The organism is Arthrobacter sp. H-02-3 (genome assembly GCF_003097355.1).
Taxonomy (GTDB): Bacteria; Actinomycetota; Actinomycetes; order Actinomycetales; family Micrococcaceae; genus Arthrobacter; species Arthrobacter humicola.
The window spans coordinates 286363-344033 of the sequence record NZ_PYUI01000003.1; the positions used below are offsets into that span (position 1 = coordinate 286363).

At 65.6% G+C, this 57671-nt stretch carries 51 protein-coding genes and 2 pseudogenes (1 of these 53 running past the window's edge); 31 read left to right on the forward strand and 22 right to left on the reverse strand.

The features are described 5' to 3' along the window. Positions 1-531: 531 nt before the first annotated feature. The gene (locus tag C9424_RS05305; RefSeq protein WP_237563300.1) at positions 532-816 is read left to right on the forward strand and encodes a hypothetical protein; all 285 of its coding nucleotides are present in this window, start codon (positions 532-534) and stop codon (positions 814-816) included. A gap of 28 nt (positions 817-844) precedes the next feature. On the opposite strand, the gene C9424_RS05310 is transcribed toward C9424_RS05305, so the two are convergent. The 5 genes from C9424_RS05310 to C9424_RS05330 form a co-directional block, all read right to left on the reverse strand. Further along, entirely contained in the window at positions 845-1510 is a 666-nt protein-coding gene (locus tag C9424_RS05310) for a GAP family protein (RefSeq protein ID WP_161958195.1), read from the reverse strand. Positions 1511-1559: 49 nt separating this feature from the next. Continuing rightward, positions 1560-2609: a leucyl aminopeptidase family protein gene (locus C9424_RS05315; RefSeq protein WP_237563301.1), complete on the reverse strand. Its 1050-nt coding sequence runs from the start codon at positions 2607-2609 to the stop codon at positions 1560-1562. Positions 2610-2685: 76 nt separating this feature from the next. Then, positions 2686-4488, reverse strand: a complete 1803-nt coding sequence (locus tag C9424_RS05320) for an SLC13 family permease (protein ID WP_116765857.1) — start codon at positions 4486-4488, stop codon at positions 2686-2688. Positions 4489-4633: 145 nt separating this feature from the next. Further along, complete coding sequence (locus tag C9424_RS05325) at positions 4634-5836, reverse strand: alanine racemase (protein WP_237563302.1); 1203 nt, start codon at positions 5834-5836, stop codon at positions 4634-4636. Positions 5837-5959: 123 nt separating this feature from the next. Then, on the reverse strand, positions 5960-7000 hold the full coding sequence (locus tag C9424_RS05330) for an MIP/aquaporin family protein (RefSeq protein WP_237563303.1): 1041 nt from the start codon (positions 6998-7000) through the stop codon (positions 5960-5962). Between the two features lie 149 nt (positions 7001-7149). Between C9424_RS05330 and C9424_RS05335 the strand changes: the two genes are divergently transcribed. Next, positions 7150-7920: a potassium channel family protein gene (locus C9424_RS05335; RefSeq protein ID WP_116765859.1), complete on the forward strand. Its 771-nt coding sequence runs from the start codon at positions 7150-7152 to the stop codon at positions 7918-7920. A 90-nt stretch (positions 7921-8010) separates the two neighbouring features. On the opposite strand, the gene C9424_RS05340 is transcribed toward C9424_RS05335, so the two are convergent. Beyond that, the gene (locus tag C9424_RS05340) at positions 8011-9540 is read right to left on the reverse strand and encodes a PucR family transcriptional regulator (RefSeq protein ID WP_116765860.1); all 1530 of its coding nucleotides are present in this window, start codon (positions 9538-9540) and stop codon (positions 8011-8013) included. 206 nt (positions 9541-9746) lie between these two features. On the opposite strand from C9424_RS05340, the gene speB reads away from it, so the two are divergent. From speB to C9424_RS05360, 4 genes are all read left to right on the forward strand, one after another. Further along, entirely contained in the window at positions 9747-10751 is a 1005-nt protein-coding gene (speB, locus tag C9424_RS05345) for an agmatinase (protein ID WP_116765861.1), read from the forward strand. Between the two features lie 180 nt (positions 10752-10931). Then, on the forward strand, positions 10932-12407 hold the full coding sequence (locus C9424_RS05350; protein WP_116765862.1) for a purine-cytosine permease family protein: 1476 nt from the start codon (positions 10932-10934) through the stop codon (positions 12405-12407). 81 nt (positions 12408-12488) lie between these two features. Then, positions 12489-13991: an aldehyde dehydrogenase family protein gene (locus C9424_RS05355; RefSeq protein WP_202615775.1), complete on the forward strand. Its 1503-nt coding sequence runs from the start codon at positions 12489-12491 to the stop codon at positions 13989-13991. 28 nt (positions 13992-14019) lie between these two features. Beyond that, positions 14020-15315 (forward strand): D-arabinono-1,4-lactone oxidase, encoded by a 1296-nt coding sequence (locus tag C9424_RS05360; protein ID WP_116765863.1) that lies wholly within the window; start codon positions 14020-14022, stop codon positions 15313-15315. An 87-nt stretch (positions 15316-15402) separates the two neighbouring features. Here C9424_RS05360 and C9424_RS05365 read toward each other — a convergent pair whose 3' ends face one another. Next, entirely contained in the window at positions 15403-16659 is a 1257-nt protein-coding gene (locus tag C9424_RS05365; RefSeq protein WP_116765864.1) for an FAD-dependent oxidoreductase, read from the reverse strand. Further along, entirely contained in the window at positions 16652-18037 is a 1386-nt protein-coding gene (locus tag C9424_RS05370; RefSeq protein WP_237563304.1) for an MFS transporter, read from the reverse strand. Before C9424_RS05370 ends, C9424_RS05365 begins: the two co-directional genes overlap by 8 nt. A 15-nt stretch (positions 18038-18052) precedes the next feature. Here C9424_RS05370 and C9424_RS05375 point away from each other — a divergent pair, with 15 nt between their 5' ends. The 4 genes from C9424_RS05375 (at position 18053) to C9424_RS05390 (ending at position 21763) form a co-directional block, all read left to right on the forward strand. Beyond that, on the forward strand, positions 18053-18874 hold the full coding sequence (locus C9424_RS05375; RefSeq protein WP_116765922.1) for an IclR family transcriptional regulator: 822 nt from the start codon (positions 18053-18055) through the stop codon (positions 18872-18874). A 164-nt stretch (positions 18875-19038) separates the two neighbouring features. Then, complete coding sequence (locus C9424_RS05380) at positions 19039-20169, forward strand: cupin domain-containing protein (RefSeq protein ID WP_116765865.1); 1131 nt, start codon at positions 19039-19041, stop codon at positions 20167-20169. Further along, positions 20169-21005 carry a fumarylacetoacetate hydrolase family protein gene (locus C9424_RS05385; RefSeq protein WP_116765866.1) on the forward strand — a complete coding sequence of 279 codons (837 nt, stop codon included), beginning with the start codon at positions 20169-20171 and terminating at the stop codon, positions 21003-21005. Before C9424_RS05380 ends, C9424_RS05385 begins: the two co-directional genes overlap by 1 nt. Continuing rightward, on the forward strand, positions 21005-21763 hold the full coding sequence (locus C9424_RS05390) for a maleylpyruvate isomerase family mycothiol-dependent enzyme (RefSeq protein WP_116765867.1): 759 nt from the start codon (positions 21005-21007) through the stop codon (positions 21761-21763). Before C9424_RS05385 ends, C9424_RS05390 begins: the two co-directional genes overlap by 1 nt. 297 nt (positions 21764-22060) lie before the next feature. Here the strand turns inward: C9424_RS05390 and C9424_RS05395 are convergent, their stop codons facing one another. From C9424_RS05395 to C9424_RS05405, 3 genes are all read right to left on the reverse strand, one after another. Next, positions 22061-22675, reverse strand: coding sequence for a TetR/AcrR family transcriptional regulator (locus C9424_RS05395; protein ID WP_116765868.1), 615 nt, complete (start codon positions 22673-22675; stop codon positions 22061-22063). A gap of 163 nt (positions 22676-22838) precedes the next feature. After that, positions 22839-23033, reverse strand: coding sequence for a ferredoxin (locus tag C9424_RS05400; protein ID WP_116765869.1), 195 nt, complete (start codon positions 23031-23033; stop codon positions 22839-22841). Further along, positions 23030-24202, reverse strand: coding sequence for a cytochrome P450 (locus C9424_RS05405; RefSeq protein ID WP_116765870.1), 1173 nt, complete (start codon positions 24200-24202; stop codon positions 23030-23032). The genes C9424_RS05400 and C9424_RS05405 overlap by 4 nt, the downstream gene beginning before the upstream one ends. 338 nt (positions 24203-24540) lie before the next feature. On the opposite strand from C9424_RS05405, the gene C9424_RS05410 reads away from it, so the two are divergent. The 6 genes from C9424_RS05410 (at position 24541) to C9424_RS05435 (ending at position 31398) form a co-directional block, all read left to right on the forward strand. Beyond that, positions 24541-25554 (forward strand): phosphotriesterase, encoded by a 1014-nt coding sequence (locus tag C9424_RS05410; protein WP_116765871.1) that lies wholly within the window; start codon positions 24541-24543, stop codon positions 25552-25554. A gap of 49 nt (positions 25555-25603) precedes the next feature. Then, entirely contained in the window at positions 25604-26557 is a 954-nt protein-coding gene (locus C9424_RS05415) for a phosphotriesterase family protein (protein WP_116765872.1), read from the forward strand. A gap of 79 nt (positions 26558-26636) precedes the next feature. Next, the gene (locus tag C9424_RS05420) at positions 26637-27764 is read left to right on the forward strand and encodes an FAD-dependent oxidoreductase (protein WP_116765873.1); all 1128 of its coding nucleotides are present in this window, start codon (positions 26637-26639) and stop codon (positions 27762-27764) included. 4 nt (positions 27765-27768) lie between these two features. Next, positions 27769-28701: an alpha/beta hydrolase gene (locus C9424_RS05425; protein ID WP_116765874.1), complete on the forward strand. Its 933-nt coding sequence runs from the start codon at positions 27769-27771 to the stop codon at positions 28699-28701. After that, complete coding sequence (locus C9424_RS05430; protein WP_116765875.1) at positions 28698-29666, forward strand: MBL fold metallo-hydrolase; 969 nt, start codon at positions 28698-28700, stop codon at positions 29664-29666. Before C9424_RS05425 ends, C9424_RS05430 begins: the two co-directional genes overlap by 4 nt. After that, positions 29659-31398 (forward strand): CocE/NonD family hydrolase, encoded by a 1740-nt coding sequence (locus tag C9424_RS05435; RefSeq protein WP_116765876.1) that lies wholly within the window; start codon positions 29659-29661, stop codon positions 31396-31398. Before C9424_RS05430 ends, C9424_RS05435 begins: the two co-directional genes overlap by 8 nt. A 27-nt stretch (positions 31399-31425) precedes the next feature. Here the strand turns inward: C9424_RS05435 and C9424_RS05440 are convergent, their stop codons facing one another. Next, positions 31426-32013 (reverse strand): TetR/AcrR family transcriptional regulator, encoded by a 588-nt coding sequence (locus C9424_RS05440; protein WP_116765877.1) that lies wholly within the window; start codon positions 32011-32013, stop codon positions 31426-31428. A 266-nt stretch (positions 32014-32279) separates the two neighbouring features. Here C9424_RS05440 and C9424_RS05445 point away from each other — a divergent pair, with 266 nt between their 5' ends. The 5 genes from C9424_RS05445 (at position 32280) to C9424_RS05465 (ending at position 39088) form a co-directional block, all read left to right on the forward strand. Then, positions 32280-33950, forward strand: coding sequence for an MFS transporter (locus tag C9424_RS05445; protein WP_116765878.1), 1671 nt, complete (start codon positions 32280-32282; stop codon positions 33948-33950). A gap of 162 nt (positions 33951-34112) precedes the next feature. After that, on the forward strand, positions 34113-34832 hold the full coding sequence (locus C9424_RS05450; RefSeq protein WP_116765879.1) for a TetR/AcrR family transcriptional regulator: 720 nt from the start codon (positions 34113-34115) through the stop codon (positions 34830-34832). Between the two features lie 141 nt (positions 34833-34973). After that, positions 34974-36230, forward strand: a complete 1257-nt coding sequence (locus C9424_RS05455) for an acyl-CoA dehydrogenase family protein (protein ID WP_116765880.1) — start codon at positions 34974-34976, stop codon at positions 36228-36230. A 75-nt stretch (positions 36231-36305) separates the two neighbouring features. Further along, the gene (locus C9424_RS05460) at positions 36306-37502 is read left to right on the forward strand and encodes an acetyl-CoA C-acetyltransferase (RefSeq protein WP_116765881.1); all 1197 of its coding nucleotides are present in this window, start codon (positions 36306-36308) and stop codon (positions 37500-37502) included. Then, complete coding sequence (locus tag C9424_RS05465; protein WP_237563305.1) at positions 37499-39088, forward strand: long-chain-fatty-acid--CoA ligase; 1590 nt, start codon at positions 37499-37501, stop codon at positions 39086-39088. The genes C9424_RS05460 and C9424_RS05465 overlap by 4 nt, the downstream gene beginning before the upstream one ends. A 156-nt stretch (positions 39089-39244) precedes the next feature. On the opposite strand, the gene C9424_RS05470 is transcribed toward C9424_RS05465, so the two are convergent. The 3 genes and pseudogenes from C9424_RS05470 to C9424_RS05480 all read right to left on the reverse strand — a co-directional run. Further along, on the reverse strand, positions 39245-39547 hold the full coding sequence (locus tag C9424_RS05470) for a hypothetical protein (RefSeq protein WP_116765882.1): 303 nt from the start codon (positions 39545-39547) through the stop codon (positions 39245-39247). A 95-nt stretch (positions 39548-39642) separates the two neighbouring features. Beyond that, the gene (locus C9424_RS05475) at positions 39643-40917 is read right to left on the reverse strand and encodes an MFS transporter (protein WP_202615781.1); all 1275 of its coding nucleotides are present in this window, start codon (positions 40915-40917) and stop codon (positions 39643-39645) included. 249 nt (positions 40918-41166) lie between these two features. Beyond that, positions 41167-41415 (reverse strand): annotated as a pseudogene (locus C9424_RS05480) (3-oxoadipyl-CoA thiolase); the annotation flags it as partial. 216 nt (positions 41416-41631) lie between these two features. Between C9424_RS05480 and C9424_RS21395 the strand changes: the two are divergent. The 4 genes from C9424_RS21395 to C9424_RS05500 all read left to right on the forward strand — a co-directional run bounded on the left by C9424_RS21395 (position 41632) and on the right by C9424_RS05500 (position 44304). Next, positions 41632-41793 (forward strand): hypothetical protein, encoded by a 162-nt coding sequence (locus tag C9424_RS21395; RefSeq protein WP_161958196.1) that lies wholly within the window; start codon positions 41632-41634, stop codon positions 41791-41793. A gap of 135 nt (positions 41794-41928) precedes the next feature. Then, entirely contained in the window at positions 41929-42519 is a 591-nt protein-coding gene (locus C9424_RS05490; RefSeq protein ID WP_116765883.1) for a TetR/AcrR family transcriptional regulator, read from the forward strand. Positions 42520-42729: 210 nt separating this feature from the next. Beyond that, a complete protein-coding gene (locus C9424_RS05495) occupies positions 42730-43371 on the forward strand; it encodes an NADPH-dependent F420 reductase (protein WP_116765925.1) in 642 nt (213 codons plus the stop codon). Positions 43372-43611: 240 nt separating this feature from the next. Further along, positions 43612-44304 (forward strand): hypothetical protein, encoded by a 693-nt coding sequence (locus tag C9424_RS05500; protein WP_116765884.1) that lies wholly within the window; start codon positions 43612-43614, stop codon positions 44302-44304. A 79-nt stretch (positions 44305-44383) separates the two neighbouring features. Here C9424_RS05500 and C9424_RS05505 read toward each other — a convergent pair whose 3' ends face one another. Further along, complete coding sequence (locus C9424_RS05505; RefSeq protein ID WP_116765885.1) at positions 44384-44848, reverse strand: phage tail protein; 465 nt, start codon at positions 44846-44848, stop codon at positions 44384-44386. Positions 44849-44997: 149 nt separating this feature from the next. On the opposite strand from C9424_RS05505, the gene C9424_RS05510 reads away from it, so the two are divergent. The 4 genes from C9424_RS05510 (at position 44998) to C9424_RS05525 (ending at position 49012) form a co-directional block, all read left to right on the forward strand. Beyond that, the gene (locus tag C9424_RS05510; protein ID WP_116765886.1) at positions 44998-45783 is read left to right on the forward strand and encodes an isocitrate lyase/PEP mutase family protein; all 786 of its coding nucleotides are present in this window, start codon (positions 44998-45000) and stop codon (positions 45781-45783) included. Between the two features lie 269 nt (positions 45784-46052). Further along, positions 46053-46595 carry a PadR family transcriptional regulator gene (locus tag C9424_RS05515; RefSeq protein WP_116765887.1) on the forward strand — a complete coding sequence of 181 codons (543 nt, stop codon included), beginning with the start codon at positions 46053-46055 and terminating at the stop codon, positions 46593-46595. A gap of 5 nt (positions 46596-46600) precedes the next feature. Continuing rightward, positions 46601-48313 carry an ABC1 kinase family protein gene (locus tag C9424_RS05520; protein WP_116765888.1) on the forward strand — a complete coding sequence of 571 codons (1713 nt, stop codon included), beginning with the start codon at positions 46601-46603 and terminating at the stop codon, positions 48311-48313. 114 nt (positions 48314-48427) lie between these two features. After that, a complete protein-coding gene (locus tag C9424_RS05525) occupies positions 48428-49012 on the forward strand; it encodes an HhH-GPD-type base excision DNA repair protein (protein ID WP_116765889.1) in 585 nt (194 codons plus the stop codon). Positions 49013-49309: 297 nt separating this feature from the next. On the opposite strand, the gene C9424_RS05530 is transcribed toward C9424_RS05525, so the two are convergent. From C9424_RS05530 to C9424_RS05550, 6 genes and pseudogenes are all read right to left on the reverse strand, one after another. Next, a complete protein-coding gene (locus tag C9424_RS05530) occupies positions 49310-50689 on the reverse strand; it encodes a glutamate decarboxylase (RefSeq protein ID WP_116765890.1) in 1380 nt (459 codons plus the stop codon). Positions 50690-50720: 31 nt separating this feature from the next. Then, positions 50721-51422, reverse strand: coding sequence for a YrhK family protein (locus C9424_RS05535; protein ID WP_116765891.1), 702 nt, complete (start codon positions 51420-51422; stop codon positions 50721-50723). After that, the gene (locus C9424_RS05540; protein ID WP_116765892.1) at positions 51419-52795 is read right to left on the reverse strand and encodes a chloride channel protein; all 1377 of its coding nucleotides are present in this window, start codon (positions 52793-52795) and stop codon (positions 51419-51421) included. The genes C9424_RS05535 and C9424_RS05540 overlap by 4 nt, the downstream gene beginning before the upstream one ends. A 363-nt stretch (positions 52796-53158) precedes the next feature. Continuing rightward, on the reverse strand, positions 53159-54046 hold the full coding sequence (locus C9424_RS05545; RefSeq protein ID WP_237563306.1) for a response regulator: 888 nt from the start codon (positions 54044-54046) through the stop codon (positions 53159-53161). 201 nt (positions 54047-54247) lie between these two features. After that, positions 54248-54394: pseudogene (locus C9424_RS22200) on the reverse strand (Lsr2 dimerization domain-containing protein); the annotation flags it as partial. A gap of 3 nt (positions 54395-54397) precedes the next feature. Continuing rightward, positions 54398-55321 (reverse strand): AraC family transcriptional regulator, encoded by a 924-nt coding sequence (locus C9424_RS05550; RefSeq protein WP_116765894.1) that lies wholly within the window; start codon positions 55319-55321, stop codon positions 54398-54400. Between the two features lie 271 nt (positions 55322-55592). Here C9424_RS05550 and C9424_RS05555 point away from each other — a divergent pair, with 271 nt between their 5' ends. Then, a complete protein-coding gene (locus C9424_RS05555) occupies positions 55593-56939 on the forward strand; it encodes an ABC transporter substrate-binding protein (RefSeq protein ID WP_116765895.1) in 1347 nt (448 codons plus the stop codon). Positions 56940-56965: 26 nt separating this feature from the next. Then, on the forward strand, positions 56966-57671 hold the 5' portion of the coding sequence (locus C9424_RS05560; protein WP_116765896.1) for a carbohydrate ABC transporter permease. It continues 263 nt past the right edge of the window; the window shows 706 of its 969 coding nt (coding positions 1-706); its start codon is at positions 56966-56968; its stop codon lies beyond the right edge, outside the window.

Sequence of the window (57671 nt, forward strand, 5' to 3'; positions counted from 1 at the left end):
CTGTCACGCCGCGCGCCTGAAGCGGCGAATGGGTCCTGGTGCTTACCTACGGATCGTCCCACCGTTCACGGGCGACGGGACAGGGCCTTCGTACCCGCCGCACCCGGGCGGCGCCGTCGTGGATGCGTCTGCCTACCCTGCGAAACCGGCCCCGTGTCTTCCACGCACCGTTTTCGCCATGTTTTCGGACGGCCGCCATGCAATATGTCCGGCGCTGCCCGGATCCGCGTAGCGACGGACCTTTTCGTCGTCATGTGTCCGTTTCCGTAGCGGATCCGCCAGCGACGGCGCGTGAGCGGCCCTGTCTACACAGCTCACGCCTTCCGTGTCGCCTGCCGGCGCCCTCCCCGGATCCCGCCTGCCGGGCGCCCGGCAAGTATTCCACCCTTGTGCATCCGCACTGCGGGGTCCTTACTGGTGGGAGGGGAACAGGCCAGCGCTCACCAGGACCGCCAATCATGAAGGTGCGTCTCCCTGTTAAAGGGCGTGAGCGGCAGGCACTCCGACTCTCACGTATCTAGGAGGATGGACATGTTCGCTCGCGTCAGCACCTATCAGCCAGGCCCTGACAGCTCGGGGGCACCCACAGAGGACACCGTCAACCGGGTGCTGGCATTGCCGGGGTGCCTTGGCATCTATTACCTGTTGGGGAAGGACAACAAGTCGCTGTCTATCACGCTCTGGGAGGACGAGGAAGCCCTCGCCGGCAGCGCGGAAGCTGCGGCTAGAATCCGTTCGGAGACCAGCGCCGAGCAACACATGCAGATCCTTGGCGTCGAGGAATTTGACGTGCTCACACGGCACCTCAAGGATTGACCGGCGGTGCGGGCAGCTGCGGGACCGCCTAAAAGCCCGCGAGGCCTTTGCCGATCATCACGACGCCAATAATGGCGAGCACAGCCGCGATGATGATGTTGTAGTAGCGAACCAGCCATGTCCGGACCGGTTCCAGCACTCCGCGCACGCGGGCACCGAGGAAAAGATACGCCACCACCGGGACCACGACGGTGATCGTGGCGATCGCCGTGTAGATGAGCACGGCTGCGGCAAGCACGCCGGGCGGGAGCGTGGAGCTTCCGATCACGACACCGGCCGCGAGGCCGAAGATCAGTTCCTTCGGATTGATCACGGTCACCAGGAAGCCGGTCCTCAGAGCCTTCGCGGGCGGCATGTCGTCCAAGGCTTGCATCCACCCGGGGGTCTTCGGTTCGGCGGACCCCCGGGGCCGTGAGCGGATCTTGGTCAGGGCCAGGAAGACCAGCGCCACCCCGAACACGAGGCGGATGACGGCGCCGATTCGTGACCCGCCGGATCCTTGTGTGACGAGTTCGGACAGGGCGGCCACTGCAATCACCGTCGCGAGGACCCCGAGCACCCGGCCCATGGCAAAGCCGATGCTCCTGCCCCGACCGTTCGGGGACAGGACCATCAGGAGCACCGCGATCAGCGGGAGCGGACTGGCCGCAAGGCCGATGGCTTGCGGCATCAGCTCCGCGACCAGCTCAAGCACACTTCTCCGTCGGGCCATGGCGGGCGCGGAACACGGTAACCGTCTCCCGCTACTCGGCTGAAGGTTGAGCTGAAGCCGCAGCAGACGCGGCCCGAACCGGGGTAAAGCTGCGGGCGAGCTCGATCAGGGTGCGGGTGCCGAAGCCGGTGGCGCCTTTCGAACGCCACACGTCGTCGGTATCCGACTGCATAGTGCCCGCGATGTCCAGGTGGGCCCAGGGTGTGTCTCCCGCGAACTCGGCGAGGAAGAGCGCGGCGGTGGTGGCCCCTGCGTACTTTCCGCCGAGGTTGGAAATGTCCGCGATGTCCGAATCAAGCTGCTTGCGGTACTGGGGTTCCAGCGGCAGTTGCCAGACCTGCTCATCGGTGCGGGCGGCAGCATCCCGCAACCTGTCCACCAGCAGTTGATCGTTGCCGAAGAGCGCGGCAGTCAATTGCCCGAGCGCCATCAAGGAGGCTCCGGTGAGCGTGGCGATGTCGACGATGGCGTCCGCGCCCTCCTCCACGGCCAATGTCAGCGCGTCGCACATGACCAGTCTGCCCTCCGCGTCGGTGTTCTTGACCTCTATGGTGGTGCCGTTGCGGGCGGTGAGGACATCGCCGAGTTTGTAGGCCGAGCCGGACGGCATGTTGTCGGTGCACATCAGGAAGCCGGTGACCTTGGCGGAGGCCCCGAGCTCGCGCAGCGCGGTGAATGTCGCGAGCACGGCGGCGGCACCGCCCATGTCCATCTTCATGAGCAGGTGCATGGGGTCGCTGGGTTTCAGGCTCACCCCGCCGGAGTCATACATGATGCCCTTGCCGACCATTCCCAGGTGCCCGGTGGATTCGCCGTCGGGCATGAAGGTGAGCTTGAGCATGCGCGGCTCCTGGGCGCTGCCGGCATTGACACCAAGCAGTCCGCCGCAGCCGAGGTCGATCAGCTGCTGTTTGTCGAACTCGTCCACTGCGAACCCGAACCGTGACCCCAGGTCCTTGGCAATCGCGCCGAGATCCGCCGCCGTGAGGTGGCTGGGCGGGGCGTTGCACAGATCGCGGGCGATGTTGGCGGCCCGCGCGGTGATGCGCCCTGCTGCCAGACCCCCGGCGGCCGCGGCCATGGAGATCCCGGGGGCCGGGCCCGCAGTTCCGGGACCCCTCCGGTTCCTGCCACGTCGTGGGGGATGTTGCCGTGTGTTAGAGATCATGGGCGGGCCAGAACACGGGGACCAACAGAATCGCGACTGCTGCATAGAGCGCCATGACCGCCAAACCAAACTTCCAGTAGTCGCCGAACCGGTATCCGGCGGGCTGCATGATCATCATGTTGGCCGGTGTGCATACGGGGGTCAAGAGTGCGGCCGACGAGGCGACCGCGACGCACAGGAGGACCGTGATGGGGTTGATCGCAGCCTCGGCCGCAACTGACAACGAAATCGGAATGATGATCAACGCCGTGGCGGTATTGCTGATCAGCTGCCCGAGGACCGCCGTGACCACGAAAATGCCCGCCAGAAGCAACAGTGGGCCGGAACCTCCGATGACGGCGACCATGCCGTCGGCGATCATGCTCGCGGCACCTGTCTTGGTGATGGCTGAAGACAACGGGATCATGGCCCCCACAAGGATCAGGGTCTGCCACGCCATCGAACGGTGCGCCTGAGCGGGTGTGACCACTTTGAGCACCACCATGGCCATGGCGGCCAACAGCGCGGCAACGGGGGCCGGAACAATGCTCGTGGACAGCATGATGACCATCGCGGCCAGGACGATCAGGGCGGGAACGGCCCCCGGCCCCAACGGGACAGTCTGTCGCCGGATCGCATCAGGAGAATCCACCAGCATCACATCGTGGTCCACCGTATGTTTGTCCAGCGCGGACCAGGCTCCCTGGAGCAGCATCATGTCACCTGCAGCGACAGTGGCGCGTTCCCGGGACAGCTGGTCCCCCGGACGCTGATGAGCAAGGACCACCAATGCACCGCTGGCGGTGATCATGCCGGGGTACACGACGGTGCCAACCAGATTTGACCGGGGCGCGACCACCACTTCGGCCACGCCGTAAGATCGGCTGATCAGCCCGCACGTGGCGCCGTCGGTTTGTTCCAACGCATGCGCGGTGGCAAATTCGTTGATGAGCTGCTGATCACCGCGCACGATGATTTGGTCCCCGGCCGAAAGTTCGTCCGCGCGCACTGGTTTGCCGCTAGGGCGCTGCACGCTGATCAGGTGCAGCCCTGCGGGGTGCTCCGCGAGGGGGTCAGCCGTGGGGAGGCCGATGAGGGCCGAATCCGGCGGGATCCGGAGCCTGGTCAGCTGGTCATCGCCCAGATAGTGCTGCAGGAGCGTGTCCCGGTGGGAACTCAGGTCCTTAGGCAGCGCATCAGGGCTGCGATCCGGCAGCAGTTTGGGCCCGAGCCAGACGGCCAGCCCCATGGTACCTACGAGCAGGGGAAGGCCCACGAGCCCGAACTCAAAGAACCCGATGCCGTGACCGGTTGATTCCATGGCGGCATTGAGGATCAGGATGTTGACCGGCGAACCGGTGAGCACCAGCAAGGACCCGGCATGGGCGGCGAAGGCCATCGGCATCAGTAGCTGCGCCGGGCGGCGGCCCAGCCGGACGGCAAGGACCACTACCATCGGCAGCAGCGCGGCGACCGCCCCGTTGACGCTAATGAACGCCGTCAACACGGCGGTGATGCCCATCATGAGCAGGACGAGCCGAACCCGGCTCGTGCCTGCGAACCGGACGAGCAGACCCCCGAGCCATGTGGTGATCCCCGCGGCGTCAATGGCTTCAGCCACCACGAACAGCGCAGCGATCAGCACAACCGTTGCGCTGCCGAAGCCGGAGAATGCTTCCTCCATGCTGATCACACCGGTTCCCAGCAGGGCCAGGGCCACACCGAGGGCAACAATCTCGACCGGCAACCGGTTCCAGACGAACGCCGCTACAGCGACGACAAGGACAAGAACGGTGATCGCAATGTCCGTCATGAGGGACACGCTAAACCAAAACACCTATTCCAGATATACCCCCGCCTCGCGGCTCACCTCGGGCACAGGGGTTCCGGAACGGATCAACGCCCTCCCGTATCGAGGGCGCTTCCGTGCGTGAGCGCCGCAGCCAGGACCGCCGCAGTCAGGAGTGCGGCGCCAGCGAGGATCGGCGGAAGTCGGTGCTCCACACGTCGAGGCCCTGCCCGTCCCCGTCCGTGACGACGTATTCGGGCCAGCGATCAAACGCCGAGCAGGGATGGGATATCCCGAAATCCACGGTATCCGTGACCTCCAGACCCGTCGCGCCGGTAAGGACTGCGTGGTGGTCGAAGAGATTTCGCACCGCTGCGGTTGCGCCGGTCTTCGTCGCACCGTCAGCCGTTCGGGCCGACAAAAAGCTAGGCAGTCCGGCGTCGTACGGAAGATCCCGTTTGCCCGCGCCGACGACGGCGATCCCCTCTTCCGGGGTGGACAGGACGACGGCGCGAACCGAAAGCGCGGGAATGAGACCCGGCACGGGGCTGACGGCGGCGTACGTGCCGTGATCGTGGGTCACATAGCACCCTGATCGGAGAATAGTCCTGGTTCCGGGCACCTCGCCGAGGTCAGGAAGGAACGCGATGACGCGGTCCGGAAACGCGGAACCGCCCATGGAGTAGATGGGCGTGGCGGTCTCAAAGTAGGTCGCGGCTTGCAGATAGGTGTCCCTTACCAGTTGGCAGTGCCGGTCAACCGCCGTGACCGTATCCTCGGCCCTGCTGTTGGGCACGACGCCTTCGTAGCCGGCGACGCCGACCAGCTTCAGGCCCGGCGTGGCACAGACCAGCCCGGCCAGGCGCAGGGCCTCGCCCACGCCGCGGACTCCGGTGCGTCCGCCGGGAGTTCCCACGTCGATCAGCACCTCAAGGGCGACCGTCGCGCCGTCGAACGCCGCCGCCGCTGCTTTGACCCCAGCCGCCGAGTCGACGAAACAACGGATTTCCCGGGCCGGATCCTCCTCCAGCCACGTTCGGACACGCAGTAGTCCGAAGGTGTCGACGATCTCGTTGGCGACGAGAACGCGGACATGTCCCCAATCCAGTGCCGAAGCGACCTGGTCCACGGTGGCGACGGTTACGCCGACCGCGCCGGCGGCCACCTGCCGTTCGATGATCGGTGCCGACATCGTTGTCTTGACATGCGGGGCCAGCTCCACACCCCGCTCGCGACACCACTCGGCCATGACCCGGATATTGCTGTCGAGGGCCTCGCTGCTGAGCCGCAGCTGCGGATACGCCGGAGCGGCGGCTCGTTTGGCCGCGAAGTCTCCACCGGCTCCGGCCTGACTCTTGATCGACTTGCTCACGCTGCTCCCCTGTCGTTCGCCCAAAAAGCGGCTTTTCCCTCCGACAATCTACTGGAGCATCCTGGGGCAGTACGTCATGGCCGGGCAAAACCGGGATCGGAGGGAAAAATGCCCCTTCGACCGTTAGGGTTTCTCTTCTTTGGCGGTCTCGGTGAAGAGGTCTCCCTGGGCGGCTCCCGAGCCCGCCTTCCCGCCGCCCGGGCCGCGCAAAATGAATGCGATACCGACGGCGGCCGCTGCGCCGGCCAGCGGCCCGGCGACGTACACCCAGTATTCGCTGAAATTGCCGCCGGCGAAGTCGGGGCCGAACGTTCGCGCCGGATTCATCGATGTGCCGGAGATGGGACTGCCCCACAGGCCGGCCACGGCAATGTAGGCGCCTACTGCAAAGGCCCCGAGCAATCCGATGTTCTGGGCCCCTGAGGCGGTTCCCAGAATGACGCTGACCAGCACGAGCGTGAGCAGTGTCTCCATCCAGAACGCGGCGCCCGCCGAATACCCCGCCGCCGGATAGTTCGAACCGTACGTGGCGGAGACACCGATGACGGCCTGCAGCAGCAGGCAGGCAAGCGTCGCGCCGATGAGCTGAACGACGATGTAGCCCGGCACCCTGCGCCACGGGAAGTCACCGCGGAGCGCGAACGCGAAGCTGACCGCAGGGTTCAGATGCGCGCCGGAGATTTTGCCCATGAACAGGATGATCCCCATCACCATCAGGCCGGGGGCCACCACGGCCGCCGTGCGGCTGATGACACCGGGGAAGGCCTGGCTCATCATTCCACCCCCGGCCGCGACAATGACGAGGAGAAATGTGCCGTAAAACTCCGAGAACAGCCGCCGCCATTCCTGGCGCGGATCATTAAAGTCCTGGATTCGCAGCAGGATGTTCTGCTCGACAACTCCCAGCTCGCTGGCAAGGTTGTGATTGTGCGCCTCGTCTTGACTCGCGCCCGCGCGTCCGATTCCGTCTTTGCCCTGATTTTCCGCCATGGCGTGTCGCCTCCGCCGGTTATGGAATCGTGCCGTGCCAATCTGATTGCCAATCTGTTGGCACAGAGTGGGGCGGCACCTGAGAAGCCCAATGTACCGCTGCCGGAGCCGGTTGTCAGCGTTGCGCAGATGGCCCTCCAGGAGTTGTCGGCCGGCCAATGAAGCGAGATCCATCCGTCACGGGCCACGGCCGGTAAGGGCGCAGTCGGTTCGGGGAAAGGACGGGCTGGCGCCCGCGAACAGCCGAAAGGCGCGAACATCCGAAAGAACAGGGGCGGCAATTTCGTAAGGACATCCGGGGAACAAAGTCCTACGATTCAGCCATGACGCTTCAGACGTGGCAGAAGTATTCCGAGTGGCCCCTCGTCGGTGCGGCCTTTCTTTTCCTGGCCGCCTACTCCATCCTGGTCATTGTCGAACCCCCGGCCCCCTACGGCACCCTTCTGACACTGGTCATCTGGTCAACGTGGGCTGCCTTCGGCGTCGATTACATTGTGAAATTGGTGCTGGCGCCCCACCGGGGCCGATGGTTCATCCGCCACCCTATGGACCTGCTCATGGTGGTGCTTCCGGTAGCGCGGCCATTGCGGCTGTTGCGGCCCTTCACCTTGCGTAAAGTCATGGACCGGGCCCCGGGCACCGCCATCCGAACGCGCGTCATGGCCTATGTCATTGCCTCGGCCGTCCTTCTGATCTACACCGTTGCCCTGAGCGTCCTCAGTTTCGAAAAGGGCGCTCCGAACGCGAATATCACCACGATGGGCGACTCCCTGTGGTGGGCGGTGGTCACCATCACAACGATCGGTTATGGCGACTATTACCCCGTCACCGTTCCTGGCCGGTGGGCTGCGGCCGCACTGATGGTCGGCGGGTTTGCAGTCCTGAGCATGGTCACGGCAGCCGTGTCCTCCTGGCTGGTTGAAAGTGTGACCGCCGCAACCGCTTCACGGACGAAAGCCGACCAAGTCTCCGGCAACGACGAGCTTGCCCGCCTCACTGCCCAGGTCAATAGGCTCAATGACCAGCTGGCCCGGAGCCTGAATGAAACCAACAGTGACCAGGGCGACGGCAAACCACGCAGGGAACCAGGTTAATGGCCGCGAGCCAACGCCCCACCGGCCGTCCACATCACGACCGTCTCCCTGCCGTCCCCTGGCGCGGCATCCGGTCGGTGCCGTTGCGTTTCAGAAGCCGGCCGGCCTCTTCTGCCGCGGATTGCCTTGGAGGTCCATGGCTTCGTGGATCTGCAGGGCAAACCACAATTGCGCCAGCGTGGAGGTTTCGGTCATATCAAGGCCTGTCAGCTCACTGATCTTCCGGATGCGATAAATGATGGTCTGGCGATGCGCGAACAGGGCAGCCGCGGTTTTCTGCCAGGACCGTTGCGTGTCAAGAAAGGTCTTCAGCGTGACGATGAGGTCCCCATTTTCTCCCTGTTCATACTGGAAAATGGGTCCCAGGAGCCGCTGTACCAGTGCGTTGCCTTCCTCAAAGCTGGTGAGTCCCAGCCAGGAGGGTCCCTCGGCATAGCGGACCAGCCGCTCGCCGGTGCTTGATGCGGTCCCAAGCGCCCACATCGATTCCTGAAGGGCCCTCTGCGCACCGGCGGCCGCGGAAGGCCGGCTGATCCCGATCTTCACATTCAAGGGAACGACGTGCCGCAGGAGATCGTCGGTGCAGTCTGAGGCGACAGCCAGATGCAACATATTGAACCTGCGCTGGCAGGCCGTCGGATAGCCGTGTCGCCAAAAATCTACGTGAATCCCCGCCAGGGCCTCACCGTCGTCGCTGGACATGGAGATGATGAGGAATTCCCGTGAAGTAATCCCGAATTCAGGCAGCCGGCTTTCAATCTCGGCTACGCCCAGGCGTCCGTCAAAGGCCTGCACAAGGAACTCGGCGCCCAGCCGGCGCTGGTTCTCGAGCGACAGAACCGTCCGCGATAGCTCCAGCCCAAGGACTGTGGCGGCATGAAGCAGCACCACCGCGTCCGGGAGCGGCTCGGATTTCGGCAGCACCACCAGGAGCGCATTGGCGTGAGTCGGAATATCCATCATCAGAAGGTGACGGTCCCCCAAACGGTGCCACTGGAACTTCTTGCTGGCCACCGGTGACCTGCTAGTCAGCGGTTCAAGGTCACGCCGGAGCTCCGGCGGCAACGACCGGCCTCCGGGATGCCAGGCATGCAGGCACCGTCGATCAACCACGAAGAGGCTCGCGTCGAGTTCGGCCTCGATGCCAGCGATCAAACTCAACCAGTTGTCGTCAGAGGGCCCCGCCAGCCGAAGGAGGTCATAGATGCGAGCCGTCTGACGCAGTTTTCGGGACTCCTCAAGCAACGAAGCCTCAGCGACCGAACGTGCGATAGCGATGAATGGAAGCGGGTAGGGGATGCTGATGACCGGCAACGGCAGGTGGTCGCAGACTTCGAAGAACTCGGGAAGCAGTTTAGGGGCATGCATCTGCTCGCCGATCGCCAGGGCACTCGCGCCGGCGTTGACCAGTGCCTCGGCAAGCTCAACCTGCCCCGTGGGATCCGCCGGGATGGAGAGCCCGTTGGTCATCATGAGCTCGCCGCCGGTGACCCATTCCCACAGCCGCGGGAGGTCGGATGTGTGGGCCCACGTGACCCTGTTGCCCAGACCGGCGGACCCCGCCAGAAGGCTCAGGCCCAACTGGGGTTCGGCCAGCAGTTCGGCCACGGTGATCGCCATGCGCGGTTCCTGTTCATGAGTGCGGAGGCCGCCCCCAAGCCGCTTATACACATGTATAAACCCCTCGGTTATTTGTAGTCAATCTGCGCATATACGCCGTGACGCAGATCACTAATAGTGGAGGTAGCAGCAACCGCGCAGATGCCCGGCACGGAGAAGAAATCTGCGGGGCTGCCGGAAACCAAAGCAACCGGAGGATCCCTGTCATGACCGCACACAAGCCAATCGGCCCCGTCGACGCAACGAAAGTCCCCCGATACGCGGGCCTGGGCACCTTCGCCCGGCTTCCTCAGATCGACCGCGTCCCTGACTACGACATTGCGATTGTCGGTGTCCCGTTCGACGGCGGCACCTCCTACCGCCCGGGTGCCCGCTTCGGTCCGGCAGCCGTCCGTGAAGCGTCGCGGCTCCTGCGCCCCGGCTACCACCCGGAGCTCGACGTCGAGCCAGTGTACGAAGCCCAGGTTGTCGACGCCGGCGACATCGCCTGCACCCCGTATGACATCGCCCGCGCAGTCCGTGAGATCGAGGAGCAGGCCCTCCCGCTCCTCGGCGACGCCGGCTCCGGCAAGAGGCTCATCTCCATCGGCGGCGACCACACTATCGCGCTCCCGATGCTGCGGGCCCTGAACAAGGTCCACGGCCCGGTGGCCCTGCTCCACTTCGATGCACACCTGGACACGTGGGACACCTATTTCGACCAGCCGGTCACGCACGGAACCATCTTCCGCCGGGCCTTCGAAGAAGGCCTGCTCGTCGAGGACAGGTCGATGCATGTGGGCATCCGCGGCCCGGTTTACGACCGCAACGATTTCCTTCGCGACCACGAGTTCGGCTTCCAGATCATCCGCTGCTCTGACCTGGACGTCATCGGGGTTCCGGCCGCGATCCAGCGCGTCAAGGAGCGGCTGGGCGACACCCCGGTCTACGTCTCCATCGACATCGATGTTCTGGACCCGGCCTACGCCCCGGGCACCGGCACCCCGGAAATGGGCGGGCTCCACTCCCGCGAGCTGCTGGCGCTGCTCCGCGGATTGAACGGCATCAACATCGTGGGCGCCGACGTCGTCGAGGTCGCTCCGGCCTACGACCACGCAGACATCACCACAGTCGCCGCGGCGACCCTCGTCTTCGACCTCCTGGCGTTGATGGTGAACCGCAGCAAGGCCACCGCCAACGTCGCCCAACAGCTGGAATCGGCCACCGTTTGAGCCGCAATTGCCGGGCAGTCGCGGCTGATTTGTACATATGTATGAAGAGGTTTACGGCAACTGTTCAATCGCCGGATTCTCACTGTGACAAAAGTCACGAATGATTGATACAACAGATCCCGTGCTCGACGAAGTGCCGGGACAGAACAAAGAGGTTCCCATGTACTCCTGGAATGCATCATGAGCGCTCGACCCACTCGCGCCACGGCTGACGTGCCCCGGCTCGAAGACAAGACCATTCAACCCATCCCTGCCGACGAGCGCCACGGCAAGGCCCGCGACCTTTTCACCATCTGGTTCGGTTCCAACATCATGATCATGACGATCGTGACCGGTGGACTCGCGACCACGGTGTTCGGCCTCAGCTTTGTACCCGCCATCGTCGGAATCATCATTGGAAACCTCGTCGGCGGCATCTTCATGGCCCTGCATTCGGCACAGGGCCCGCAATTGGGCGTGGCGCAGATGATTCAGACCCGCGGGCAGTTCGGTTCGTACGGGGCGCTGCTGATCGTTGGCATCGTGGTGATCATGTACGTCGGATTCTTTGCAGCGAACCTCGTCTTTGGAGGCGAAGCGCTGGCCGCGGTCAGCCCGGGCATCAGTGTTGACGGAGGCATCATTGTCATTGGCGTCGTGAGTGTGGTTGCCACCATCTTCGGGTACCGGCTCATCCACGCCTATGCGCGCTTCCTGAGCATCGTGGCCGGCCTGGCGCTGGTGCTGGCTTTCGTCTGGATCCTGGCCGTCCACGGATTGCCGGCCAGCTTCCTGACCCAGGGGAACTTCAACTGGGTGGGCTTCATGGCCACCATCTCCGTCTCCGCCCTCTGGCAACTCGCCTACGCCCCCTACGTCTCGGACTACTCCCGCTACATGCCCCAGGGCACCGGCTCGGCCCCGGCGTTCTGGGCGTCCTACTCCGGCTGCGTCCTGGGAACACTCTTCCCGATGGTCCTGGGCGCCCTGGTGGGAACGCTCGCCATGACACTGATCACCGATGGCAGCGCCGTCGAAATAGTCGGGAGCCTCAGTGCCCTCCTTGGGCCATGGACCATGGTGGTCATCGGCATTTTCTGCCTCGGCGTTGCGGCGTCGAACGCCATGAATCTCTACTGCGGGGTGCTGTGCAGCCTCACCATCGGGCAGACGTTCAAGCCGGCCTGGCTGCCCCGCGCCAAGACCCGGACCATTACGGCGATCCTCCTCTTCACGCTCGCCCTCCTGATCTCCCTGTTCGCACGCGACAATTTCATCTTCTTCTACACGAACTTCCTCTCCTTCCTGATGTACGTCCTGGTTCCGTGGACGGCCATCAACCTGGTGGACTACTACCTGCTGCGTCACGGCGACTACAGGGTTGAAGACTTCTTCAAGCGCGACGGCGGAGTGTACGGAAGGTTCAACTGGATTGCGATCGGAGCCTATGTGGCCGGCGCGTTGATCCAGGTTCCGTTCTCGGCAACCGCGATGTTCACGGGCCCTGTCGCCGCAGCGATGAACGGCGTGGACCTCTCCTGGATTGTTGGCCTGGTGGTGGTTGCACCCCTCTACTACGTTGCGGCACGCGTGTTCCGGAAGACGCCGGATGGCGTTGCCGTCCCCTTTCAGTCGCCCGCATTCGCAACTGACCTGGTTGAGGCGCCGCAGACGTAACGTCCACCCCGGGCATCTGCGGCCCGCACTCACACAAACTCCCGGCGCCGACATCGGCGCAGAAAACAAAGGCCAATTATCATGACACTCACAGACATCAAGCAGTTCACAGTCCGACGCTCTTCCTCCGAGCAAAGCTGCGCCGGCATTTTGCCGCCCGCGGGGCACTTCATCGGTGGAACGTTTGTCCCCGGTTCCTCGACTCAGCTCATCGACGTCGTAGACCCCACCACGGAGCAGGTCATCACGTCAGTACAGGCCGGCACGGCTGCGGATGTGGACGTTGCGGTCGAGGCGGCCGTGGCGGCCCAGAAGTCCTGGGGCGCCACGACGCCGAAGGAACGGTCCGAGGTGCTCACGCTGATCGCCAACATCATTGAAGACAACCGTGAAGCATTCGAACTCATCGAGTCCGCCAACACCGGAAAACCGCGAACCGTCGCGGAGGACGATGTCTCCAGCGCCATCGACACCTTCCGATTCATGGCCGGAGCTTCCCGCACGCTGACGTCTATGGCGGGCGGCGATTACGCCACCGGACACACCTCGGTCATCCTCAGGGAACCCGTCGGCGTCGTCGGCGTCATTACCCCTTGGAACTACCCGCTGCTGATGGCCGCGTGGAAGATCGCGCCCATCCTGGCCGCCGGAAACAGCATCGTCCTCAAGCCCTCCGAACAGACTCCCCTCTCGACACTGAAGCTGGCGGAACTTGTGGCTGGACGCATCCCCGATGGAATCCTCAACGTCGTGACGGGTCAAGGCCGAACCGTTGGGCAGCGACTTGCCGAACACCCTGATATCGCCCTCATTGCGCTGACGGGGAGCGTCGTCAGCGGACAGGCGGTGGCGGAGACCGCGGGCAAGTCCGTTAAGCGCGTCCACCTCGAACTCGGCGGCAAGGCCCCTGTTGTGGTCTTCCCCGACGCCGACCTCCGCGCCGCCGCCGCCGGCGTGCGAAACGCCGGCTTCTGGAATGCCGGCCAGGACTGCGGCGCCGCCTGCCGCGTGCTGGTCCACGAATCCGTGGCTGAGGAGTTTACCGAGCACCTGGTGCGCGAAGTCGGCACGCTCGTCGTCGGCGCCCCGGGCGCCGGGGACGACGTGGAAATCGGTCCCATGATTTCGCGCCCGCACTTCGAACGCGTGAAGGAATCACTTGCCGAGGCAAAGGATGCGGGTCTTCAGGTGGCCATCGGCGGCTCGGCACTGGAAGGTACCGGCTACTTCATTGAACCCACAGTGATCAGCAACGTGCCGGCCGGGGCCCATATCGCTACCCACGAAATCTTTGGTCCCGTCGTCACCATCGAGTCCTTCAGCACCACTGACGAGGCCATTACCCGGGCCAACGAGAGCCCCTACGGCCTTTCTGCCTCGGTGTGGACGCGGGATTCGAGCCTGTCGCTGAGCATTCCGAAGCAACTCGATTTCGGCACCGTCTGGGTCAATTCACACCTGGTGTTGGCCTGCGAGGTTCCGTGGGGCGGATTCAAAGGATCCGGCTATGGCCGCGACCTCTCACTCTATGCCCTGGACGATTACTCCCGGACCAAGCACGTCATGATCAACCACAGCGCGTGAGCGTTGATACCAGCATCGGAGCTCAGCAATGACCACCACGAATCATTCCCAGGCCGTGTCGTCGGCACGTGCGGCGACCCCGTCCGCTCCCTTCGGGACGGACGTCACGTGGACCAACTGGGGCGGAAACCAGAGCGCCACACCGGCCTTCACGGTCCGGCCCCGGAATGAACAAGAAGCGCTCGACGCCGTCCGGTTCGCCATCCGCGAGGGCCTGCCCGTCCGCGCGGTCGGCTCAGGACATTCATCCTCTCCACTGGTTCAGACCGGCGGCGTCCTGATGGACATGTCCGCACTCTCGGCCATCACCGGAACCGACCGCGGGCGGCGCCGCGCCAGGGCCCTGGCCGGCACCACCATCAACGCCTTCGGCGATCCGCTGTGGGAACAGGGGCTGGCACTGGGCAACCAGGGCGACATCGACAAGCAGCAGATCGCCGGCGCACTCGCGACCAGCACCCACGGCTCCGGAAAGAACCTGGGCAGTTTCTCCTCCGCCTTGCGCTGGGTCAGGCTGATCAACGGCTACGGCGAAATCGTCGAAATCGGTGAAGGGCAACTCCGCGAACTCAGGGCCGCCCAGGTCGCTTTGGGCACCCTCGGAATCTTCCTGGAGGTCGAACTGGCGGTCGAGGACCGCTATTACCTGCAGGAGGAGATTACGTATCCCACGTGGGCGGAGACCGCGGCAACCTGGCAGGCCGACATCGACGCGAACAGGCACTACTCGTTCCTCTGGTGCCCGGACAACGATTCATGTGAGCTCCTGGACCTCCCCGGTTCGCCTGACCAGAACATGGCGAACCGCAGCTACACGAAGCGGTACAACATCGCGCGGATCCAGGACGACCGTGAAGTTTCCCGCACGGAGGGTGCCCGGCTGGACCGGTCGTACCGCATCTACCCGGGCGGGTTCACCACACAGTTCCATGAACTCGAGTACTTCGTTCCCAGCCACCACGGCCTGGAGGCCGTCGAAGCTGTCCAGGACCTGATCCGCACCAAGCATCCGGACCAGAAATACCCCGTTGAGGTCCGCTGGGTGAAGGCCGACCAAGGGTACATGTCCCAGTTCCAAGGGCGCGACACCACCGTCATTACCCTGACCACTCAACCTGGAACTGACTACTGGCCTTTCTTCCGGGATGCAGATGCGCTGCTGCAGGAATTCGAGCCGCGTGCCCACTGGGGCAAGATCCATTTCATGACGAGGAGCCGCTTGGAGCGTCTCTACCCGGAGCTCGACACCTTCATCCAGATACGCCGGGAGTTCGACCCCCGCGGAATGTTCCTCAACGACCACACCCGCGCCCTCGTAGGCTAAATCCACAAGCAGTTCACGCGCGCGCACAGCCAAAAGCACGAGGTGCGGACAAGGTCCGCACCTCGTGCTCTTAACTTGGCCTAAACGTCAGGCGGAAATCCGCTCCGTCAGGCTCGAGCTGGCCGGGCGGACGGCCGGTACGCCGTCGCCGTCCTGGCCGTACAGCCAGTCGTTGTACTGGAAGTCGTTGTCCTTCCGGCTCTTGAAGAGCAGGTTGCGCAGTGTCCGGGCCAGTCCGGACACGTGCCAGGATTCGCCCCAGACGCGGGCGGTGCGCTGGACCCGGGCCGTGCGGCCGGCGCGGATGTCATTGAACTCCTTGATCGCGCCGTCCCAGGCGTCCGGGTTGACGCCTTCCTGGGTGAAGACGGTGCCATTGGTGGCGTCCTGCAGCACGGCGGCGTCCTCGAGCGCCTGGCAGGCGCCCTGGGCGAGGTACTGGAGCATCGGGTGCGCGGCGTCGCCCATCAGCACCATCCGGCCGGCGACCCAGTTTTCGATCGGATCGCGGTCGTACATGGGCCAGCGGATGCCGGTGGCCAGGTTCTTGAGCGCTTCCTGAACTGCGGGGACACAATCCTTGTACGCGGCCTCCAGCTCGTCCACACCGCCGTACTGCTCTTCGCCGCGTTCAAACGAGGCGGACTTGAAGACGGCCACGGTGTTCAGCAGCTCGCCCTTGCGCAGCGGGTACTGCACGAGGTGGCAGTCGGGTCCGAGGTAGACGATGACGTCTTCGAGGTCGGCCTTGGGCGTGTTTTCGGTGATCGGGACGGTGCCGCGGTACGCGACGTAGGCCGAGGGGACGGGCTCATCGTTGGCCACGAGCGGACGCAGGGTGGACTTGAGTCCGTCGGCGCCGATTACGACGTCGGCCTCGTAGTCCACGCCGGCGGCGGTGTGGGCCACGCCGCGGCCGTTGACGGTTTCAACGCTCTCGACCATGACGTCGTTGACGAGCTTGACGCCCGCCGCCTCGCAGCCTTCGAGCAGGACCCGGTGCAGGTCGCTGCGGTGGATCACGACGTACGGCGCGCCGTAGCGTTCCTCGAATTCCCCGCCGAGGGTCTGGCGGGTGAGCTCCTCGCCGGTGACGGCGTCGCGGAAGACCAGGTGCCTGGGCTGGACGCCGATTTCCAGCGCCTTTTCCAGCAAGCCCCAGCGCCGCAGGACGCGGGAGGCGTTCGGGGCCATCTGCAGGCCCGCGCCGACCTCGCCGAATTCGGGGGCCCGCTCCACGAGGGTGACGTTGGCGCCGTTTTCACGCAGCGCGAGGGCTCCGGCCAGTCCGGCCATTCCCCCTCCGATGACGAGGACATCGGTGGACGTGGCGTGCTCAGACATTGCTTGCTCCTGTTGATGTGAGTGAGGGTGAGGTTGAGAGTTTGGACTTGAGTTTGAGGCCGACGGCGGCCAGCAGTACCGCGGCGATGGCGGCTGCACCAGCGAAGGCGAGGAAATTGGAATTGACGCCCAGTCCGGCGGCCAGCAGGAGGCCACCGATCTGGGGTGCGGCTACGGCGCCGATACGGCCCGTCCCCAGCGCCCAGCCCAGCGCGGTTCCGCGCAGGTGTCCGGGATAGTGGCTCGCGACGGCGGCGATGATGAGGCACTGCGTGCCGTGGGTGCCGACGCCGGCGAGGACCAGCATGAAGTAGACGACGCCGACGGGCGGCCCGCTCACAAGAACCACGAGGGCTCCGGCAGCGACGGCGGCCGCGGCGATCGCCGTCGGGATCGGACCGAAGCGGGTGCCCGCCCAAGCCGTGATGACCGAGCCGGCCACCGCACCCAGGTTGAGGGCCAGTGCGAAGGTCAGGGCGGAGCCCAGGTTGTAGCCGGCCAGCTGCATGAGGTTCGGCAGCCAGGTGCCGAGGCCGTACCAGGCGAACAGGGTGGCGATCGTTGCCAGGGCGAACAGCACACTCACCCCCAGGTACGGGGCGCGGAGCAGGGAGGAGAAGCCGGACGGCTCGTTGACCGCATGCCCTTTCCCGGCGGCCTTGCGGGCGGCCCGGCCTGCGGCACCGGCCGGGTCCAGGGTCTCCGGAAGGTATTTCACTCCGAGCGGCACCACGACCATCAGGGCGACCACGGCGACCAGGAACATGGACTCCCAGCCGAACGCGGGGATCAGCTGGATGCCGACGAGGGCGGCGATGGATCCGCCGATCGGGACACCGGACATCATCAGGGTGGCGACGGTGGAGCGCCATTTGGGCGTGACGAGTTCGGCCACGAGCGCATTGGCCGAGGGCACCAGCCCGCCGAGTCCGATGCCGGCGAGGAGCCGCAGGACGCCGAAGACCGGGGCACTAGGCGCGAACGCGCAGAGGATCGTGAAGATCGAAAAAACGATGGCACAGCCCAGGATGGTCCGGCGGCGGCCCCACGAGTCGGCCATGCGTCCGGCGAAGATCGCCCCGATCATCATGCCGACGAAGGCCATGGAGCCGATCGTTCCGGCGGTGGCCTTATTCAGGCCCCATCCGGTCTCAGAAATCAGTGAGGACTGGACGGTGCCGTAGACGATGAGGTCGTAGCCATCGAAGACCACCAGGAGCCAGCAGACGAGGACGGCCGCTGCCGAGCCTTTGGAGAACCGTGATGCAGGCCCATCAGCGGTAGTGGGGCCGGGAAGACCCGGTGTCGGCCGCTCCGGCGCTGCAGCGGAAGGTGTGTGATTCATCCCACTACTGTCATGGAGATTGCAGACGAACAACAATACAATTCTGATGTGCAGAACAACCCGCCAGCCAAGTCCACCCGGAAGCCCGTCCAAAAGCGGCCGACCTATTCCATCGAGGCGGTGGACAATGCGCTGCAACTCCTGCAGCTGCTCCGCGACGGGGGCGCGCTGCGGCTCAAGGACGCCGCCGCCGAGCTCGGCGTAGCCCCCTCCACCGCCCACCGGCTCCTGGCGATGCTGGTCTACCGGGGCTTTGCCGTGCAGGATGAAAACCGCCGCTATGTTCCCGGGGCGGCGATGGGGGTCGGGCCGGCGGGCCTGAGCTGGACCAGGCTCCTGCGCTCGCTCGCCCAGCCGCACATGGAGCTGCTCTCGGCGCAACTGAACGAGACCGTCAACCTTATGGTGCGGGTGGGCACCAAAGTGCGATTCCTGGCCACGGTGGAGGGGAACAACGTGTTGCGGGTTGGTGACCGGCAGGGGACGGTCATGCCCGCCAACAAGACGTCGGGCGGCAAGGCCATGCTCGCCGAACTGGAACCCCACATGATCGACCAACTCTTTCGCAGCAACAATGCCGAGATTGGCGGGGATACCATTCCCGCCGCGGAGTACCCGGCGTTCCTGCGCGAGCTTGAGTCCATCCGCGGCAACGGCTTCGCGGCCAATTTTGAGGGGACGGAGGAAGGGGTGAGTGCCCTCGGGATGGCCCTGCACAACCGGCACGGGCACGTCGTCGGCGCACTCAGCGTCGCCACTCCCTCGACCCGGTTCCGCCGGGTCTTCGACGCCGGACTCGTCCCCGCGCTGCGGGAAACCTGCCGGCAGCTGGAAATCGACATCGCGGCTAATCCGGCCGAGCCGGACTGAGTGCGCGCCGAGTGTGCGGCAGGGCACACAGCGGGGTACCCCGCCGGGCACCCGGGGGAACCATCCAAAAATTCTGACTGGCAGAATATGTTGGGGGTCACACCTCCACATCCGTAGAGTCGAACTACGCCAAAGAACTGTTCTGACCTACCGAGGAGGCCCACGTGTCCATCAGCGCCGAGAACACGACTCATGAATCAGTGGCCGCGGGACCTACTGCTCCGGAGCCGACGCCCGAAGAAGCCGCCCAGCTCAAGGAGCTCTACCGGGATTTTGACCGGGAGAACCTGATCCCGCTGTGGACCGAGATCGCGGACCTGATGCCGATGGTGCCGACCCCCAAGGCGGTGGCCCACGTCTGGCGGTGGAGCGATCTGTACCCGCTGGCCGCCCGCGCCGGCGATCTGGTCCCGGTGGGCCGCGGCGGGGAACGCCGGGCGATCGCCCTGGCGAACCCCGGTCTGGCCGGTACGCCGTACGCGACCCCCACGCTGTGGGCGGCCATCCAGTACCTCGGTGCCCGCGAGACCGCCCCCGAACACCGCCACTCACAGAACGCGTTCCGCTTCGTCGTCGAGGGCGAGGGCGTGTGGACGGTCGTGAACGGGGACCCGGTGCGGATGTCCCGCGGGGACTTCCTGTTGACCCCGGGCTGGAACTTCCACGGCCACCACAACGACACCGATGAGCCGATGGCCTGGATCGACGGCCTGGACATCCCGTTCGTGCACTACGCCGATGCCGGGTTCTTCGAGTTCGGCACCGAGCGTGTCACCGACGAGGCCACGCCGGACATCTCCCGCTCCGAACGCCTCTGGGCCCACCCTGGCCTGCGCCCGCTCTCCGGACTGGAGGACACCACGAGCTCCCCCATCGCGGCGTACCGCTGGGAATACACGGACCGGGCCCTGACCGAGCAGCTCCTCCTCGAGGACGAGGGCCACCCGGCCACCGTGTCCCAGGGCCACGCCGCCGTCCGCTACACCAACCCCACCACCGGCGGGGACGTCATGCCGACCATCCGGGCGGAATTCCACCGGCTCCGCGCCGGCGCCACCACCGAAACCGTCCGCGAGGTCGGCTCCAGCGTGTGGCAGGTCTTCGAAGGGACCGGTTCCGTGGTCCTGAACGGCGAAACCAGGACCCTGGCCAAGGGCGACCTCTTCGTCGTCCCGTCCTGGGCCGCCTGGTCACTGCAGGCAGACACGGAATTCGATCTTTTCCGCTTCAGCGACGCCCCCATTTTCGAACGGCTGAACTTCAACCGCACCTACATCGAAGGACGCACCAAGTAATGAGACTCCTCACCCTCCGACTCCCCTTTGAGGGAAAAACAGTTACCAAGGCTGTGCGCCAGGACGGCGACACCCTGACCGAGATCGACGGCTTCGCCGACGTCGGAGAACTCCTCCGCACCCCGGACTGGGAAGCCACCGCGAAGGCAGCGGCCGGCGCCACGCACCCGCTCGAGGGAGCGGACCTGGCCGCCGTCGTCCCCTCCCCCGGCAAAATCATCTGCGTGGGCCACAACTACCGCAACCACATCAAGGAAATGGGCCGGGAAGTCCCCGAATTTCCCACCCTGTTCGCCAAGTACCAGGAATCCCTGATCGGCCCCAACGATGACCTGGCCCTCCCGCAGGAATCCGACGCCGTCGACTGGGAAGCCGAACTCGCCGTCGTTATCGGCAAAAAGGGCCGCCGGATCAGCGAAGCCGACGCCCCGGCCCACATCGCCGGCTACGCCGTCCTGAACGACGTGTCCATGCGCGACTACCAGTTCCGCACCATCCAGTGGCTGCAGGGCAAGACCTGGGAAAAGTCCACCCCGTTCGGACCGGCCCTGGTCACCAAGGACGAGTTCACCGCCGGCCCGCTGATGACCTCCGCGGTCGACGGCGACATCCAGCAGCAGACCCCGACGGGCGACCTCGTCTTCACCCCCGAATACCTGGTGTCCTACATCTCCACGATCATCACGCTGAACCCGGGCGACGTCATCGCCACCGGCACCCCCGGCGGCGTCGGCCACGCCCAGGACCCCAAGCGCTACCTGCAGGAAGGCCAGCTCCTGGTCACCACCATCGAGGGACTGGGACAGCTGAAGAACCGCGTCATCAAGGAAGCCTGATGGTTGCCCGCCACGACCAGACGACGGACCCGGAGCTGCTCGCGGCCCTGCTGCAGGCACGCCGCGGGACGGCGTTCTTCGCCCGCAAGCTCAACGAGCTCTCCGATACGGAGCTCGACGGTGATTCGCTGCTGCCGGGCTGGACCCGCCGCCACATCACCGCGCACATCGGCTACAACGCCCGGGCCATCGCCCGGCTCATCGAGTGGGCGGCCACCGGCGTCGAATCCCCGATGTATGCCTCCACGGACGTCCGGGACCACGAGATTGACTTCGGCGCCACGCTGAGTCCGATCGCGCTACGGCACCTCTTCGACCACTCGGCCGTGCACCTGAACGTCGAGTGGCGGGACCTGCCCGAGGACGCGTGGCACCACAAGGTCCGGACTATCCAGGGCCGCGAAGTGCCCGCCACGGAAACGGTCTGGATGCGCAGCCGCGAAGTCTGGATGCACGCTGTGGACCTGGACAACGGCGCCGCCTTCCACGACATCCCGGCGCCCGTCCTGGAACGGCTCCTCAAGGACATCACCGGCGCCTGGCACACCCGCGGCACCGACAAGGACCTCGTCGTCAGGGTCACGGACCGCGACCTCACCTTCGGGGACGCGACGTCGGACTCCCCCACGGTGGTCTCCGGACCGCTCGCCGCCGTCGTCGAATGGGCCGCCGGCCGCGGCAACAGCGGCGTCACCGCCGCCGGGCCGGGCGCTGCAGCCACCACCGGGACGGTTCCCCCCGCCCCGAAGTGGATCTGAGAGCCGGCTAAACAATCCTAAAGCGGGAGGCCCCTCGGCGAGGGGCCTCCCGCTTTCGCGCGCGCTTGTCTCCGTCCGGGGGCACTTTGAGGGCAATGTCCGACGCCGGCGCCCTGGTTGACGGCGTGTCCGCGCCAAAGTGCCCCCGGACCGCCGCCGCAGCGACGCCGGCCCGGGTTAGCCCGTGGAGTCGCTGATGCCCATCTCGATCTGGAGCCGCGGCAATGCCAGGTTCACGATCGTGCCATCGCGAACCACCATGTACTGCGCGCGAGCCAGGAACACCAGCGCCCAGGGTCAGCCTTCGTCGCAGAGCAGGTGGTACCAGTTATCGGCAAGCACCTCGAGCGCGTGTTCGCGGTTTGGTTCAAACTTGCGTCGGGTCCAGAGCGTGGCGACGTAGTCGAGTGAGGTGAAGGCCAGAGTGCCGCGAATGTGGTGCGTCTCCTCCGAGAAGCGCCCTGCGAGCTTCATTCCGCGGACGAGGTCGGAGATGACCTCCTCATGCCATCCCTCAACCAGGGCGCGCACGTCGCGATCGACGGCGGCGGCCTCCTCGAGCACGTCGAGGTATGGGCGGAAGACCGGCCAGAGCGCCGCCCGCGACTCCAGCCACGCCAGGATGCCCGGCAGCTCGCCTGCCCGCACCACGTCGACGAGGTCGGCCGCGGTAGAGCCGATCCCCGGGCCGTCCTCACGGTCGAGCACCGCGTTGACGCGCACCATGAAGTCCCTCATCAGATCGCTGCGTGAAGGGTAGTGCGCGTAGAAAGTCACCCGGGTGGTGCCGGCCGCCGCGGCGATCTCATCGATGGTGGTCGCGGCGTACCCCTTGTCGGTGAAAAGCTCGAGAGCCCGCTCCACGATCACGTCGCGGGTGAGCTTTTTCTGGGCTTCTCGCAACGTCGACATGGACCAATCCTAACTTTGTTGTGCGGCGACAGGCCCGGGCGGGCGACGCCGGTCCCGGGGCGGCAGGACCGGCGTCAGCCCGCCGTCGAAGCCGGCAGAGCGCAGTGACTCGCCGCCGTGAGCCCGGCGATGCCGTTGCCGACGACGCCGGGCCCGCGCCCCGCTATGCAGCTTCCAGCCGGAGCGCGGCGACCGGGCAGACCCTCACGGCCGCCTTCGCGGCGTCGAGGTCGGCACCGTCCACCTCCGGGGCATCGATGACCAACTGGCCGTCATCGTCGAGGTGCATCAGCCGGGGCGCGGCTTCCTCGCAGAGGCCGTGCCCCTCGCAGCGTGGCCGGTCGAGTTCGATCCTCACGATGCCACCACCTTCACGACCTGAAGCTTCTCGAAACTCCGCGTGATGTTGCTCGGCACCCGGACCCCGTCCGCGATGGACAGTGACTTCACCTGACGGGCAAGCGCGTCAATGATCGCGTGGGCCTCGAGCTTGGCCAGGCCTTGGCCGGCGCAGCCGTGCGGTCCGTAGCCGAAGGAGAGGTGGTCCACCGGGTTGCGCGTGATGTCGAAGGTGTCGGGGTTTTCGTAGTGCCGCGGGTCCCGGTTGCCGGCGCCGAAGAGGATGCCCAGTTGAGCGCCCGCAGGAACGGTGGCTCCGTCGATCTCAACCTCGCGGGTGGTTGTGCGGCCCCAGATGTGCACGGGGGCCCAATAGCGCAGCACTTCCGCGAAGGCTGCAGGCACCAGGTCGAGGTTCTCGCGGACAAGCTCAAGCTGTTCCGGGTGGCGGCCGAACAGGGCGATGATGTTTCCGATCGAGGCGATCGTTGTATCGACGCCTGCCCCGAGGTACTGGTGGATGATGTGCCCGGCGGAGCCTTCGGGGATGTCGCCACGCGTTTCAGCGTCGAAGATCCCGCGGCCGATCGAGCCGGGGGCGAGGTCGCCGGCGGTAACTGACGAGCACCAGCCGTAAAGCTCGCCGGCGATCGGGAAGCTCTCCTGGGTGCGCTGGTTCATCGGCCCGATGACCTGCATCGCGGACTGCCCCCAGCGCATCATGTTGTCCTTGACGTGTCCGCTGAAGCCGATGAGGTCGGCGACGATCTCAAGCGGGAAAGCTCGCGCCAGGGAGTCGATGGCTTCAAAGCTTCCGCCGGCGACGAGGTCGGCGACGAGCTTGTCCGCCTTCTCGTCGATGATGACCTTCAGGCCGCGCAGTGCGCGGGGAGTGAGGTTCTCGGAGAGCGTCGCGCGCAGCTGGGTGTGCAGCGGCGGGTCTGAGGCAAGCGAGGTGCCTTGCAGCGCCTCGTTGACCATCGGGTTGAAGCCAAGGGTGGTGGACGAGAACGTCGCCGGATCGCCGAGTACGTCGCGGATGATGTCGTAGCGCGTCAGAACGTAGAGGTCGTTCTTGGGCAGGTGGACGACGCCGGCCTGCTCGCGCAGCGCGGCGTACGTGGGGTAGGGGTCGACCAGGACGTCGTCGTCCCAGATATCGATGCCGGATTCTGCGGGTGCAGTCACAGTATTCTCCTTGCGGATGGGGGGTGGGCCGAGGGTGTGAGGCCCGTCAGCCTGGACGATAGCTGCGGCGCATTCCCCGGTGCTCTACCGGGCTCCGGCCAAGGCCGGAGGCGGATGTGGCGCTCCACACATCTTGACGCCAGGGTTTACATGATGTCAATACAGTTTACGATTCGTCGGTTTCATGAACGCCACGAAGTACCGGGTATACGTCGCGTTTATTTACTTGACATACTGTAAAGAAAGATGTGACGCTGGATACACCGCATCGGAGCGATGGTCTGGCCAGGCCCGGCGGCACCCCTGCATTCAGCACCCGAACTTCAAGGGAGAAGCAAGTGATTCACCCCACCCCCGTCGACACCGGCGACGCGTTCGCCGGCACCGTCGATCGAGCCACCGCCCATACGGTCCTTGGCCCCGTCCCCGCTCATGAACTGGGTGTGGTCGCGGTCCACGAGGCCCTGCTGTCGGTGCTCCCGGGTGCGCAGTACGCCCCGGACATCACGATGGACCGGGCGGAGATCTTCGAGGCACTGGCCGCGAAGCTCAAGGACTTCCGCGAGCACGGCGGGCAGACGATCGTCGACAGCACCGGCATGTTCCACGGCCGCGACCTGAAGCTTTACGAGGCCCTGTCCCGCTCCACCGGCGTCCACATCGTCGCCTCCACGGGCCTGGGCCCGGAGGAAGAACTCGGCGGATACTTCCTGACCCCGCAGACCAACCCGCCCGCCCCCTGGCCGGCCGAAAAGTTCGGCGACCTCTTCGGCAGGGAGGTCACTGAGGGGATGGTGGTACCCCGGGTCGAGCGCCGCGCCGCCGCCGGCATTGTGGCCACCATCGCCGACCGCGCCGGCATGACCCCGACCGAGGAGAGCCTGTTCCGCGGTTCCGCCCGCGCCGCCAGGAACACCGGCATCCCGGTCTCGATTCGGTTCGGCGCCGATGCCCTGCACGATCTGGACATCGTGCTGGACGAGCAGATCGGGGCCGACCGGGTGCTCGTCGGCGACCTGGACCGCAAGGACGCCGCCGGCTCCGCCATCAAGGTGGCCGGCCGCGGAGCCTTCGTCGGCATCGACCACGTGGGCCTGAACGACCACGCGGACTACCTCACCGACCACGATCGCGCCGAACTGGTGTTCGAGCTCGTCAAGGCCGGCCATGCCGACAAGATCATCCTTTCGGGCAACTCGATCGGCGTGGCCAAGGGGCTGCCGGAGTACAACCTGCCTTACAGCCACGTCCTGTCCACGTTCGTGCCCTACCTCAAGACCCACGGCCTGAGCGACGAAGACGCCCGGCGCATCCTCGTGGACAACCCGCGCAACCTGCTGACCGTGCGCTAAGCACGCGTCGGCACTCCCACAACAAGCTTTCGACCCCTGAGGTGAACGAATGACCAAGGTCAACACCGTGCTGGGAACCATCCCGGCCGAAGAACTGGAAATCGTGGCGGTCCACGAACACATCGGCTACGGCATGCCCGGGTCCGAGCTGGACACCACGTGGTGGAAGTCGCCCGAGCAGGCCTACGAGGAAACCGTGCCGAAACTGCGGAAATTCCGCGAATACGGCGGCGGTACCTTTGTCGACGCCACCGGCATCTGCAACGGGCGCGACGTCGACTACTACAAATCCCTGTCCCGGAAGACGGGCGTGCACATCGTGGCCTGCACCGGCTTCGTCGGCGGCGACACCGCCCTGCCGCACTTCTCCCGCGCCACCGTGGACTACCTGGCGAAAGTGTTCATCCACGAGATCACCGTCGGCATCGGCAACACGGGCGCCAAGGCCGGCGTCATCAAGGTCGGTGTGAGCCGCGGCGGACGAATGACGGACCTCGACAAGCGCATCTACCGGGCCGCGGCCCGTGCCGCCGTCGTGACCGGCGCGCCGATCCTGACGCATCTGGCCATCGACCCCGAGCCGGCGGTGTCCATCTTCAACGAAGAGGGCCTGTCCCTAGACCGCGTGCTCTTCGGCCACGCCGACGACGGCCTGAACGCTCCGATCACCCCGCACGACTGGATCTACGAGCAGGGCGGCCGGATCGGCTTCGATACGTTCGGGTACGACCTCGAGCTGCCGGATCCGCCGTTTTGGGGCCGCAAGCGCGACGAACGCATGGAGCACTTCGTCAAGCTCGTCAACAAGGGCTATGCGGACAAGCTCCTCGTCTCGGCAGACGCCAACTGCAGCCCCCTGGGCTGGCCTGGCGTGAAGGGCCACACCATCAACTACATCTTCGAGGACATGATCCCGGACATGCGGGCGGCCGGCATCGACGACGCCACCCTCAAACTCCTGCTCGAGGACAACCCGGCCGACTTCCTGTCGCTGCACGCCTGACCCCGGACAGACCAGCACAACTTACCCGTTCCACCAGACACGGCCCGGGCCAAGAAAGAGCCAAGAAAGAGATGAAACCATGAAGGCTGAAGACATCAAGAACCTCAAGATCGCCATCGTCGGCGCGGGCTACGGCGGCGCTGCGGCGGCCAAGGCCCTGAGCCTGCTCGGTGCAGACGTCAAGGTCTACGAGCAGGCTCCCCAGATGGGAGAGGTCGGCGCCGGCATTGGCCTGCGTCCGGCCACCATGGCCCGGTTCCGCCAGTGGGGAATCTTTGACGCGATCGCCAAGGTGAGCTCGGCGAGCGACTACTTTGAGATCCTCACGGCCACCGGTGAGCCGATCATGAAGGACACCTGGCCCGAGTTCGGCGAAGAGAAGCAGACGTACCTCATCCACCGCCGCGACTTCATCGAAGCCCTTCTCGGCGTGCTTCCCGAGGGCATGGTGCAGCTCGGCCACCGGCTGGAGACCATCGAGGACAAGGGCGACCGCTCTGTCCTGACCTTTGCCAACGGGGAGACCGTGGAGGCCGACCTGGTGGTCGGTGCAGACGGCATCAAGTCCGCGGTGCGCGAGCAGCTCTTCAGCGACAAGGGCCCCGTGTTCTCCGGCGAACACGCCTACCGCGTGGTCATCTCCGCCGACAACGCCCACGGGATGGCCGTCGACGACAACCTGCGGATGTACATGGGCAGGGGCACCAAGGTTTACCTCCTGCCGCTGCGCCACCGCAACCAGATGTCCTTCGACATCACCGCCCTGAATCCGGACGGCACCTGGGCACCCACGATCACGAAGGAAGAACTCCTGAAAACTGTGGAAGGTTTCGACGAGCGGATCGTGGGCATCGCCCGCGACCTCGACATGGACACCGTCAACATCCGCGCCGTCTACGACATCGACCCCGTCGACTCCTGGCACACCGACTCAGTCGTCCTCATGGGCGATGCGGCGCACTCCATGCTGCACCACCAGGGCCAGGGTGCGAACTCGGCGATCGAGGATGCCGGAGCACTGGCCGACGCCCTCGCGCAGGCCGACTCCGTCAAGGAGGCGCTGGCCCTGTTCCAGTCGACCCGCAAGCCGGTGACGGACGAGCTGCAGCGCATCTCGCGTCAGGGGTGGTCCGAGGAAGAAGTCAACGACGTCTTCCCTGGTCAGAAGCCCGCGTCCCAGAAGCCCGCGGCTCAGGCACAGGTCTGACGCCATGACGATTCATCCCGAAATTGCCAAGATCCTCAGCACCCTGCCGGCGCCCGATGGTTCGCCGCTGAATCCGGAGGCCATGCGGGCCGGCGAGGCCGCGCAGGTTCCCGCACTCGAGGACCGCCGTCCGCTGTACTCCGTCGAGGACGCCACGGCAGTGGCGCCCTCGGGCGACGTGCCGGTGCGGATCTACACACCGGTGGAGGCTGACGCCTACGGACTGCTGGTGTACTTCCACGGCGGAGCGTTCTTCCTGGGCAGCCTGGACACCCACGACCACGTGGCGCGGGCACTCGCCAAGGAAACCGGCTACAAGGTCATCTCGGTCGGCTACCGGCTGGCCCCCGAAGCATCTTTCCCGGCCGGCCTCGACGACTGCTACGGTGTGGTCCGCTGGGCCGCCGCGCGGGGCCACAGCCTGGGCTGGGACGGGAAGAACCTCGCCATCGCGGGCGACAGCTCGGGCGGCAACTTCGTGGCCGCCGTCGCCGCGCAGGCCCACGACGACGGGTTCCCGGCGATCACGCACCAGGTGCTGTTCTATCCCTCCCTGGACCTGGACTTCGACGTCGACCGCTACGCGTCGCTGCGGGAGAATGCGAAGGGGTACGGACTGGAGACGGCGGGCCTGCTGCCGTTCAACTCGTTCTACCTCGAGAACGGGGCGGACCCGGCGGATCCCCTCGTCTCCCCCATCAAACGCGAGGACCTCGCCGGCCTGCCTGCTGCCCTCGTCATCACGGCAGAGCACGATCCCCTGCGGGACGAGGGCGAACTCTACGGGCGGCGCCTGAAAGAGGCCGGCGTCGGCGCAACAGTCAGCCGCTACGCGGGGGCCAACCACGGTTTCGTCCAGAACTTCTCCTGGATCCCGGAGTTCTACCGGGCATTCGAGGAGACAGGTGAATTCCTGAACGCGAGGGCCGGGCGATGACGAAGTCAGTCGCTGTTCATCCCATGGTCTCCCCATGGGGCCGGTTCGGTCTCTACAGCTTCTACATCGACGCCCCGGAGCCCGCCATCATCGACACGGGGATCGCGTCCTCGCCCGCCGAGGGCATGGTGCCGGCCTTGGAGGCGATCGGCCGCCGGATCGAGGACGTCCGCTGGATTCTGCTGACCCACGGACACATCGACCACATCGGCGGCGCGTACGCCCTGTGGGAGCTCACCGGCCGGCGCGCGCAGGTGGTGATTCACGAGGCCGACGCACCGTTGTTGCGCTCGCGCCGGGCCCACGTGGACGAATACCTGTCCGGACGGGGGCAGTATCTGAACGACCCCGACGGCGAGGCGAAACTTACCGAGGCCACGAACGCGGTCATCTCCGGCGAGATGGAGCCGACGATGGTGGTGCGCGGGGGTGAGACCATCTCCCTTGGCGGTGACGTCAGCGTCTCGGTCCACTCGATTCCGGGCCACACTCCTGGGTCGGTGGCCTATGTCATCGACGGACAAAACGACGTGTTCGTCGGCGACGCCGTTCAGGTCCACGGTGCAGCCAACGGATTCCCCGGATTCGCGGACCCGGAGGGCTACCGCTCAAGCCTCCAGTACCTCAGCGATAAAATCCGTCCGCGCCACCTCTACCTGGGGCACCCGTATCGCCGCGCGGATGGCACACCCTTCGGCGTGGAGCTCGACGCCGGGCAGGCCCGGGAGGCGCTTCAAGGGAGCCTGGAGATCGAAGCTCGCGTCAATAATGCGGCCTGCGGCTGCCTGGCTGCCGGACTGCAGGAAACGAACTCGCCATACTCACCCTTCGCCCGCGTAGCCGAGGACCTTGGTTTCGCCGGGGACCCCACCCTGGAGCCGTCCCCGTTCTTCACGACGCTCCACGGCTACCGCACGACGTCGGACCATTTGACCGAAGATGAGGAGACAAGCACTCATGGATGACTTCCAGTTGCTGAACGCCGGCGGGGGGAAGATTGCCGTTCGCAAAGACCTCCGGGTCCCGATGCGCGACGGCGTCGAGCTCGCCGCGGACGCATACCAGGGTACCGACGACAAGCCTCGTCCGGCGCTGGTGGCACTGAGCCCGTACGGCAAGGAACTGCAGGCGCTGGCCCTCACTACGCCGCCACAGCGGCGCCCCAGCCCGATGTGGGACGGCTGCATCGAGGCCGGCGACATTGCCCGCATCGTCAAGGAGGACTACGTCCACGTCATCGGTGACCTGCGCGGCTCCGGCCACTCCGGCGGTGAGCACATCGGCAACTACAACGCCGGCGGCGTCTCGCTCGGCCAGGACGCGTACGACTTCATCGAGTGGGTCGCGGAGCAGCCGTGGTGCGACGGCAACGTCGGCATGGTGGGCATCTCCTACTTCGGCTCCATGCAGGTGCTCGCCGCCGCCGAGCGCCCGCCGCACCTCAAGGCGATCTTCGTCTCCGGCGGCCACTACGACTTCTACGAGACCACCTACCACGGTGGCATCATGTGGTTCATGCCCCGCGCCGCCCGCGAGGGCCGCGGCGGAGATTCCGGCTGGGCGTTCACCGACAACGTCAAGTCCCGCATGATCGAGAAGCACTCCCCCGAGGAGCTGAAGAAGCTCGTCCAGAAGCGCCTGCAGGACCCGGACGTCGCCGCCTGGCCGAACCTGGTCCACGTCCTGAACTACCCGAAGAACCACGAAGCCTGGTTCGACATCGTCATGAACGAGCTGGACGGGGACTGGTATGAGGAGCGCAACCCGATCACGCTGGCCCCGAACATCGACATCCCGGTGTGGCTGCAGCTGGACCAGGGCCGCGGCTGGACCCTGGACGGCACCATCGAGCTTTTCAACGAGCTGAAGGGCCCGAAGAAGCTCGACATCGGTCCCTACCCGCCGATGCAGTCGCGCCCGTTCATCGAGGAACACGACAAGATGTTCCGGTGGTACGACTACTGGATCAAGGGCATCGACAACCGCGTCATGGACGAGCCCGCCGTGAGTGTCTTCGTGGAGGGCTCCCGCGAGGTGGTGACCGCGGACCAGTGGCCGCCGAAGGACATCGAATACACGTCCCTGTATTTGCGCCCGCGCCAAAGGCTGTCCAGGGAGCCGGAGCCGATGGGTACGGAGTACGCGGCCCCGGACGGTTTCTACCAGGCGCCGCTGACGGTGACGGACAAGGTGGAGATCCTGAGCTGGAGCACGGAGCCGTTCGAGGCGGACACGGAGCTGATCGGCACCGGCGCCGCGCACATCTTCGCGGAGATCGACCAGCCGGACACCAACTTCATCCTTCGCCTGTGGGACTACGCTCCCAACGGCAAACGCCAGCTGATCACCAGCGGTTACCTCAAGGCCTCGCACCGCGAGCTCGACGGTCGGACCACCGAGGGCAACCCGTACCACCCGCACACCCGCTCCGTTCCCGTGGAACCGGGAACGGTCGAGGAGTATGTGCTGCGCCTTTACCCGTTCGCGAACACGTTCAAACCCGGCCACAAGCTGACGGTGGAACTCTCGAACGGCGAGCCCCTGGCCGACGAGCACAATTCGCTGCTGCCGCCGGATGCCTTCCACCTGCCGGTGGGCCGGCCCGTGACCCATAAGATCTACCGCGACGCCGCCCACCAGTCCAGGCTGGTGCTGCCGTTCACCAGGGGCAAGGCGGCGGGGCACCGGGCGAACTGACCCTACCGGTCATCTGGTGCTTCCTGCTCACTCAGCCAGCAGGAAGCACCAGTTCTGGACCATCAGCTCCAGCGAAGTATCGCGGTCCACCGTCCAGCCGAGCCGCATCCAGCGCCGGGAAAAGAACTCTAGTTCCCCGAAGGCCAGCGCGCACCGCACCCGGCGGCTGATCGGGTCAAACCGCCCGGCCCGGTCAAGGCCCGCCTGCATGTCATCGATCGCCGAGTCGAACCACTGATCAAGAGCCGTTTGGATATCGGGTTCGCTGGCCGCCGCCTGATGCGCCGCCACCACGTAAGGGCGGATCTCCGCCCACTGGTCGAATTTGCGCGCAAGCCAGGTCCGGATCAGCTCACGGTCCCCGGATTCCACCACTGAATGCAGCGGCGGGACATCCGCCTCGGTCAGCATCTGATTGGAGCGCTCGACCAGCGACCGCATGAGCTGGCCCTTGGAAGGAAAATGCGAGTAAAAGGTGGCCCTGGTGGTGCCTACGGCAGCGGCGATGTCATCCACCGTGGTGGCGGCATACCCCTTCTCCTCAAAAAGCTCCAGCCCCTTCTCGAGCAAGAGCCGGCGGGTCATCTGCTTCTGAGCTTCTCGAATGCTTGCCACTCCCCCAGAGTAATGCAAGGTTCACCATGTAATTTGACTTGACACCATGTATAGTCAATGCCTATGTTGTTACCGACATCACATCCGGGTGCCATCGCGACGACGCGAAAAGAGGACAACGTGCCGTGCTTCAGGGGCCTTGATTCCGGCGGCACCGCCCCCGCCATCGTGACCCGGCGCCGCCTCCCCGACCACTGACCGCCGTCGGACGCCTCGTTCTTCACCCCGCTCCACCCGATTGCTCGTATCAGACAAAGGAGTTTTCCATGAGCACTGATCCCAGAACCGTTCCACCCCAGACCTACCCGCCGCAGCAGGCACCGCCTGCCGCGCAGTCCCCTGCCGAAGCTGCCACCGATGCCGCCCAGTTGGCGCTTCCGCGGCTGCGGGTGAAAGGCACGCTGGCAACGGCCGCCGTCGCCGTGATGGTCGCGCAAATCGCCAACGCGCTTCCCGGCTCGCTCAATGGCGAGTTCCAGACGACCTTCAACGCCGTTGGGTCCCAGTTGACCCTGATCGCGGCAGCGTTCATGATCCCCGTCGTCGTGTTCGAGCTGACCTTTGGCCTGTTGGGCGACAAGCTCGGCCACAAGAAGCTTGTCATGGGCGGCTCCCTGCTCATGGCGATCGGCTCACTGGTCTGCACCCTGGCTCCGACCGTTGAGGCGATGTGGATCGGTTCGGCCCTGAACGGCCTCGGCGCGGGAGCCATCTTCCCCGCCTCCCTCGCCCTCGTTGCCGCCGTCACTCACGATGCGCGGGCGCGGGCCAGGGGAATTGCCATGTGGGCGGGATTCCTGTCCGTCGGTGCGGCGCTGTCACCGCTGCTCGGCGGCACCTTGGCCAGCCTCGGCTCCTGGCGGGGCGCCTACGGCACGGTTGCCGTCCTTAGCGTACTGACCGTGATCCTGGCGCTGCTGGTCGCGGCAGAACACAAGGCGGCCCAGGGCCGCAAGCCGGACTGGTGGGGCCAGATCACCTTTGCCCTCGGCCTGATCCTTGTCCTCTTCGGCCTCGTCAAGGGCCCCGAAGACGGCTGGGGCGCCCCTCACGTGATCTTCTCGTTCGTCGCCGGCATCGCTCTGTTGCTCGCGTTCGTCCTCATTGAGACGCGCGTCGAATCGCCGCTGCTGGATCTGCGGCTGTTCCGCAACCGCGGCTTCACCATTTCCTCGATCGTCGCCGTCGTCGGGATGTTCGCGTTCCTCGGAAGCCTCTTCTCGCTGAGCATGTGGCTCGGCCCGGTCCAGCACCAGAACCCCATGAACATCGGCCTGCTGTTCATCCTGCTGCAGGGCCCGACGTTCGTGCTGGTTCCGCTGATCTCCCGCCTGCTCACCCGCGTCGCGGGCCGCTGGATGCTCACCGCGGGCTTCCTCCTGATGGCCGCCGGCGCGCTGATGGCCTCCGGCCTGGACGTCACGAACATGTCCATGACCCCGTTCATCACCCCGGCCCTGCTGCTCGGCGTCGGCTTCGCCCTGACCCTGAGCCCGATGACCGCGATCGCCCTGAACACTGTCCCCCTGCACCTGGCCGGCATGGCCAGCGCCACCACCAACCTGCTCCGCGACCTCGGCTTCGCCCTCGGCCCGGTGCTGGCCGGCGCCGTGGCCCTGAGCACCGCCGGAGCCAGCCTGGGCGCCTCGCTGCAGACCGCCACGCTCCCCGCCGACCAGGCCGGTCCGGCCAACGCGATCTTCCAGGCCGGCGGCCCAATCGCACTCAACAGCCTGCCGCCGGGAGCACCCGGCTCCGCAGCTCACGAGCTCGCCCTGCAGTCCCTGGGCAACGGCTTCTCCGATGCCTTCATCGTCTGCGCCATCGCGGCGGCCGCCGCGGCCTTGCTCACCCTCATCGGCCTGCACGGCGTCCGCGACACCCACCCCGCCGCCGAGGCCTTCGTGGATCCCCTGGTGGAATCCACCCAGTCCTGAACGGTTTGAGCCTTTGCAGTCCCCCGGGCCCGCCTGCCATCGAAGCCCTCGATGACTGGCGGGCCTGCGGCGCGGGCCGACCCCTCACCGGCCGACCGGTCGGGTGGCCGCGCTGACGTCGCCCGTCGGGACGGGCCCCGTAGTTGTGCTAGATTTCGGCGCATGATCTCGCACCCGCCAAGCCACGATACCGACGGAACCACAGCCGCCGCCATCGGGCTGTTGGCGTCGAAAGGCTATGACGCAACGTCCGTTGACGAACTTGCGGACGCCGCGGGCATGAGCCGCAGCACCTTCTTCCGGAAGTTCGGATCAAAGGAGGACGTTGTTTTCGCGGACCACGAGCGAATCCTGGGGCAGGTGACCGAACGACTGGCGGAATCGATGCAGGAACCGCTCGCAGCGATCGAGGACGCGGCGCTGCTGGTCTTCAACCACCACGTACGGAACCCGGAAACGTCACGAGCCCGGTATGAGCTGATGCAGACCGTGCCGGCCCTCCGGGACCGGGAGCTGGTCACCTCCCACCGATACGAGAGGGCGTTCCTGCTGCACCTGCTGGATAAGATCCCTGACGGCGAGCACCGTGAATACAAAGCTGTTGCCTTCGCCGCAGCCGCGGTCGCCGTGCACAACGCCTTCCTCCGGCGATGGCTCCGCACAACAGCAACTGCCCCGGAAACTGCAGCGGCAGACCGGGAGAGATCAACTGCGCTTGCGAACGAACTCCGGGCTCTCTCCGGGATCTTCCGGCCGGCGTTGTACGGCCCGCCAGCGCCGGCTCCGGCATCCCATGCGTCCCCTGCCGTTGTAGTCACCGTGCTGACGGCGGGCGCAGACAAGGACGCGATCGTGCAGGCGGTCCGCGACGCCCTGTCCTGACGCACTGTCCCGACGTTGACACGCACGGGCTGACACTGAGTTCCTTGACGTGGAACTGCGTTTCAATGCATCCTTAGTCGACGTGGTGTGAGCCACGGCACGTGGGCGCCCAGGCCCCGACGCGAGACAGAGGACGAACAGATGACGACGACGTCACCCGCTACCGGGTTCACCGCCGCAGAGCCGGCGGGCCAATTTCCCGTCGGCACCATAGAACCGGACTATGTCCTGACCGAGGCACTGGGCACCGACCCAGCGGCCCTATTCGCCGATATCAGCGGCGCCGATCGCGGCTACTGGGAACGCGCCCGCCACTTCGTCCAGAACGAGGTCCTTCCCGCCATTGACGGCTACTGGGAGCGTGCTGAATACCCGATGCACCTGGTCAGCCGCCTCGGCGAACTGGACCTGCTGCGCGACGGAGTTCAGGTGGACGGTTTCGCGCCGATGAGCAGGACTGCGGCCGGGCTGGTGACCATGGAAATCAGCCGCGGCGACGGCTCTGTCGCCACAATGATCGCCGTACAGGGCGGCCTGGCCCTGCGGTCCATCGCGGAGTGCGGGTCGGCCGAGCAGAAGAAACGATGGCTTCCGGGGATCGCCGACGGCAAGGAATTCGCCGCGTTCGCGCTGACGGAACCCACCCACGGCTCGGACGCGGTGGCCCTGGAATCCACGGCCACCAGGACGGCGGGCGGGTTCCTTCTCAACGGCGAGAAGAAATGGATCGGCAACGGCTCCGTCGGCGGAGTGAGCGTCGTTTGGGCCCGCGGCCAAGACGGCCAGGTTCACGGCTATCTGGTCCCGCAGGACTCCCCCGGATACACCGCCACAACAATCGAAGGCAAGCTCGCCTTGCGGGCCATCTGGCAGGCCCACATCCGGCTGGAAAACGTCTTTGTCCCGCACGAGAACGTGCTGCCGGGGGCACGGTCCTTCAAAGACACGGCACGGGTCCTGCTGGCCACACGGCTGGGCGTCGCGTGGTCCGCCGTCGGGCATGCCACCGCATGCTACGAAACCGCGGTCCAATACGCCAAGCAGCGTCAGCAGTTCGGCCGGCCACTGGCCGCCTCCCAGATCGTGCAGGAACGGCTCGCCCGGATGCTCAGTGAACTGGCCACGATGCAGCTGATGGTGGTTCAGATGAGCCGCCTCGACGAAGAAGGGGCACTCACGCCCGAACAGGCATCACTCGCCAAATACACGTGCACGCGCACCGCCCGGTCCATAGCCTCCAATGCCCGGGATCTCCTCGGCGGCAACGGCATCCTGCTGGCAAACCGCGTCGCCCGGCACCTCGCCGACATCGAGGCCATCCACACCTACGAAGGCACCGAAACGATGCAGGCCCTCATCATCGCGCGCGGGATCACCGGCATCTCCGCCTTCGCCTGACCCACCGGCCTTGAGCCGCCTGCCTTAGCCACTTGCCTGGCCCACACTGTGCCTGTCACCCCGAAAGGACTTTTCTTGAACCAAAACGCCTACATCCCTGTCATCCTCGGCGGCTCCCGGACCCCCTTCGGCCGCTTCCGCGGCGGCCTCACGGCTTTCTCCTCAAGCGAGCTGGGCGCCCACGCCATCCGCGCCGCGCTGGACCGCACCGGCGTCGCCCCCGAGCAGATCGACGCGGTCATCGTCGGCCAGGTGATCCAGGCCGGAGCAGGCCAAGGCCCCGCACGCCAGGCCAGCCTGGCCGCAGGGATCGGCTGGGAAGTGCCCACCGTGACGGTGAACAAGCTGTGCCTCTCCGGGCTGACAGCCGTGATCGACGCGGCTCGAATGATCCGCGCCGGTGAGGCAGACTTCATCGTTGCTGCCGGTCAGGAATCCATGACGAACGCACCCCACCTGGTGCCCGGGCTCCGGGCCGGCGTCGTCATCGGGGACGCTCCGATGCTCGACTCGCTGAACCGCGACGGGCTGCAGGATCCGGTGAGCGGATTGCTGATGGGCGAGGCCACCGACGCGGGAAACGCCGAGCGCGGCATCACCCGGGCCGAGCAGGACGCTGTCGCAGCCCGGTCCCATCAGCGGGCCGAAGCGGCGCGCGCCGCCGGCCTGTACGCCGACGAGATCGCCCCGATCGACGTCCCCCAGCGCAAAGGGCCAGCACTGACGCTCCGGCACGATGAGGGAATCCGCCCCGAGACCACCGCCGAATCCCTGGCGCAACTCCGTCCGGCCTTTTCGAAAGCCGCAACGGCAACCATCACCGCAGGATCCTCGTCGCCGCTCTCCGACGGCGCCGCGGCCCTGGTGATCGCGAGCAAGGCGGCAGCCGAAGCTGCAGGGCTCGAGTGGATCGCCGAAATCGGTGCCCACGGCCAGACAGCGGGACCGGACGGATCCCTGCACTCCCAGCCCGCCCGCGCAATAGAACGCGCCCTCAAGAGCGAGGGCCTGACGGCACAGGAACTTGATCTGGTCGAGATCAACGAGGCCTTCGCGTCCGTGCTCCTCCAATCCGCCAAGGACCTCGGCATCGAGCCGGACGCTATCAACGCCGAGGGAGGCGCCATCGCTCTCGGGCACCCGGTGGGGGCCTCGGGCGCGCGCCTTGTCCTACATCAGGCGCTAGCCCTGAAGCGCCGCGGCGGGGGCATCGGCGTCGTCGCCCTCTGCGGCGGCGGCGGCCAGGGCGACGCCCTGATCCTCAAGGCATGACCATCACAACGAAGAAGCAGGCCATGAAAACCACCAACCACGACGACGGCTTTGGAACCATCTCCGTCGCAGCCATCCTGGCCGAATCCGCACGCAGGACGCCGGACAGCATCGCCCTGATCGTCGGCGAGGACGAGACCAGCTACGCCAGCCTCTGGCGTGAGACCCGCGCCTACGCCGGGGCGCTGCGCGCCCGGGGCATCGGCCCCGGAGACGCCGTCGCCGTCTTGATCCCCAACGTCCCGGACTTCGCCCGGGTGTATTACGCAATCCTGGCCCTGGGCGCCGTCGTCGTTCCGGTGCACGCGCTGCTCAAAGCACGCGAAATCGAATACGTGCTCCAGGACAGCGGCGCTAGGATGTTGATCTGCGCCGCATCCCTGCTGAAGGAAGGCGCTGCGGGCGCCGCCACCACCGGCACCGACCTCCTGACCGTGATGGCGCCCGACGACGACGGCCTGCCGCGGCTCGAGGACGAGGCCGCCGCGTCCCGGCCAATCGACAGCTACGTCCCGTGCCGGCCCTCCGACACCGCCACGATCCTCTACACCTCCGGCACCACCGGCAAGCCAAAGGGCGCCCTCGGCACGCATTTCGCCCTGGTGGAACAGACCAGCGTCCTGCTGACCAGCGTCATGGACTTCAGGCCCGGCGACGTCCTCTTCGGCGGACTGCCGCTGTTCCACACGTTCGGCCAGACCGTCGTTCTCAACACGGGACTGCGCGCGGGCGCCACTGTGGTCATGATGCCCCGCTTCAGCGGCGCTGGCGCCCTGAACTTGATGGCACGGCACAAGGTGAACATTTTCGTCGGTGTGCCGACCATGTATGTGGCGCTCCTTGAAGCGGCCAAGACGGTCGACGTCCGTCCGGCCGCCCTGCGCTACGGCATCTCCGGCGGTGCATCCCTCCCGCTGGCAGTCATGGACAAGTTCCGCGACGTCTTCGGCGTGGAGATCCACGAAGGCTACGGACTGACCGAGACGTCCCCCGTCGCCGCATTCAACCACGTCGGCACAGCGCCCCGGCCCGGCACGATCGGCGTCCCGGTTTGGGGCGTCGACATCGAAATTGCCCGCGCCGAAACGGTCGAAAGCATCGAACTGCTGCCCTGCGGCAAACTTGGCGAGCTCGTCATCCGCGGACACCTCCTGATGAAGGGCTACCTCAACCGGCCGGAGGCCACCGCCGAGGCGATCGTCGACGGCTGGTTCCGCACCGGGGACCTTGGCACGAAGGACGACGACGGCTACCTGAGAATCGTTGACCGCAAGAAGGACATGATCATCCGCAACGGCTACAACGTGTACCCCCGCGAGGTAGAGGAAATCCTCCTCACCCACCCGGAAGTCGTCAGCGCCGCCGTCTACGGCATTCCGCACGACGTCCACGGCCAGGAAATTGCCGCCGCGATCGTGCTCGACGCCGGAGCCACGGCCACCGAGGCAGAGCTGATGGAATTCGCGAGCGCCCAACTCGCCGCGTACAAGTATCCCCGCGTCGTCAGGCTGCTCGAGGAGCTCCCCCTCGGGCCCAGCGGAAAAATCCTCAAGCGCAACCTGGCGGCCGAGTCCGTCGGCACCTAGAAGACTCGACCGGAGCGGTCACGTCGCAGCGCGTGATCGTTGCACAAGATCTTTGCGCGGGATGTCTGTACCGTGCCATGGCCGCATCCGGGCCGAGCCGGCAGCACTAAGTCATCCAAGCCGGCGATTGAAGGGCCAACGGCTGAGCTTCCAGGCTCAGCGGGCCACCACGTTCTCGATCGAGACCGTTTCAATGATTCTGGTCGATGGCTCGCCGACCAGCGCCGGTGCCGTCACACCTGTTTTCCACGTGTCGTTCTGCAGCCGGGCCAGGAATTCGACGGCGGCCTCCTGCGTGTCGAAATCCATCTGCAGCATCACGTAGTCCTGCTGGCCGAGCGGACGCGATATCCGGTACGACCGCACCCCGGACGCGAAGCGGTCCAGCGGATCACTGTCAAAAGCCCTCCTCCACATGTCGAAGTCCCGGACCTGGTGTTCGATCTGCAGAGTAATCACGCGGGCTCTCCTGTCGACGGCGCTACACGCCCAACTGTAGGCCCGGAAGGCCCCGCCAGGTAAGGCTTCCGGTGGAAGTGATTTGAGGATGGGTGCTACGCCGGCTGCGGTCCTGCGGTCGGCCTGCGGGTCGGGGCATTGGCCGCATCGGCGTCGTGATGCTGCCGACGGCTCGCCAGCAGGAAGGGCACAGCGATCAACTCAATCGCGCCTCCGATCGCGAGCGAGGCCGGGTAGCCGTACACGTCAGCTGCCCGGCCGAGCAGGGGCTGCACCACCACGCCACCGCTGGAGCCCATGAGCGAGTCGAAGCTAAGCACTGTTGCGCGTTGTTTCGAGGCGATCATGTCGTTGAGGTACGCCTGCCGCACCGGAATGCCGGCCGAGGAAATCAGGGCCCACAGCGCCAGGAGCACCAAAGCGGCCCAGAACACGCGGGTGAACCCCAGCGCGGCCAGGATCATGGCGTCCAGGATTCCGCTCAGAATCAACACCGTCGTGCGCTTGCCCACCAGGCGCCGGACTCTGGGCGCCATCCAGCCGCCGAGGACCTGCGCTCCGGCCACCATGGCCGCCGCCAGGCCCGCCACCGAATACGCATGAGGATCCCCGAACAGCTCCAGCAGGTACGGTTGCAGGGCGTAAAACACGTAGATCCCGACGCCGGCGGTGAAGGGCGCAGCCAGCATCACGTACCGTACGGGCGGATTCTTCAAGCCGTTCTCGATTGATGCGGACAGCACGGCCCGGGTCGCACGGACCGGATGGGTGGAGCGCTCGGGAGTGAATCCGACGTCGCGCATGAGCCCAAAGGCGACGACGAACATGGCCAACAGCACGCCGACGCGAAGCAGAAACGGTACTCCCAGATTAGTGGCCTGGGCGATCACACCGCCGGCCACCGAGCCGACGAGCATCGCGACGCCGGAGACCATCTGCCCCCGCCCGAGCACCGCCTCCATCCCGCCTTCATACCCGGAGTAGCGCAAGGCGTCGACGAGCCAGGCCTCGACCGCACCGGAGAAGAAGGTGAAGCCCAGGCCGAGCAGGACCGACACGACTGCCCACGACCAGAACGGGGCGGACAACTGCCACAGCAGGTAGTAAAGGTACGTGGATCCGGCCAGGGTCACGGTGCCCAGCAGAAACGACACGCGGCGCCCCCAGCCGTCGGCAACCACCCCGGTGGGCACCTCGAACAGCACCATGCCGGCCGTGAAATAGGCGTTCGCGGCAAACGCCTCGAAATTGCTGAGCCCGGCATCCAACAGGAAGAGGGTGTTGATCCCCCAAATGAACGAGGCCGCAAGGGTATTGCCCAGCGTCAACGTGAGAAAGATGCGCTGGATCTTTCGGGCGGCGGCGGTCATCCCGTCGCCGCCCCCGCCAGGGCGAACGGGAAGCACGAGGCCATTCTCGTCCCCCGCGCCGGTGCGCGCCAGATGGCCCGTCACGCCACATGCACCTGGCGGCGCAACCGGCGCCGGACAGCCTCATCCCGGAGAACCGCACCGCCGGCCGGCTGTGTTCTCCTTATGCTGGCGGGTTATGCCGGCGGGTCATGCCGGTACGGCGGGGGTGACGTTGTCGAGGACGACGGCCAGGCCCAGGCCGACGCCGATGCAGGCCAGGGACTGCGCGGCGAACGCCTCGTTCAGTTCCACGGCGCCGACCTGGTCCCAGCCGATCCCGGCCTTCGCGAGGGCCTTGTTCGCGGCTTCGACCGGGGCGTAGCCGAAGTACTGCGGATCGTTCGCGTGCGCGCCGCGCCCGGCGATGCGGGCCAGCGGATCCGTCCCCAGCCACCCGGCGGCCCTCTCGGATCCGAGCCACGCCGTGGAGGCGCCATCCGAGAGCGGGGACGCCGATTCTTCCTAAGCGGCTCCCCCATGGACAAGGGTTTGGGAAAGCGGCTCGTCACCACCCTGCTTCCCGCTTTCGCGGCCCGACCGGGAAGTCACCCCGAGTAGCCTCAGCGACCCCGCGTCGCGCGTCTGGCACTCCGGCGCGCCCGACTTCCCGTCGCCGACCGGCTCAGCCGCGCATGGAGGATCAAAAGGCGGGGCACGGCGAAGTAGACGGCAATGGGAACCACCACAAGCGTGAGCGTAAAAGCGCGCAGAACCGGAGGCCAGTCCGGCGCCACGCCGGCCAACACGCTCATCCCCAGCGCGGCCAGCGGAAAGATGGCCACCCAGGTGATGACCGCCCTTACATGGACGGATGCCACGCCGACGGGTCGGTGATGATGCGCGTCCGCTTCGTCAGCCGCGAGTGCTTTGCCCTCGTGTTCCACTCAGTCTCCAAACGTCGGGTTGGAATTGATGCTACGGAGCGGCACTACGCAAAAGCAAACGAACGGTTGGAGTTAGGATTTTCCCATGGCCTGGGACACTGACGCGACGCAGAAGAAAATCCTCAATGCCGCAATCTCCGAGTTTTCAGATCGGGGGTTCTCCGGTGCGCGCATCCATCAGATTTCGCGGAACTCGGGGTGCAACCGCGAGCGGATCTACTTCTACTTTGGCGGCAAGGCCCAGCTCTTTGAAGCGGCACTCACCCGTCAGCTTGCCACCGCACTGGACGATCTTCCGATCGTCGGCTCCGGGCCCGGGGCTGTTGCCGATTTCGCGGGACGGTACTTTGATTTTTCCAGGAGCCACCCCGGCCTCGCCCGGCTCACCTTCTGGGAGGGCCTTGAGCAGGGGCATCCCGTAGGGGCCGAGGCCCGCACCCTCCGCTCAACCAACAAGGTGTCCGAGCTCCGACATGCCCTTCCGGCATTGAGCGAGGCGGCGGCGGAAGACCTGCTCCTGACAATCGTCACGCTATGCCACGCCTGGGTCTCGAGCCCCAACGTCGCCCTCGTGATCACCGGAACGCCGGACGAGGAACGCAGGCGCGCCTCCGTTGTGCGAACCAGCGAACTGCTCGCTCACGACGCCCTTGGCGCGGCACCTAGGCGCACATAGCCGCAACGCGCCCGCCCTTCGGCGGCCGGCGGCGCTTCATGCCGACATTCTGCGGCATGGCAGTCCATCGGAACAGATTCTCATTCCAAAATTACTTGACGCTTCAACTTTCGTGGCGTACATTTTGTTGTAGCTTCAATGAGCACTCCTCCAAGAGAACAGAACCTGATGAAGACCCTCCTGGCCCGCATATTCGGAAAGAAGACTCCCATGACGAACCTCACCATCATCGGCAACGGCAACATGGCCCGTGGCATCGCAACCCGTGCCTTCGCTGGGGGCCTGACCGTCGAAATCCTGGGACAGGATGCCACCAAGGCCAAGGAACTGGCCGCCGAGCTTGGCACCGGGGTGACCTTCGGGACCACCGCCGAGGCCCCGCAGGGCGGCATCGTGGTCCTGGCTGTCCCGTTCGACGCCGCCAAGTCCGTGGTCAGCGCCTATGGCGAGGCCCTGGCCGGCAAGACCATCGTGGACATCACCAACCCGGTGAACTTCCAGACCTTCGATTCCCTGGTCGTTGAACCCGGCACCTCCGCCGCCGAAGAAATCGCACAACTTGCCCCCGCCGGCGCCCACGTCGTCAAGGCGTTCAACACCACCTTCGCCGGCACCCTCGTCGCCGGCGAATCCGGCGGACAGCCGCTGGACGTCTTCATCGCCGGCGACAATGCGGACTCCAACGCAGCGGTCAGCAGCTTCGTCAGCGCCGGCGGCATGCGCCCCCTGGTCGTCGGTCCCCTCAAGCGCTCCCGCGAACTCGAAGGCTTCCAGTTCGTCCTCATGACCATGCAGGCCAACCCGGACTTCGCCGACTTCAACTGGGACACCGGACTTCAAGTCACCAAGTAACCGGACAGCGATAGACGTCAAAAACCAAAAGCAAGAGGACGACGGCGGGCAGCTTCCCGCCGTCGTCCTCTTGCGTATGACGTGATGACGGCTGCGCCCGGCACTGAGCGGGCTCGGTGATCGTTCGATGAACATTGGGCGTCCGCCCGCTTCAGGCCCTCGGGCGCGACATAAGCTGATGCGGAAGCCTTCGCCCCGCGAGGTGACCGGAGGGCGAAGCACCAACAGTGGAGAGCTGTGATGTCGTTCGAACATGCGGGGCGTAGACCGAAAGCGGAGATAGCCCACGCTCTCGTCGCCGGAGGCTCCGCCAATGAGACCGTCCCCGGGATCTATGAGTCGGCACGCCGCACCGCCGCGGACCGTATGGAACGCATCCTGGGACGGGCCAGCAAGCGACTACTGAAGCGCTCCGTGCCGACCAGCCTCGCCGCCGTCACGAGCGGCACCGACTGGACCACGTGGCATTTCGTCGCCCTGTCCCTCGGCTGGCCCCTTGAAAACGAAGACGACGGCACTGCCTTCCTCAGCGTCGACGGCCGCATCTGCTTCTACCGCCGGTCGACAACCTTCGGCGGCGACGAATTCCTCACCTCGGACACCGTCCTGAGCACGTTCGAAGGCGGCAGCGCCACCAAGAAACTGGTCAACCCCAAAGCTCTGGTCCCGGAGTCCGGCCGCGTGATCTCCCTGCCTGCCCGCAAACCGGGCAAAGAGCCGGCCTGGATAACCGCTCCGCAGCGCCTCGTCGAGTTCACCGGCAACCGTGCCGTAGCGCGCTGGCCCCGGACCGCGCTCGACAACCTGGTGAATGTCGACTTTGACCGCAAAGGCAAGGTCTGGATCACCTACCCCCGCTGGGACAGCCACCAGAGCATCTCCCTAAAGGAATGGATCACTTTGAGTACGGCCAAACTCATTAGCCTTGAGTGACCCTGACCGTCATCCCTGGCACCGCGAACGAGCAGGGCGATTCCGGCCGAAGCCCCACCGGGCGCGCAACGTCAACCGGTCAGTACTCGCCCTTGATCACGAAGAACGAGCCGCGGATAACGCCTGCCAGCTTCGACTTCTGGCGAGCGAACTTGAAGCGTGTCGCCAGTTCCTCCGGAATCTCCATGCCTTCGGCAAGCTTGAATCCGACCGCTCGCTTCCCGCCGTCCTCGATGCTGTACATGACGTTGATGGACAGCCCCGACTCGTAGAACACGTAAGCCATCCGCAAACCGTCCACTTCGAAGGCGGCCGCTTCGAGCGGGCGTGAGCCGATGACGATGTCGCGCTCCTCCTTGAGGATGCGGCTCACCCGTTCGACCACCTCCGGAAGCTCGCTCGCAGGGCTAACAGTGAAGACGTGATCGTACTTGTTCCGGTAGTAGCGGCCCTCGTTGCCGCGCAACCCGGCGAGCGCCTCGGCAACGGGAGACGATTCCAGGCCGACAGTGGAAACGTTCTCAAAGTCAACGATGTACGGCATTCAGCCTCCTGGTCAGATGTGTTGGGACCAACCATAACGTGACGACGTCCTGCGCGGGCGTCCGAAACGTCGATCCCTTGCGGCGCCCGGCCGCATTTGTACACTGAGCAGGGATTCACCTATTCGGTTGGCAGGGGATGGGAATGAAAATGGCCACTTTTCGGGAACTCCACCACACGACGGCGCCGCTCCTGCTGCCCAATGCGTGGGACGTCGGATCAGCCCTGGCATTTGCGACAGCGGGATTCCCCGCCGTCGGCACCACCAGTTTTGGCATTGCGGCAAGTGCCGGCCTGCCGGACGGAGGCCGGTCCAGCAAAGCGGTAACCACCGCACTGGTGGCGCAGCTGTGCCGCCTGCCTGTACACGTCACGGCGGACATCGAGGACGGCTACTCCGATGACCCCGCCGAGGTTGCGGAACTTGTGGCCCAACTGGCTACCCTTGGCGTGGCCGGGGTCAACCTGGAGGACAGCACTGCCGGGCATCTGGTCGATCCAGCAGCCTTTGCCAACAAGGTTGCCGCCGTCAAGCGGCGCAGTCCGGCTGTGTTCGTCAACGCGCGGGTGGACAACATATGGTTCGGCGAACAGGCCACTGTGGATGCCGTCCTGCTCCGGGCGGGTGTCTACGCCGACGCCGGGGCGGACGGGATCTTTGTCCCCGGACTTGCGGTGCCGGAGGACATCCAGATCGTCACCGCCGGCATCGGGCTGCCGGTCAACGTGCTGGCCCATCCCTCGCTGACTGTTGCCGAGCTGGGTGATCTGGGGGTTCGGCGGGTGAGTTCCGGCTCCCTCCCGTACCGCGCGGCAGTTGACGCGGCGGTGAACGTAGTCAGCGCCCTGCGCGACGGCAAGCAGGCGCCTGCCGCCACTCCGTACTGGGAGATGCAATCGCGTCTCGTGTCCTTCAGCCAGCGCCTCACGGGCTGACCGCCGTCACCGGGCACCGGCCACCCACCTCGCCGCAGCCCGAACCCGCACCGGAGGTCATCACGGACCGGCGTAGAACGTCCGACGGCCAGGGTAGGCACATTTTGCACACGCCCGTAGTGCCACCGCGGCCAGGGTCGAGCTTCGGCACAGGCGCCGTCCAACTACCGCGCTCGATGTTGGGGCAATCCGGCTTCTCGCACTGCTGGTTATCGCGTATATCGGAATGTATCGTTGAGTATCGTTCGGGATTCATTAAGGAGAGCAGCATGCGTAATTCATACTCGGCTGGCGGCTTTGGCGGTCCCAACATCGACGGCATGTGGCAGGCCGTAGAAGAGCTGCGTTCAAGATTTGAGAAGCGCGCGGGCACCCGCGCGGGGCGAGGCGAGGTGCGGTCCGCGGTGCTGGCCCTGCTCGCGGAGCGGCCGATGCACGGCTATCAGATCATCCGCGAAATTGAGGAGCGGAGCAATGGCAGCTGGAAGCCGAGCGCCGGCTCCGTCTACCCCACGCTGCAACTGCTGGCCGATGAGGGGTTGATCCGTGCCGAAGAGTCCAACGGTCGCAAGATTTACTCGTTGACGGAAGCAGGCCGGGAGGATGTAGCCCATGCCGATGCGTCAGCACCATGGGAGTCAACGGGCCCGGCATCCGGCACCGGATTCGCGGCACTGCCGAAGGCCGGCGTCGAGCTCGCCCAGGCCGCGTCCCAGGTGGGTCGCACCGGCTCGCCGGAGCAGGTGCAGCAGGCCGTGGCGGTGCTGCACGAGGCACGTCGTCGCCTGTATTCGATCCTCGCCCAGGACTGACGGGGGTGACGTCGGTTCGTCGGGAACGAGCAGATCCGGTCCCCGGCGCCGGAGACACCCGTGCCCGTTACCGTCGCATCCTGCGCTTCGCAGCGTGGCATCTCGCCCTGACCTGGTGGTTTGAGCTGTTCCTCCCCCGCATCGGGCTAGGCAGAGTTGCCGAACGCACCCGGGCAAAGCGGATGCGGAGTTTCGCGCAGCACTTCCACGTGCTCGCGGTAAATCTGGGCGGCCTGATGATCAAGGTCGGTCAGTTCCTGTCGTCCAGGCTCGACGTACTTCCGCCCGAGATCACCAAGGAGCTTGAGGGACTGCAGGACGAGGTGCCCCCTGTTCCGTTCCCCGCAATCCGTGCACTTGCCGAGGCCGAGCTGGGTGTGGCCCTGAACCAGGTTTTCGCCTCGGTCGAGGAGACCCCAATCGCCGCCGCATCGCTCGGGCAGGCGCACCTGGCACGGCTCCTTCCCGCCAATGCCGCCGACGCGGGGCTCGACAGGGTGGTGTTGAAGGTGCAGCGCCCGGGCATCGACGCGATTGTCGACGTCGACCTGGCCGCACTGCGCAAAGTGGGCGGCTGGCTCAGCCACGTGCGACTGGTGTCCGATCGGGCGGACATGGCCGCCCTGGTCGAGGAGTTTGCGCAAACCAGTCTTGAGGAGATCGACTACCTGCATGAGGCAGCGAATGCAGAGCGCTTCGCGGCTGATTTCGCCGACGACGACCGGGTGGATGTACCCGACGTGGCATGGGAGTGGAGCACCCGCCGCGTGCTCATCCTCGAAGATGTCACGGCGATCAAGATCACGGACTCGGAGGCGCTTCTGGCGGCGGGCATCGATCCGGCGCAGGTTGCCCCGGTCTTCGCGTCGGTCATGTTCGACCAGATGTTCACCAACGGCTTCTTCCATGCAGATCCGCACCCCGGAAACATCTTTGTCACTCCGGTTACCGGTTCATCCGCAGGGCGCCCATGGAAGCTGACGTTCATCGACTTCGGCATGATGGGCGAGGTTCCACCCAGCACTCGCAGCGGCCTGCGGAAACTTCTGATCGCGGCCGCCTCGCGTGACGGCAAGGGCCTGGTGAGCGCGATCAGCGACGTGGGTGTGCTGGTGCCATCGGCCGACAAAGCCGAGCTTGAGCGGGCGATGACGCACCTGTTCGCCCGGTTTGGTGGGATGGGCTTCGCCGAACTTCGCGAGGTGGACCAGCGGGAGTTCCTTGATTTTGCGGTGGAGTTCGGCGACCTGGTTCGCTCGCTGCCGTTCCAGTTGCCGGAGAATTTCCTGCTCATCATCCGGGCGATGTCACTGACCTCGGGTGTGTGCAGCTCGCTGGACGCCCGGTTCAATCTGTGGGACGCGGTCGAACCCTATGCGGCGCAGTTGCTGCGCGACGAGCGTGGCAATATCGTGCAGGACGTGGCTCAGCAGGCGCTCGAGGCCGCCGGGGTCGCGCTGCGTCTGCCGAAACGCCTGGATGGGCTTGTCAGCCGCATTGAGGACGGTGCACTATCCGTGGCTAATCCGCGTCTTGAACGGCAGATGGCACGGCTGGACCGCACGGCGCAGCGAGCGGCATCGGCGCTGGTATTCGGCGCCCTGCTTATCGCAGGTTCCGTGGTCCGGGCGGACGACACGGTGCTCGGCAGCGTGCTAATGATCGTGTCAGTGGTTCCGCTGCTGCACGGGCTGTGGCTAGGGCGCCGCGGCCTCTGAGTGAAGTGGCGAGCCGGGACCGGGCAATTCGTCGTCAGCCACCGGCGGTTCCCGGTCCTCATCAATCCCTGTAGGTGCCATGACGCAGCTCGGAGCAGGTGGGAGGATGGGCGCATGGAACTGCACATCACTGGCGACCCCGCCGCCGACCAGCTGCTCAGCAATGACCCGTTCGCACTCCTCATCGGCATGCTGCTTGACCAGCAGGTGACCATGGAGTCTGCGTTTGCCGGACCCGAAAAGATCCGGACGCGCATCGGGTCCATGGCCCCGGCCGCAATCGCCGAATATGACCCCGCAGGCTTCGTTGAGATCTTCAAGGAGCGTCCGTCCATCCACCGCTTCCCTAGCTCCATGGCCAGCCGCGTTCAGGACCTCGCCGCGACCGTGCAGCACGATTGGAATGGGGACGCAACTGCCATCTGGAACCAGGACAGCCCTGATGGCCAGGAAGTGCTTCGCAGGTTGAAGGGATTGCCCGGCTTCGGAGAGCAAAAGGCAAAGATCTTCCTCGCACTACTCGGCAAGCAGTGCGGACTCCAGGCACAAGGCTGGCGTGAGGCTGCGGACCCCTATGGCCAGGAGAGCGCATATCTTTCTGTCGCAGACATCGTGGACCCCGAGTCGCTGATAAGAGTGCGCGCCAGCAAGCAGGCTGCCAAGGCCGCTATTAAAGCCGGGAAGGCATCCGAGCGCTGATCAGCCTCCGCCTCCGCTGACCCGAAGGTCGCGCCGCCCGCACGCGATCGGCCGGGACGTCAGGCGTGCTAGTAGACTCAGACCGGCTCTCCAGTTCCCCCCAGCTTGGAGAGCCGGGAGCCTCCGCGCTTGAGTCCTGGATTCGCGCGGAGGCTTCCTCATACGTCCGGCAACACCGCGCCGCAGCCAAGAGGGACTTCGTCGATCAGGCCGTGCCGCATGAAGGTGGAAGCCAAAGTAACGCCGCTGAGGACCTCTCCCCGCCGGTCAGGCCCGGGGTGTCACCGTTGCCTTGGGTTAATGACCGGGTCCGATGATGATCTTGTTTCGTTCGGATTCGTGCGCGCCGCCCTTCTTCGCCAGCGTGGAGCACGCCTCTTCGATGTCGCGGGCGAGCGTGTCGACGTGCTCGCGGCTCAACGTTTCCTTGACCAGGGCGCGCATGATCGTCACGTCTTGGGCGTTCGGCGGCAGTGTGTAGGCCGGCACCATCCAGCCGCGCTCGGCCGAGAGTTGCCAGGCAATGTCGAACTCGTCGTACCCGGGGTCGGAGGCGAGCCGGAACGCCACCAGGGGAAGTTGCTCCTCGGCGGCGCCGATGATCTCGAAGCGGCCCATGGCGTCCAGCTTCTCAGCTAGGACGCGGGCGTTAGTCTGCATGTTCTGCATGATGTACGTGTAACCGGCGCGGCCATAGCGCACGAAGTTGTAGTACTGGGCGAGAACCATCGACGAGCCGGTGGAGAAGTTCAAGGTGAAGGTCGAGTCGGTCTTGCCGAGGTAGTTCTCCTCGAAGACGAGATCCTTGGCGAGGTCCGCTTTCTCCCGGAAGATCAGCCAGCCGATGCCGGGATAGACCAGGCCGAACTTGTGCCCGGAGACATTGATCGAGCGGACCTGCTCGAGCCGGAAGTCCCACTCCGAGTCGGGGTAGAGGAAGGGCCAGACGAACCCCCCGCTGGCCGCGTCCACGTGCAACGGCACATCAAGGCCGCGCTCATTCTTGATCTGCACCAGCAGGTCGTTGATGCCGACGATGTCGTCTTTGTGACCGGTGAACGTCGTCCCCAGCACGGCTGCGACGCCGATGGTGTTCTCATCGACATGGGCCTGCACATCGTCGGGGCCGATCGTGTATTTCCCCGGCTGCAGTGGCACGATCCGCGGCTCAACGTCGAAGTAGCGGCAGAACTTCTCCCACACGACGTGCACGTCGCCGCCGAACACCAGGTTCGGGCTCGACGTCGACGCGCCGGCGGCCTCGCGGCGCTTGCGCCAGTTCCACTTCAGGGACAGACCGCCGAGCATGATCGCCTCGGACGATCCCTGGGTTCGGGCTCCCGTCGTCTCGCCGGGTGCGTGGAAGAGGTCTGCGAGCATCCGGATACAGCGTTGCTCGATCTCGGCCGTGCGGGGGTACTCGGCGTGGTCGATGAAATTGCGGTGCAGGTTCGCTGCAATGATCTCCTGGGCCTGTGGCTCCATCCATGTCGTCACGAAGGTCGCCAGATTCCGGGCGGGATCACCCTCCAGCGCCAAGTCCTCCGACACCAACCGCAAAGCGTCCTGAGCAGGAATGCCGGTCTCCGGGAACTCCCGGCTCGGAACCTCCTGGGTGATAAATCGGTTGCCGAACAGCGCCACGTCGGCATCCGCCGGCTGGGAATTTACTGACATCACTTCTCCTTCAGAAACTGTTGAAAGGGGGCTACGGATGAGTTCCCCGGTCCGTTTGAACCGCGACGTCGGTGGATTCCGGACCCAGCATGAGAATCGCACCGGTGAGGAAGCACAGGGCTCCCACGAGTGTGCCGAGATTGGACAGTTCGGCGTTCCAGACGTCGCCGCTCGACGGTATGACGAAGGCCGCGACCGCCGAGATGCCGAACGCAACCGAACCGGCCACGTTGATGACGGCGATCTTCCATGTCCGGGGCCTGGGCCGGCCGGCAACGACGCCGCGACCGGCATCCAGCAATGCCACACCGCTTGCAACGAGGAAGGCGACTGATCCCAGAGCGTCGGGTCGCCACACCCGCTGCTCGGCCAGCGCCGCGCTGAGATTGTCCCGCACTGCGTTTCCCGTACTCCAGTTGAACCACAGTGTGCCGGCAAGTTGAACCGCGGCAGCGAGCCAGACGAGATTCCGCGGCGCCCAGACCCAAGGCGAGTGGCGCGCAGTGGCACGCACGGCCGGAAGCGCGTCAGCGGCTTCGCGGTACTGCAGGAATGCCGCAGAGGTGAAGAACAGCGAACCGACGAAGAATGTGGCGGCACACCAGCGCAATCCCACGGCCTCGGAGTATGACGGCACCGCTCCCAAAGCGAACAGACTCGAGCCAATGATGAATAACCATGCGATCCACCGGTCCCGTATGGTCGAACGGCGCGCGCTCGAGATCTCAGTCATGGCCGGCCCTCAGGAGCCCGATCTTGGACGCTGCCTGGATCGTCAGGCGCCGCGGGCGCCCTGGGGCCCGGGACCGGGACCGGGAGCACATTGATGATCACGAAGGACACCGCCACAGCCACCACCACCTGGGGTGTTACGGCCACACCGTCCACTCCCAGCAGCAGCGTGGCCAGCAGCGTCGACGTCAACGGCAGTCGCAGCATAGCTGCGCACATGGCTCCTATGCCCATGCCGATCGCTGCCGCGAGATTCATTCCGGGCAACCCATTCGCAGCAATACCGAGCGCCGCACCGATGAACATCGACGGGAACACCGGCCCACCACGAAATGCGCTCAGCGAGAGCCCATAGACCAGGGTCTTACAGGAGATCAGCAGGACCAGCACAGCAAGCGGGTAGTCTGCGGCGTCTGCGACCAGCTCCGGAAGTGCGTCCTGCCCCGAGAACAACACCTGCGTGAAGCTGTGCGCGGAGATCAGCTGGTACGCCATCGCGGTAAGACCGACCAGCAAGCCCAGCGCAGACGTCACCAACACCCGGTTCAGATGCACGACCGGACGAAGCGACAACGCGACCCAGCGGATCAACCATCCCAACAGCGCGCCGGCCGCGCCCATGATCACCGCCCAGCCCATCGTCGCCAACGTCGGCGGCACCGCAGGCGGCACCGCGGGCAGCGCCAGCGAGAAGCTGCCCAACCCGGTCCACCCGTCCAAGCCGACGAACACCAGCGCCCCCACACCAGATGCGATCAGCCCGGGCAGGGCCACCAGACTCAGCGTCATTCCCCCGATCCCGGCAGCCTCCATGATCAGGAATGCACCGAGCACGGGCGAGCCGAGCAGGGTACTGATCGCTGCGAAGCTGCCAGCCGACGCCATGATCGTCAGGGCCATCGGCGGAGCGTCCTTCTTCACGAGGTGCACCGCCAACGCCCCGAGGCCGCCACCGATCGCGATCAGCGGCCCCTCGGGCCCGAGCACGGCACCCAGGCTGAGCGTAGTCAGTGCCGCGAGAACGATGCCCACGAGTTCCCGACTGCTGGGCGGACCGCCGCCTGTCTTGAATCCGAACGCGGGTGAGTGGCCCCCTGTTCCGGGCAGATACCGGATGGTCAACGCCGTCAACAGCCCACACAGCACCAACCACGGAACCGGCCACCACGCAGGAGCAGAACCCCCGAGGACTTGACTCGGCAGCCCGACGAAGACGAACCGCTGGACCGCCGCGACCAGAGCGAGAAAACCGTAGGCAATGACCGAGATGGGAACGCCCAAGACCGCTGCCAGCACGAGCGCAGCGATGTATGGCCTGGAACGAATCACGACGGTCGGATCGATACTGGGCGGCGACGCCGCAGGCTCGCTCATTCCGGGCAACCCGGTGCGACTGTGACGATTCGGGTCAACCCGAATCTCCATCGTCCGTCCGAAAGACGGCCCCCAGCAAACGGAGGCGCCGATAGGACCTGGAGAACGGGTGCGGTGCGCCCGTGGTACCAGTTGAGCATCCCTGCTCCTTCCGCTGGCCCTCCGCTCGACGGCGGGAGCGTTCAGTGAGGTCGCACAAGCGATAGAGGCTGGTCAATCACGTGTTCTTCACGCTAACGCTTCCGGTGGGGGCAGTCGTCACCCAACGCGGGTGAAAGAGAACGGGTCATCCACCAATGGATACTCCGGGAGCCGGTTTTCCTGCTTGCCCGGACCCGGGAACGCCGTTCGCGCCCCTGGCTCCTACGTGCGGCTTGGTTGAGGGTGGATGACCATCCGTACGGCCCCGGTCGCGGCAAGGGCATCGGCAAGCCGGAGGGCATCCCCTGCCCGCACGCCGTCTGTGGGCGGCACGGTGGGGGCCTCGCTGGTGCAGTTCAGCAGCGCGGCCGTGACTTCGGCGACCAGATCCGGGAACCGGCTGAACCGGTAGCCGCCGTCGGCGGGGTCTTCGACGTGGCCCAGGGCTCTGGTGACGAGCACGGCGGCCTGGGTCCTGCGTGCCATGCCGAGTTTCATCAGGATGGTCGAGACCATGTTCTTCACGGTCTTTTCTGCCAGGAACATCTCCTGGCTGATCTGGCGGTTACTCAGCCCTTTCGCCAGGCCGATGGCGGCAGTCATCTCCCGCTTTGAGAGTCTCTGGAGTCTCTCGTCCTGCCCTTGCGGACCGAGCAGGGAGAACGGGGCCACGAGCGCCGGATGGAACCGGGCGCTGTACGCGGTGTGCCCGGCCAGGGCCCGGCGGATGAGCCTGAGTTGTTCGCTGCTGTCGTCCTGCTTGGACAGGCACCCCCGAGCGCCCGCCAGAATGGACTCGATCAGCACGGCTTCGTCGGTGTCCGCGGTCATCAGCACGCAGCGGATGCCCGGGTCGGCCGCGGTGATGGCCCGGCACACGTCCGCACCGGAACCGTCGGGAAGATCATCGTCAAGAATGACCAGCTCCGGGCGAAGGGCAGGGATCCGCCGGACTGCTTCGCGGGCGGATCCTGATTCCCCGGCGACGCTCAGGCCATCGGACTCGATCAGTTGACGCAGGCCCCGCCTCACGACCTCGTGGTCGTCCAGCAGATACACGCCTCGGCCGGCAAAGCTGTTGTGCGGGTGGTTTTCCGGGTCAGCCATCATTGCTGTTCCGTTCTTTCGCCTTTGAGACCCCAGAGGCGTTGTTAGTGAATCCCTGACGCCGGCCCCACTGATGCGAAGACGAACCCGGATCCCCATCCGGCCCCCTGCCGGCGCGCACTCATGCGCGCAGGTTCTTTCTCCCCACGCTAGACCTAATACCCGCTTAGTCCTAACAGCCTCCGGGCAACAGCGCAGTTCGGCCGCGTTCCCGGCTGACAGGTCTATTCCGTAGTCGGCGCCCTGGGTTGAGAATCGCACGACTTCCTCGGCATCCTCCCCAGAAAGATCATCGATCAGCCGGACATTGATGTCGCCGGCGGCTAAGTCGCAGCTTGGAATGGCGCGCAGTGGTCAGCTTTGGACTCGCTGCCGGTACTGCCGCGGAGTTTCCCCTGCGTCGTTGAGAAAGTGCCGGTTGAAGTTGGACAGATTCGAGAAGCCGACTTCGTAACAAATCTCGGAGATCGCTTTTTCGCTCCGCTCCAGCAGGCGCCGTGCGTGGGCCAGTCGAAGTTTCCGGACCAGGTCACTGAAGTTCTGGCCTGTGGCACGTTTGAAGTACTTCGAGAATGTCGGCTCCGGCATCCCCACCATGGCTGCGGCCTCCGACATCTTGACGCTGCCGGCGTGGTTGCTGAATACGTACTCGAGAACCATGTCCACCACGGCCGCGGCCTGGCCGTCCAGCTGCGGCCTGAACCATTCGTCGGCAAGGTAGCGCCGTTCCTCCTGGGGCGCCCGCGCCAGAATTGTAAATAGCTCCAAGAGGTGGCGGAGCCGATCCAAGCCGGTGGACGCACCGATCGCCTCGATGGACGCTGCGGCCGACGCGGCTGAGCGGCCCAGGAACTCGACGCCGCGTGCGGACTGTTCCAGCAGGGGTTTGAGTTCGGCCAGTTCTGGGACCAGGGCAGCGGTCTGCTCGACCCATTTTCCGTCAAACTGGATGACGGCGTCCCGCTTCTCCAGGACTTCGCCGGGCTCAAGGTCGCTGACCCAATCATGCGGCAGCCCCGACCCCACGAGAGACACCTGGCCGGCCTCGAAGGTGCCGATGTGGTCTCCGACGATGAATTTTCCGGTGCCCTTGCGGATGAGGTGGATCTCGTACTCGGGATGATAATTCCAGCGCGCCACAGGGCTGGGGTAGTCGTGCTCATGCCACCGGACCGAGTGGTTGGGGTCGGGCGGGATAACCTCCCGGTTGGCGTGCATTCCCAGCAGCCGTTCGGCCAGCCTGGCAGTTGCTCCGTCGGGAGGCTCCGCGGCAGTCATTGCAATTCTCCGTTTGGTGAGTGGTTATGAAATCTGGACGGCACCTAAGCGCCTTCCCCTAGGTTAGCGGCTTCTTGGAAGAAGAGCGGCGAAAATTAGTATCAGAAATTGGCAACCAGGACGCTAGTTGCGTCATACCCCACAGGCCTAATCTTGAGGAACGGCAGCCCGGCAACCGGCCTCGAGCCGGTCGCCCGTCTTCGGCCCCGCACCCCGACGCAGAAGTCGGAATGGGCAGCATCGCACCCCCTGAAGAACAAAGGAGTCCTTAATGCGCGCAAAAATACGCGTCGCCACGTTGGCGGCAGGCGCCCTGTGCGTGGCACTCAGCGCCTCGGCCTGCGCAGGCGCCGGTGGCGGCAATTCCGCCGGTGACCCCAACAGCATCAATGTCCTGATGGTGAACAACCCCCAAATGGAGGACCTGCAGCGGCTCACCGCTGATAACTTCACCAAGGAAACCGGAATCAGGGTCAACTACACCGTCCTGCCGGAAAACGACGTCCGAGCCAAAATCAGCCAGGAATTCTCGAGCCAGGCCGGCCAGTACGACATTGCGTCGCTGTCCAACTACGAAATCCCCTTCTATTCGGCCAACGGCTGGCTGGCACCGCTGGACAACGTGGCCAAGAATGCCGAGTTCAACCAGGCGGACATCCTGCCGGCCTACACCGCCTCCCTGACCGGCAAGGACGGCAAGCTCTATGGTGAACCGTTTTACGGTGAGTCTTCCTTCCTGATGTACCGAAAAGACATCTTCGACGCCAAGGGCCTAACGATGCCGGAGAAACCGACGTGGGACGAGGTCGCAGCCCTCGCCGCCAAGGTCGACGGGGCAGCGCCGGGGATGAAGGGCATCTGCCTGCGCGGCGAGCCCGGCTGGGGCCAGGTATTCGCACCCCTGACCACCGTGGTGAACACGTTCGGCGGGACCTGGTTCGACAAGGACTGGAACGCAAAGGTCAACGCTCCCGAGTTCACCGCGGCGGTCGATTTCTACACCAAGCTAGTCCGCGACCACGGCGAAGCAGGGGCCGCCCAGGCCGGGTTCACCGAGTGCCTGAACAACATGAGCCAGGGCAAGACCGCGATGTGGTACGACGCCACCTCGGCGGCCGGGGCACTGGAAGCGGATGCCTCCCCTGTGAAGGGGAGGATCGGCTACGCCCAGGCCCCGGTGAAGGAGACTAAGTCCTCGGGCTGGCTGTGGACCTGGTCCTGGGCCATGCAGGCGGCTTCCAAGAAGCAGGACGCTGCCGGGAAGTTCATTGCCTGGGCCAGTTCCAAGAAGTACGAGGAACTGGTCGCTGCCAAGCTCGGCTGGGCCAAGGTCCCGTCCGGCAAGCGTATCTCCACCTATGAGAACGCCGACTTCCAGCAGGCCGCGCCATTCTTCAAAGCCGAACGCTTTGCCATTGAAAACGCCGATCCGAAAAACCCCGGCGTCCAGCCGCGGCCGGCTGTCGGCATCCAATTTGTCGGTATCCCCGAGTTCGCCGCCTTAGGCACCAGAGTGTCCCAAGGTGTCAGCTCTGCCATCGCCGGCCAGGGCTCCGTGGCCGATGCCGTGGCCAAGGGCCAGGAAGCCGCACAAAAAGTCGGCGACAAGTACAAGTAACAACAACCGAACCGCAGGAGAACATCATGACTACCGCAACGGCGCGCGTCTCCCGGCACGGGAGCAGCACAGCCACACCTTCCAAGAACGCCAGCGCGCGGGAACGCGCCGTGGCCTGGGCACGGCGTGCACCGCTGCTGCCGGCACTGATCTTCCTCATCATCGTCACCCAGCTCCCGTTCGTGGTGACCCTGATCATCTCGTTCATGAACTGGAACAGCCTGAGCCCGAACAAGACCGGGTTCGCCGGCATTGAGAACTACATCCAGGTCCTCACCGATCCCTACATGCTGCAGGCGATCGTCACCACCATCGTCGAGACCGTCTCGGTGGTCCTGGCCAGCCTGGTCCTCGGCCTTGGCCTGGCCCTGCTCCTGGACAAGAAGTTCATTGGCCGCGGCCTGGCCCGAACCCTGCTGATCGCACCGTTCCTCATAGTTCCGGTTGCCGCGGCGCTCATCTGGAAGCATGCCATCCTCAACCCCGTCTACGGCCTGATCAACGGCGCCCTCACCTGGATTTGGTCGCTCTTTGGCAGCGACGCCCCGCCCCAGCCGGACCTGTTGTCCCAGGCGCCCCTAATGGCCATCATCGTCTCGCTGGTCTGGCAGTGGACTCCGTTCATGATGCTCATCCTCCTCGCCGGCCTTCAGTCCCGTCCGATGGACACCGTCGAAGCCGCCCAGATGGACGGCGCAAGCCCCTGGGACATCTTCCGCCACCTCACGCTGC

Excerpts from the sequence above, each read along its gene's own strand:
- C9424_RS05305 (WP_237563300.1), top strand. The coding sequence starts at position 532 with ATGTTCGCTCGCGTCAGCACCTATCAGCCAGGCCCTGACAGCTCGGGG.
- C9424_RS05315 (WP_237563301.1), bottom strand. The coding sequence starts at position 2,609 with ATGGCCGCGGCCGCCGGGGGTCTGGCAGCAGGGCGCATCACCGCGCGG.
- C9424_RS05320 (WP_116765857.1), bottom strand. The coding sequence starts at position 4,488 with ATGACGGACATTGCGATCACCGTTCTTGTCCTTGTCGTCGCTGTAGCG.
- C9424_RS05330 (WP_237563303.1), bottom strand. The coding sequence starts at position 7,000 with ATGGATCTCGCTTCATTGGCCGGCCGACAACTCCTGGAGGGCCATCTG.
- C9424_RS05335 (WP_116765859.1), top strand. The coding sequence starts at position 7,150 with ATGACGCTTCAGACGTGGCAGAAGTATTCCGAGTGGCCCCTCGTCGGT.
- C9424_RS05340 (WP_116765860.1), bottom strand. The coding sequence starts at position 9,540 with ATGGCGATCACCGTGGCCGAACTGCTGGCCGAACCCCAGTTGGGCCTG.
- speB (WP_116765861.1), top strand. The coding sequence starts at position 9,747 with ATGACCGCACACAAGCCAATCGGCCCCGTCGACGCAACGAAAGTCCCC.
- C9424_RS05350 (WP_116765862.1), top strand. The coding sequence starts at position 10,932 with ATGAGCGCTCGACCCACTCGCGCCACGGCTGACGTGCCCCGGCTCGAA.
- C9424_RS05355 (WP_202615775.1), top strand. The coding sequence starts at position 12,489 with ATGACACTCACAGACATCAAGCAGTTCACAGTCCGACGCTCTTCCTCC.
- C9424_RS05360 (WP_116765863.1), top strand. The coding sequence starts at position 14,020 with ATGACCACCACGAATCATTCCCAGGCCGTGTCGTCGGCACGTGCGGCG.
- C9424_RS05365 (WP_116765864.1), bottom strand. The coding sequence starts at position 16,659 with ATGTCTGAGCACGCCACGTCCACCGATGTCCTCGTCATCGGAGGGGGA.
- C9424_RS05385 (WP_116765866.1), top strand. The coding sequence starts at position 20,169 with ATGAGACTCCTCACCCTCCGACTCCCCTTTGAGGGAAAAACAGTTACC.
- C9424_RS05390 (WP_116765867.1), top strand. The coding sequence starts at position 21,005 with ATGGTTGCCCGCCACGACCAGACGACGGACCCGGAGCTGCTCGCGGCC.
- C9424_RS05395 (WP_116765868.1), bottom strand. The coding sequence starts at position 22,675 with ATGTCGACGTTGCGAGAAGCCCAGAAAAAGCTCACCCGCGACGTGATC.
- C9424_RS05415 (WP_116765872.1), top strand. The coding sequence starts at position 25,604 with ATGACCAAGGTCAACACCGTGCTGGGAACCATCCCGGCCGAAGAACTG.
- C9424_RS05420 (WP_116765873.1), top strand. The coding sequence starts at position 26,637 with ATGAAGGCTGAAGACATCAAGAACCTCAAGATCGCCATCGTCGGCGCG.
- C9424_RS05425 (WP_116765874.1), top strand. The coding sequence starts at position 27,769 with ATGACGATTCATCCCGAAATTGCCAAGATCCTCAGCACCCTGCCGGCG.
- C9424_RS05430 (WP_116765875.1), top strand. The coding sequence starts at position 28,698 with ATGACGAAGTCAGTCGCTGTTCATCCCATGGTCTCCCCATGGGGCCGG.
- C9424_RS05435 (WP_116765876.1), top strand. The coding sequence starts at position 29,659 with ATGGATGACTTCCAGTTGCTGAACGCCGGCGGGGGGAAGATTGCCGTT.
- C9424_RS05445 (WP_116765878.1), top strand. The coding sequence starts at position 32,280 with ATGAGCACTGATCCCAGAACCGTTCCACCCCAGACCTACCCGCCGCAG.
- C9424_RS05450 (WP_116765879.1), top strand. The coding sequence starts at position 34,113 with ATGATCTCGCACCCGCCAAGCCACGATACCGACGGAACCACAGCCGCC.
- C9424_RS05455 (WP_116765880.1), top strand. The coding sequence starts at position 34,974 with ATGACGACGACGTCACCCGCTACCGGGTTCACCGCCGCAGAGCCGGCG.
- C9424_RS05465 (WP_237563305.1), top strand. The coding sequence starts at position 37,499 with ATGACCATCACAACGAAGAAGCAGGCCATGAAAACCACCAACCACGAC.
- C9424_RS05475 (WP_202615781.1), bottom strand. The coding sequence starts at position 40,917 with ATGACCGCCGCCGCCCGAAAGATCCAGCGCATCTTTCTCACGTTGACG.
- C9424_RS21395 (WP_161958196.1), top strand. The coding sequence starts at position 41,632 with ATGGGAACCACCACAAGCGTGAGCGTAAAAGCGCGCAGAACCGGAGGC.
- C9424_RS05490 (WP_116765883.1), top strand. The coding sequence starts at position 41,929 with ATGGCCTGGGACACTGACGCGACGCAGAAGAAAATCCTCAATGCCGCA.
- C9424_RS05495 (WP_116765925.1), top strand. The coding sequence starts at position 42,730 with ATGACGAACCTCACCATCATCGGCAACGGCAACATGGCCCGTGGCATC.
- C9424_RS05500 (WP_116765884.1), top strand. The coding sequence starts at position 43,612 with ATGTCGTTCGAACATGCGGGGCGTAGACCGAAAGCGGAGATAGCCCAC.
- C9424_RS05505 (WP_116765885.1), bottom strand. The coding sequence starts at position 44,848 with ATGCCGTACATCGTTGACTTTGAGAACGTTTCCACTGTCGGCCTGGAA.
- C9424_RS05510 (WP_116765886.1), top strand. The coding sequence starts at position 44,998 with ATGGCCACTTTTCGGGAACTCCACCACACGACGGCGCCGCTCCTGCTG.
- C9424_RS05515 (WP_116765887.1), top strand. The coding sequence starts at position 46,053 with ATGCGTAATTCATACTCGGCTGGCGGCTTTGGCGGTCCCAACATCGAC.
- C9424_RS05525 (WP_116765889.1), top strand. The coding sequence starts at position 48,428 with ATGGAACTGCACATCACTGGCGACCCCGCCGCCGACCAGCTGCTCAGC.
- C9424_RS05530 (WP_116765890.1), bottom strand. The coding sequence starts at position 50,689 with ATGTCAGTAAATTCCCAGCCGGCGGATGCCGACGTGGCGCTGTTCGGC.
- C9424_RS05535 (WP_116765891.1), bottom strand. The coding sequence starts at position 51,422 with ATGACTGAGATCTCGAGCGCGCGCCGTTCGACCATACGGGACCGGTGG.
- C9424_RS05540 (WP_116765892.1), bottom strand. The coding sequence starts at position 52,795 with ATGAGCGAGCCTGCGGCGTCGCCGCCCAGTATCGATCCGACCGTCGTG.
- C9424_RS05545 (WP_237563306.1), bottom strand. The coding sequence starts at position 54,046 with ATGATGGCTGACCCGGAAAACCACCCGCACAACAGCTTTGCCGGCCGA.
- C9424_RS05550 (WP_116765894.1), bottom strand. The coding sequence starts at position 55,321 with ATGACTGCCGCGGAGCCTCCCGACGGAGCAACTGCCAGGCTGGCCGAA.
- C9424_RS05555 (WP_116765895.1), top strand. The coding sequence starts at position 55,593 with ATGCGCGCAAAAATACGCGTCGCCACGTTGGCGGCAGGCGCCCTGTGC.